Below are 56,559 nucleotides of genomic sequence, written 5' to 3' on the forward strand. Positions count from 1 at the left end.
CAACGTCCAGACCGTGGTTGTTCTCTGCGTTTGCAATGGCAGATTGCAGGCACTTTTTCACGTCTTCAGCGATACGCTTTTTCGAGAAGGTCAAGTCCACCAGGGCCTTGTCCACCTTCTTGCCGCGGATCAGCTGTGCAACGAGGTTCAGTTTCTGCGGGCTGGTGCGCAGCATGCGCAACTTGGCCATCGCTTCATTATCCGCCACGCGGCGGGGATTCTTATCCTTGCCCATGGCTTACTTCCTCTTGGCTTTTTTGTCGGCCGCGTGACCGTAATAGGTCCGGGTCGGGGAATATTCGCCGAACTTCTGGCCGATCATGTCCTCGGTTACGGAAACCGGGATATGCTTTTGGCCGTTATAAACGGCAAAAGTCAGACCAACGAATTGCGGCAGGATGGTGGAACGGCGCGACCAGATCTTGATCACTTCGTTCTTGCCCGACTCGCGTACCTTTTCGGCCTTTTTCAGGACGTAGGCATCGACAAAGGGGCCTTTCCAAACAGAGCGAGACATTAATTAGCGTCCCTTCTTCTTGGCGTGGCGCGAGCGGATGATCAGCTTTTGCGACGCTTTGTTTGTGTTGCGGGTACGCTTACCCTTGGTTGGCTTACCCCAAGGTGTCACAGGGTGACGACCACCAGAGGTCCGGCCTTCACCACCACCATGTGGGTGGTCGATCGGGTTCATAACAACACCACGAACCGATGGGCGGATGCCCTTATGGCGCATACGACCGGCTTTACCAAAGTTCTGGTTGGAGTTGTCAGGGTTGGACACGGCACCAACGGTGGCCATGCATTCCTGACGAACCAGGCGCAGTTCACCTGAGCTCAGGCGGATCTGGGCGTAGCCACCGTCACGGCCAACAAACTGGGCATAGGTGCCCGCGGCGCGTGCGATCTGACCACCTTTGCCAGGCTTCAGCTCGATGTTGTGAACGATAGTACCGATGGGCATGCCCGAGAAAGGCATTGCGTTACCGGGCTTGATGTCAGCCTTGGCGCTGGACACAACGCGGTCACCGATGGCGAGACGCTGAGGGGCCAGGATATAGGCTTGTTCACCGTCATCATACTGGATGAGAGCGATGAAAGCAGTCCGGTTCGGGTCATATTCGATGCGGGCCACGGTGGCCGAAACGTCGAATTTGTTCCGCTTGAAATCTACGATACGGTAAAGGCGTTTTGCCCCACCACCGCGGCGACGAGAAGTGATACGTCCGGTGTTGTTACGACCGCCCGACTTTGTCAGACCCTCGGTGAGGGCTTTGACAGGGCGACCTTTCCACAGCTCCGAACGGTCAATCAGCACCAGCCCGCGCTGGCCCGGCGTCGTCGGCTTGTACGACTTGAGTGCCATGCTTAGTGACTTTCCGTTAAGACGACAGGGTTGCCCCTGCCTATGTTTTTGAGACTTGCGCCTCAGGAGTTTAGGCCCCCGTAGGTGCCCGGTGAAAACATCAAACAACCCCGGAAACGAATCCCGGGGCCGCGCGATTGGGCTGCTTTAACAGCGGTGGGCCGGGGCGTCTAGGCTTTTTCGCGATTTCCAAAGAAACAAGGCCAATCAGTGTCACCTTCCAATGAAATCCTTAACAAGCCCAAGCAACGTGAATAGCACTTACCTTTTCTTCCGCTCGACAGAAACCACCGCATCGCCAAGAGCGTCTACCACGAATTTCTCCAGTTCCTTATGAGACCGTCCAACATAAGAGGGCCCTATCGACAAAAAATACTTCGGTAGAGAACGAATGACTAAAATCGGTACACCTTGTCGTGTTATGAACTCAACATAGATAGGGAGGCTGCGCCCATTGGGAACCTTCCAACGCACGCAGTTTTCAGCGTCATCCCGGTTGGCGCAGCTCGCCTCACTGTTACTCACCAACACCTCATCAAGTACCTGTAGTGAAGATGGGCCAAACTCTTTCAGTTCGATAGCTGTTGTTACACGATCACCACCTGCTGCAATCGCCCTGATCCACACCACGGCTGGCAAAAGGGCAATCACCAGAAGAGACAGAGTCACAAGCCAAAACAGTTTCATGCAACGCTCCGATACCCGTTTTACAACCCACGAACTCGATCAGAGAACATAGGTTCTGTATTTGATTTTGAAACCCATTGTTTGACGACTATCATCTGCCAACATTTTTTGCATTTTTAGGAACGGTTTATGATCACACTCGACATGGCCCGCGCGATTGCCAGGCACCACGTACAGTCTATGGGCGCGAACCTCACCCTGCTGGCCAAACCAATCTCGTGGGGCGATTATGGCTGGGTCTTTTCCTACCAAAGCAAAGCGTTTCTTAAGACAGGTCACCCAAGCGATGCCTTGGCAGGGAATGCGCCGCTCCTGATTGATCGCGAACAAGGTCACGTTATCACCTTGGGCACGGCTGAGGCGCTTGACGTCTACCTTGAAAACTATGTGCGCTTTGGCGACCCGCATGCAGTGCCCGGCCCGTCCTTAGAATTATCTGGCTGGCAAGCCGGTGCAGACAAGGTCGCTGCAACCAAGGCACTGAAAGCCCACACTCAACTCGGCCTGAAAGACGCAAAAGCCACAATTGATATGTGTCTGGCTGGGCAAAAACCTGTTGTAAGCTGTGCCGCTCCAGAAACCGCCGAAATACTTGTGGGCAAACTGGTGGATCTCGGGTTTTCGGCAAGGCAACTGGCGCAATAGCTCACCCAGATACCCCCTTGTCAGACAAGACCACCCAACGCGCGCAACGCGTTCAAAAATCCTTTGGCGACGCAACAGCGATCCTAATGATTGTACCTATGCTCAACAAAGCACTTTAGGCGCGCCTCACTCATTCCCCATCTCCGCACCTGTCCAACCCCCGCCCTCTGCAAACCTCCAAAGCCTCGCGCGCCAGCCTTGTCACATGCGGCCATTCGGGCAGTTGCGTGAATTGCTGGTCGTTACAGGTCGTCCCATGCCGATCAATCAGCACATCAAGCACCTGCACAAGCTTGCTCAGATGCTCCGCTTCGCTTTGATCAAACAGAAAAACACCGATACAGGCAGAGGGGTCTTCGCCGAGATCCGTATCGTCGAAAAAGAAGTGTACAGCATAGTCGAACATGCTCTTGGCACCATGCGACCCGCCAAGCCAATGCCGCCTTTGATACTCAAGATCCGCCAACTCCTCCAGATAAGTGATAAGCTCGGACCGCATGCTCGGATAATGTATCGGCAGTTCCAAAGGCGCATCCGGGATTAAAAAACTTTACCAGTCGGCGAAAACGGCATCGGCATAAAGTCATCCTTTACGATATCGGCGACGGCCAAGGCTTTGAGCCGTTCAAACTGCGCCTCAAGGTTTTCGTCTGCCGTAGCGTCATGTTGGATTAGGGTCAGGACCCCTTAATTCACAACGCTCAGTTCACCAGATTTTGTTCCAGACCAGGCATATGCCCGCAGGAATAGTGGTTCTATTTCAAGGGTATATAACGCAGGCTGGGGCAAAATCAGGTGAACCCGCAGGGCATGGAGAAATACACGCTCTCAGCGGTTCGACTTTCTTGCCAAGGCAACCAGCCTTGTCTGCGAAATTCAAACCTCTGATAACACGTATTTTTCCATGCTGAGCATTGTGAATTAATGGGTCCTGACCCTAAATTGACGCAATACGCGCAGTATTCCACCAGATATTCCGAAACATCCCGCCGCTTGCGACCGCCCCAATCCAATTCGCTTTCTCTGGCAAGTCGGAACAGGGTCACGGCGTCTTGCGTCTGCCCCAGCCGCCAATGCGCAGCGGCGCGTTGGGTCAGGATGACCTGCTTCGGCCCGTTCTCTGCGTTTAGGCGTGCAAGCCTTTTCAATCTCACCTCGTCCGACATGCCACCAAACCCACCATGATAGGCCCATGACCAGCGCAGCAGAAAAGGCAGTAATCTGATCTTTCTCAGCAAGCTGTGGCTCCGTGTTCTCATTCGTTATTCATAGGAACCGCAGCGAAAGGCGTCATTTCCCTTGCTCCTTCAAGCTGGCCAAGAGCTCGGCCTTAAGCTGTGGAGACAGCATACTGGGCCTGGCGATCTGGTCTATCACCCCCTCCAGGCCAGTGATTGCGACAGTACCGGACTCCAACGCTCGAGCGCCTTGGTCCAAAATTAGCTCACGCATGTAAGGATGTAGGCTGTCCTTCCTCAGAAGCTCCTGGGCCTTTTTCTCACCGGCAGCGTCGATATATGCCGAAATGACGGCGGTGATGATGCCGTCAAAAAGCGGATGACCAACGAAAAACCGCTGCTCATCCGGGGCGAATTTGCAGATGTGAAAATAGGTAAGGAGGCTTTCCAGCTCGTCCACAGTCGCATCAGAAATCTCTACTCTCAAATCAAGCTCCTCAAACAACCCGCGTCATGGCGCGATTTCATAATAGAGTTTGTCCGGCCCAACCTGCTTTAGCGCCAGGCCACGTGCCGTGGCAGTCTCCCGGGTCGCCAAAAGCTTGGCCAGGTCATCGGCAACCGGCTGCACGTCAAAGGCATGGGTGTGGTTGCGACAGCGCGCCCCGGTCAACTTCCAAAAGATGCAAACGTCGCGATCCAAGGCGCTGACATCCACCGTTTCCACCCCCGCAACCATCAGCCTGTGCCGACCGCCAAGCCCAATGGCGGGGTTTCTGTTAACCCCATACGAGGCCAGCAAGGCCACATCGTTGGAATTGGCATAGACCGACCAGAGCGGACTGACCCCCGCCCCCTGCTGCAAGGTTTTCTTGAAAACGGCATGGCGCACATCGGGCGCGACCAGGGCCACATTGCCAATCGTCATTTGCGGCGGCTTGGCCAGAAACCGCAGCGCATCTATGGCAACAAGCCCCCCCATGGAATGAGCCAGGATCGAAATATCCTGCGCCTTGCCGGCCTCAGCGCGCAGTTTCAAACTCGCCAGAAACGGTTCTAGGTAAAAACTGTTGAATTCGACGCCGTCCCGGTCATGAACATAGGCTGACAATTGCCCCATGCTGGGCCAGCTCCACAGCAGGACATCACCGTCAATCGCCAGATCTTCGGTCACTGCCACGGCCCAGTTCACCGCATCTTCGAAACTGTTGTTGAAACCATGGATCAGGATTGTAAGCCGTTGACCGGGGTCTTGCTGGTCAAAAATCTGCTTGGCACAATCAGCTGGGCCCGCGCTAACTCCGCTTGGGCCAATCTCAACAGCGCCGGTATAAGGGTCACCAAAACGGCGGTTCGCGTCCCGGGCATAGATCAGTTTGAAACAATGCAGCGGCGAGTCTGCATCCATCTTGTAGCCGAACCGCAAGCGCAGATCGCTGTCGAACTCGTCATTGCGCGATGTCGCCACAAAGATTTCCGGCGCGCGCCCATCCCCTTGGCGCGAATCCGGGGCCGGGCCCGGCGCCGGTTGCGGCACAGGAGTGTCAATATCTCCGATTAGGTCGCGTATCTCGTCAGGGCTCAGCCCATAGGCTTGCGCGATCTCCTGGGCGAGCGAATAATCCTCAGGCACAGCCGCCGAAAGGCTGGCCACACGCACCCCGTTTTCCTCCGCCTCGCGCAGGGTTGCGTTATAGGTCCCGATCAACGTTTCACGCGCCACCAATGACGCATTTTGCGCGGCGCTTTCCAGGGTTTTCAACTGCCGCGCCGTCAGGGCCTCTACCCCCGGTTTCCCGATCACAAAGAACCCGGTGCGCGCCTTTGCATCCAGAAACAGGGCCCCATTGGGTGAGGCCTCGTAAAACCTGCTGAGCGCCCCATTGGGAACGCTCAGATCTTCGGCAGCATCAATCGCACCGGCTTGCAGGCTTTGATACACTTCAGATAACGGCAGCGACTGTGGCACCGCCCCCAATTGTTCGAAAATCTCCGCCGAAGAGGTCCCGACAGTGCGCAGCTTCAGGCCCTGCAAATCTGCGACATTCGTTTCGGCATTGGATGCAAAAACACTGCTTGGGGATGACGGCCAGTTTGCCAGCCCATAAAGCCCCAATTCCCCCAACAGCGCGGTGGCCCCAACCTCCAACGGTCGGCGCTGATCGGTCGCGTCAGAGTTGGGCGGCACACCAAAATAGGACCGTTCATAGGCGGACAGCATATCTACCACCGCCCCCTGCTCCTCATTGCGGGCCACAAAGGTCAGCAGATCCGTGCTCAGCAAGGCGACCGCCTCGGATTTGAACATCTCTGACACAACGTCACGCGCGCCCCCCAACTCGGCATAAGACCTGACATCCAACTTGATACCCGCTTCGGCCAAGCGGTCGTCAATCAATAGGGCATCAACGAATTGGGCCGTCGGTGGGTCCATGCGATCCGGTATCGCAAAGAGCAGGTCAGCAGCAAAAGATGGCGTGCCAGCACAAAAAACCGCTGCGACAACAGCCGCGCGCAAACCGGGTTTTGGGGTGAGGTGATCCTGAGTTTTGAAAAAGCACGTGAAAGACAATGGGGATGCTCCTAATCTGAATGAGCGATAGGCAAATCAATGCCCGATGGTAACATCAATTTCCCGTTTTACAAAAACGCATCACCAAGAAAATAACTCAAGGTTGTCGCTCCCGTCCTGACATGCTCCGTTCGACGCTGGTGACAAACACACGTCTTCCCCTGACGCAATCGCCCTCACCTCTGTTCCTTGTTTCGCGTGCAATGGCCCGTTAGGCTCGTCCTATTGGGGTGCTGGGGATGATCGGGACATGGACGAAAAACAGATCGCGTCTTTGGTGGATGAGGAAATCGCAAAACGCCATCTGGCGGGTCAGCTCGAGCCAGCAGAAAACCCCCGTTGGCGTTTCCTGAGACACCCTTTGATGCTGACGATCGTTGGCTTTCTGCTCACCGTGGGCATCGGCGGGTTCTATGACAGCGTGCTGGAAAACCGAAAACAAGCAGCGGCAGAGCGGCTGGTTGCTATGGATGCGGTGCACGGGCTTGTTCAGGCCGCCGCCGAGCGCCGGGTGCGCGGCTCTCTGGTTGTCTCCGGCATTCGGCGCGGTTTACCCTCTGATCGGTTGCACGAAAGAAAATCGGCCTATGACGTGGCCTATATTGATTGGAATACCAATCTGATCCCGCGGTTAAGCGCGCTCAGGCATTACTTGGATTCCGATCAACAAAACGATTTCGAGATCCAGATGAACCTGAACTTTTTCCCTTGGATGGGCGCAGCCGATAATTGCCTGACCCGCGCCTATGACGTGGTGCAGTCCCAGGCCGATGACCGATCCGCCCTCGCACAAGAGATCTTGGCCAATTGCAGCGGCCCGGGCGATATCCCAGACATCAAGGCCAGCTATTCCTTTTCCGAAATTTCCCGAGCGCTGCATGGTTGCGAAATTGCGGTTGTCGAGACCCTCGCAGTGACCGTCAGGCGCGGCATTCAAGCCTCGGACGCCACTTGGCCGCAGGTTCAAGAAAAAGCCGTCGCCATGTTCCAGCATTACTGCCGCCCCGATTGGGAAGGGTAAGCGATCTGGCCCTAAGGTCCCGGCCCTAACGCGCCCGCGCCGCCTCGTTCACCTCAACGGTAATATGCGACAGGTGGCCGATCTTTTTCAGGCTCTCTTTGTAATGCGCTGGCGGTTGCGGGTTGGGCGAGGCAAGGGACAGGATCACCGAATAATGTCCCGGCCCAACTTGCCAGATATGCAGGTCGGTGACGGTGTCTCGGCCCTGCTCCACCGCGGCCTTGATCTGCGCGGCCAGATCATCGCCGCCGGGGGTGCGATCCAGCAACACCCCGCCCGTGTCACGGATCAACCCCCAGGACCAGCGCGAGATCACAATCGCCCCGACGATGCCCATCATCGGATCGGCCCAGAACCAGCCATAGGCCCGCCCCAGCAACAGCGCGGCAATCGCCAGCAAGGATGTCAGCGCATCCGCCAGCACATGCAGATAGGCGGCGCGCAGGTTGTTATCCTGACCATGATGGTGGTGATCGTGCCCATGGCTGTGCCCGTGGCCATGATGCCCGTGCCCATGGTGATGATGATGATCGTCCCGCAGCAACCAGGCGCAGACCAGATTGACGACCAACCCAATCACCGCAACCATAATCGCCTGCTCAAAGCTGATAGGCACCGGATCCACCAGCCGCATCAGGCTTTCCCAACCGATCAGCAAGGCGATCAGCACCAGCACCACAGCGCTGGCAAACCCGGCCAGGTCGCCGACCTTACCGGTGCCAAAGCTAAAGCTGGGGTTATTGGCGTTCTTGCGGGCAAAACGATAGGCCAGCACTGCGATCAACATCGCACCCGCATGGGTCGACATATGCCAGCCATCCGCGACCAAGGCCATCGAGCCAAACCAATGCCCCGCCGTGATCTCGATAACCATCATAGCGGCCGTCAAGGCGATCACCAGCCAAACGCGGCGCTCATTGCGATCCTGATCCTGCCCGAGAAAGGCGTGGTCATGCGTGAAGGCGGCTGTGTCAGTTTCTGGCATGGCGGTCCCTTTCCTGCGGCTTCTAAGACGCGCGGATCATTTCAGGTAGGTTTTCAAAATCTGGATCATGTCCTCGGCCCCTTGCTCGCGGGCCGTCTCATCCGAGGCCTCAACAACATGCGAGCGCAGATGTTCCTCTAAAACCTCATTGGTCAGCCCGGTCATCGCGCCCCGGATAGAGGCGATCTGGCGCAGCACTTCGGTGCAATCTGCGCCCTTCTCCAGCGCCCGCTCCACCCCTTCGACCTGTCCTTTGATGCGGCGCAGACGGGCAATCAGTTTGGAATTGTCGCGGGTGAGGTGGGACATGATGCGGCTCCGAATATAGCATAGGGGGGTATATTATTTTAAGCAAAAAAGCAAGGTTGCGCTTTGAGGTGGCCCCACACCCCTGGACTGCTTTTTTGAGCCAGCTCACAGAAATGTGAGCGGTGAAATTCCTGATTTTTGGGCCACGTTGAAAGCGCAGACCCAATCCCCCCAAAAGACCGGTAGAATCAGACAGATTGCCCTCTGCCCTCGCCAAAGCCCCGGTTCAGCGCCCCGAAATCGGCCAGGGCAATCTCCCCCAAACGCGGGGCGTTTTGCACAGAATCGTGCCTAACAAGGGGTTAATCACCCGGCTTTAACGCAGCGAACGCTGGGTTTTATCGGATTTCGCCTTGATCTGCCCAATTAGAAAACCCCCGACACATGGCCGAGGGTTGCTCTGTTTCAGATTGTTGCGCAGCTGGTCAGGCGTCGCTGTCCAGCACCCCAGAGCGGAACAAAAGCCCCGCCGCCACAGCCCCCAGGATCGGTGCCAGAATGAACAGCCAAAGCTGCCCCAAAGCCTGCACCCCCGCGAACAAAGCCGGCCCAAAAGAGCGCGCCGGATTGACCGAAACCCCGGTGATATTGATGCCGACCAGATGGATGCCCACCAGGGTCAAACCAATGGCCAGACCCGCAAATTGGGCCGGCACCCCGGCCCCGGTAGCCCCCAAAATAACCACCATAAACAGGAAGGTAGCCACCAGTTCGAACAGGAAGGCCGCGATCATGCCATACTCCCCCAGATAACCCGCGCCCCAGCCATTTTGACCCAGCCCGTTCTCAGCGACGCTGTAATCGGCCTTGCCCATGGCGATCATCATCAGGATGAACGCAGCAGCGACAGCTCCGGCCACCTGCGCGATGATATAGGTCACCGCCTCGGGCATGCTAATGCGCCCCGCCGCCACCGCGCCCAGCGACACAGCCGGGTTGATATGACAGCCCGAAACCGGCCCGATCCCATAGGCCATCCCGATCAAAGCCAGCCCAAAAGCCAGACTGATCCCGGTCAGCCCAATGTCCGGCCCGGCAATCACAGCCGACCCGCACCCAATCAGAACTAGCGTAAATGTTCCAATAAACTCAGCGACTTGTTTCTTCATCGCACCCTCACCTCGTAAGCTACATGCGCCAAACATCTGACAGTTTGTCGCAGCGGGTAAGGGGAATTCGGGCGCGGCAAACTCAGGTCACAACACCCGCACCCGCGCACAAAGAAAAACCCCCTGGCAAAAACCAGGGGGTTCTTCAAATTCATGCCGTAGGGTGGGGTTAAACCCCACCTTACCCATCCTTTACAGACCAGTGGTCACGTCGATGGTGTTGCCCTCTTCGAGGGTCACATAGGCTTTCTTGACGTCCTTGCGACGGCCGGTCACGCCTTTGAAACGCTTGACCTTACCTTTGGTGATGGTGGTGTTAACCGCCTTCACCTTCACACCAAACAGAGCCTCAACGGCCTCTTTGATCTGTGGCTTGTTGCTGTCGATGGCAACTTCGAAAACCACTGCGCCGTTTTCGGACGCCATGGTGGATTTCTCGGTTACGACCGGCTTGCGGACGATGTCGTAATGTTCTGCTTTCGCGCTCATTTCAGGCGAGCCTCCAGTGCTTCGACACCTGCTTTGGTGATCACCAGAGTGTCACGCTTGAGGATGTCATAAACGTTGGCACCGATGGTTGGCAGGATGTCCAGACCTTCGATGTTACGAGCTGCTTTGGCGAAGTCTTCGTTGACCGAAGCCCCGTCGATGATCAGCGCGCGCTTCCAACCCAGAGCCTTGACCTGATTGGCCAGGGTCTTGGTCTTGCCGTCGGTGGCCGCATCCTCAAGAACAACCAGCGAGCCAGTTGCAGCCTTGGCGGACAGAGCCATTTTCAGACCCAGAGCGCGGACTTTTTTCTGCAAGGAGTGACCGTGCGAACGCGGGGTCGGACCCTTGTAGATACCACCCTTGCGGAAGATAGGCGCCTTGCGGGACCCGTGACGTGCGCCACCGGTGCCTTTTTGGCGATAGATCTTCTTGGTCGAGTAGCTGACCTCGGAACGGGTCTTGACCTTGTGGGTACCGGCTTGGGCGTTGTTACGCTGCCAGCGGACCACACGGTGCAGGATGTCGGCACGTGGCTCGAGGCCAAACAGTGCTTCGTCCAGCTCGACAGAACCGGCGGCTGCGCCGTCAAGTTTGATTACGTCGAGTTTCATGCGTCACCTCCTTCGGCAGCAGCTTCTTCTGCCGGAGCGTCTGTGGAGCGGATAGCCGCAGGTGTCGGCACGTCAGAAGGCACAGGCTTTTTGACCGCGTCCTTCAGAGTGACCCAGCCACCCTTGGAACCCGGAACAGCGCCTTTGATCATGATGATGCCGCGATCCGCGTCAGTCTTCACAACCTGCAGGTTCTGAGTGGTAACACGGGCAGCACCCATGTGACCGGCCATTTTCTTGCCTTTGAAAACCTTGCCCGGGTTCTGACACTGACCGGTCGAACCGTGGGAGCGGTGGCTGATGGACACACCGTGTGTCGCACGCAGACCGCCAAAGTTCCAACGCTTCATACCACCGGCGAAACCTTTACCGATCGAGATGCCGGATACGTCAACGTACTGGCCCTCGTTGTAATGTTCGGCGGTGATTTCCGCGCCCACTTCGATCAGCATCTCAGGAGCAACACGGAATTCCGCAACCTTACGCTTGGGTTCCACATTTGCTTTGGCAAAGTGGCCACGCATGGCTTTGGAAACGTTTTTGGCTTTGGCTGTGCCAGCACCCAGCTGAACAGCGGTGTAACCGTGCTCTTCTTCGGTGCGTTGTGCCACGACCTGCAGGTTTTCCAGCTGCAGAACGGTCACCGGGATCTGCTTGCCGTCCTCTTGGAACAGACGAGTCATCCCGACTTTCTTTGCGATAATACCAGAGCGCATGATACCCCCTTAGACTTTGATCTCGACGTCAACGCCAGCGGCGAGGTCGAGCTTCATCAGGGCATCAACAGTCTGAGGAGTCGGGTCGACGATGTCGAGCATACGCTTATGCGTACGGATCTCGAACTGGTCGCGCGACTTCTTGTTCACGTGTGGGCCACGCAGAACTGTGAATTTTTCGATTTTGTTAGGCAGCGGGATGGGACCGCGGACCTGAGCACCGGTGCGCTTGGCAGTGTTAACGATTTCCTGTGTGGAAGCATCGAGAACGCGATAGTCAAACGCCTTCAGCCGGATACGGATGTTCTGGTTCATTGAACATACCTTTATTGGCATTGGAGTTGAGAGGAGGATGGGCGACCACCGCACACCCTCATCGAACCCAAACGGCGGGAATCACCCCGCCGCAAGTCTCATCGAGACATTACGCGCGTATACAAGCGGGATGAAGATCAGGCAAGCCCCTCTCTGCAGAGTGCACCAAGTTTACCAAGACTCGTTGGCAAGTCTGATGGCTTATCATCCGCAAGCCCGACACTGATGAAACACGAGCCCATTTCAGACTAAGTTCACGTGCACCGTTAACTTTTACTTGCTTATAAAGAGAAATGACTACTTCATATTGGAAATTGTATCCAAACTCAAAAGTTTCCATGTCCGACAGCACCAAAGATTTCCGCATTTTCATTAGTCACAAACATCAGGATACGCACCTGGCAAAGAAGCTTCATGAAATCCTTCATGACAAGTGGTTGGGCGGAAACGGAAAGGTCTTTCTATCTAGTCTACCAGGGAGCGGCAAACAGGGAAAGAACCTGAACACGGAACTTACAGAAGAGCTACGGCGCACAGATTTATTCATCCTTTTGTTCACAGATGCAGATGAGGACTGGTCAAACTGCATGTGGGAGCTTGGTGTGGCAACTGGGTCTCAAACCAAAGCAACCAGGGTCGTGACTCTTTACTGTGGAAACAAGCAACCGCTTGTCAGGATTTCTGATCTTACCGTGAGTGTTCGAGACGACAAAGAAGTTGCTGACTTTGCCGCGAATTTCCATGGCAAGGATGGATGGCTTATCAAGGACGAAGGTACTCGAGAAAGTGAAAGCGCTTTGCTGTCGTATTTGGGCTTGCAGTCGGAAGATGAAGTCAACAATCGCGCCATGTTTTTGCACGAAGAGCTTTCCAAATTCATAAATGATTCTTCACCAGAATGGATCGAAAGACTTGAATACTTGAAGTTTTCTCTGGAACGCTCACATGTCGAAAGCGTTATCGAACTTCGTGAAAAGGCGCAAAAACTCTCATTTGTTAACCAAGATCACATCGATTTCAAGAAACTGGAAGATGAAGACAAACAAAAACATCAGGCCCTGCGCCAAGAGTATGATAGCCTACGCACCAAAGCGACCATGCTCTTGCAGTCGGAATTGGTTTTGTCTCCAGATGGCCCGCTCACACAAGGTGCTCTAAACCGATTTGGTTACACCGTCGCGCCTAAAAAAGCGACCCTTAAGGATCTATTTCGAAACTGGGAAGACGATTACAGATCAAACCATAACGGCCACCTAGATGAGGATGTCATTCAGTGGCAAGCTGAATTGCTGAGTGATCTTTCCCGCGCGACCGAAGGGAGAAGTTCACGACCGTCTCGTTTTGCTATGCCAGCCACCTCTTCGAACAACAGCGAAGAGGTCTTACCGGTCGTCGTGCGCACGAGGAGCAAAGTGGATGGCTCAGTAGTCTATTTCGTATACTTCTTCCGTGCCCCTGAAGATTACTCGGCCAACGCTGTTTATAATGATTTTCTAGAAGAGACTCTAGCAGATCTAACTGATGACCTGACAAAATGTCGAGAAGAGCTCAACAATGCAAATCTCGAAATTGCTCGTTTGACAAACGAAACTCAATAAAACCGTGCTTCTCCAAATGCTCCGACAGCCATCGACAAGAGCTCTGTCTGAGCTTGGTCAGACACTTGAACACATTCTTCGAAGACCCTCTGCATCTGAAACCCCGAAATTTGATTAAGAGGCAAACGTGTTACCATGAATACCGCCCTGTCCAAAAGGTAGAGATCGTCGCTATTTCGACCCCGTCGGAGCAATTCTGCAGCAACTGCGTCACTTGATGCTGTTTGGTCACCCCATTCACTACAATTAGTGCCCATCTGCCCTATCACCCCATCTTTTAGTAGAAGCTACGAAACCTAGCAGGTTTCATCAAGTTTTTTTTCCCCAACAATTTCTAAGGCCTCCCGCAAATAGGGAGCGCGCCTTCAGCCCCATAGCGGTGGTTTGTTCACTGGGGTGTGAGGATTTCTGCCGGATTGCGGGAAATTCTGTAACAAACCTCTTGTTCACGGATGCACACTGATTGTTCAGCGGGAATTTGGGTCACGGTGTTTCACTGGGATAGTGAGGAATTGGGCGGGGGTGTGAGGGTGGGGGGCTTGTTTTATTGGTCCGCACCGAGGCTGTGCAGGGGCGCGCAGTGACCTGTCTTGGCGCGCGCAATTCAAGGGCAAATTCGCGTGAGCGGGCGCGATTTTTTCGTGTGTTCAAATCCGAAATCGGGGCCCCTATCTCGTTTGGTGTCGGACGCAACAGTCCAAACAAACAAACGCCCAACCGGGCCTAACACACTGATACATATAGAAAGACAGACACATGAAAACCCTGATCGCTTCCGCCCTCGTCGCCACTGCCGCCCTGACCGGCGCTGCCAATGCGTCGCTGTCGTCTGACGTGAAGACTTACGCCCCTGGCGCAGACATCTCCAACCTGACCGCCGCTGAAACCGCCTCGCTGCACCTGATCGTCAATGGTGGCGGTTCTGAAAGCGAAAAGCGCAACGCTGTGCGTAAAATCGTAAACTAAGGGACTTTTGCGGCCGCATTGGCCGCAACCTTTCCCCTCCCCCTCCCAAGACTCCCAAGAACTCCCTCCCCGAAAGGATATTTGTCATGAAAACCCTGATCGCTTCCGCTCTTGTTGCAACTGCCGCTCTGACCGGTGCCGCCAATGCGTCGCTGTCATCTGACGTGAACACCTATGCGCCCGGCGCAGACATCTCCAACCTGACCGCCGCTGAAACCGCCTCGCTGCACCTGATCGTCAATGGTGGCGGTTCTGAAAGCGAAAAGCGCAATGCGGTTCGCAAGATCGTAAACTAAGACGTGTTTGGGGACGCTTAAGCAAAGCATCGGTTCTCCGCGTTCCTGCCCTCGGGCGGGAGGCAGCGGAAACCGATCCAAGATCCCCAAATCACGGCTAAGGAGCGCTCCGGCGCATCCCCTCTCCCTCCCAAGACTCCTAAAACTCCCTCCCCGAAAGGACCTTTGTCATGAAAACCCTGATCGCTTCCGCCCTTGTTGCAACCGCCGCTCTGACCGGTGCTGCCAATGCCTCCCTGTCTTCGGACGTGCAGACCTACGCTCCTGGTGCCGACATCTCCAGCCTGAGCGCCGCTGAAACCGCCTCGCTGCACCTGATCGTCAATGGTGGCGGCACTGAAAGCGAAAAGCGCAACGCAGTGCGCAAGATCGTAAACTAAGACCTGTTCGGAGCCGCTCTGCCGGCCCCAAAACAAGATGAAAGCGCTGTCCGGATCGGGCAGCGCTTTTGCGTTGCTGGAATGCCGTAGGGTGGGGTTTTACCCCACCTTTGCCCTGCAACTGACCGCGAACAAAGAAAAAGGGCGCTCCAAACGGAGCGCCCTTCTTAAATCATCACCTCTCGGCGGCAAAGCCGCCGGAATTATTCTACAATTTTGGAAACAACACCGGAACCAACGGTGCGGCCACCTTCGCGGATCGCGAAGCGCAGACCGTCTTCCATGGCGATCGGGGCGATCAGCTCAACGCCGAACTTCAGGTTGTCGCCTGGCATAACCATCTCGGTGCCCTCTGGCAGGGTCACGGTGCCGGTTACGTCGGTGGTGCGGAAGTAGAACTGCGGACGGTAGTTCGCGAAGAACGGCGTGTGACGGCCACCTTCGTCCTTGGTCAGGATGTAGACCTCGGCTTCGAACTTGGTGTGCGGGGTTACGGAACCCGGGGCACACAGAACCTGACCACGCTCAACCGCGTCACGGTCGATACCACGCAGCAGCGCACCAATGTTGTCGCCCGCTTCGCCGCGATCCAGCAGCTTGCGGAACATCTCAACACCGGTACAGGTGGTTTTGGTGGTGTCTTTGATGCCAACGATCTCGATCTCGTCGCCAACATTGATCACGCCACGCTCAACACGGCCGGTCACAACGGTACCACGACCAGAGATCGAGAACACGTCTTCGATCGGCATCAGGAACGGCTGGTCAACAGCGCGCTCAGGCTGCGGGATGTACTCATCCACGGCTGCCATCAGCTCTTTGATCTTCTCTTCGCCGATCTCAGGGTTGTTGCCTTCCATCGCCGCCAGAGCCGAACCCGCGATCACAGGGATGTCGTCGCCTGGGAAGTCATACTCGGACAGCAGTTCGCGGATTTCCATTTCCACCAGCTCGAGCAGCTCTTCGTCGTCAACCTGGTCAACTTTGTTCATGAAAACAACCATGGCCGGGATGCCAACCTGGCGGCCCAGCAGGATGTGCTCACGAGTCTGAGGCATAGGGCCGTCAGCCGCGTTCACAACCAGGATCGCGCCGTCCATCTGCGCCGCACCGGTGATCATGTTCTTGACGTAGTCGGCGTGGCCGGGGCAGTCAACGTGGGCGTAGTGACGGGCATCGGTCTCATACTCAACGTGGGCGGTCGAGATGGTGATACCACGAGCCTTTTCTTCAGGCGCGCCGTCAATCTGGTCATACGCTTTGAAGTCACCAAAATATTTGGTGATCGCCGCTGTCAGCGTGGTCTTACCGTGGTCAACGTGACCGATGGTGCCAATGTTGCAATGCGGCTTGCCGCGCTCAAACTTTTCCTTTGCCATGATATGGCTCCTTCTTGGTGTCGGATGGTGGGGTGAAACCCCACCCTACGGTGGTGGGCAGGGCGGGGAGGTCCCCCGCCACCCGATTTCTTATGCGTATTGCGCCTGGATCTCGTCAGAGATGTTCTGCGGAACCGGATCGTAATGGTCGAACTGCATGGTAAACTGCGCGCGGCCCGAAGACATGGAACGCAGGGTGTTGATGTAGCCGAACATGTTGGCCAGCGGAACAAATGCGTTGATCGCAACCGCGTTGCCGCGTGGTTCCTGACCGTTCACCTGACCGCGACGCGATGTCAGATCGCCGATGATACCGCCGGTATATTCTTCCGGAGTAACAACTTCGACTTTCATCATTGGTTCCAGCAGTTTCGCACCCGCTTTGCGCATACCTTCACGCATACACATACGTGCTGCGATTTCGAATGCCAGAACGGAGGAGTCAACGTCGTGGAACTTACCGTCGATCAGAGCAACCTTGAAGTCGATCACGGGGAAGCCAGCCAGCGGGCCGGAGTCCATAACCGATTTCACACCCTTTTCAACACCTGGGATGTATTCCTTTGGAACCGCACCACCAACGATGCGAGATTCAAACGAATAGCCTTCGCCGGGCTCGGTCGGAGTGATGATCATTTTCACTTCGCCGAACTGACCCGAACCACCCGACTGTTTCTTGTGGGTGTAGGTGTGTTCGACTTCGTGACCAATGGTCTCACGGTAAGCAACCTGAGGCGCACCGATGTTCGCTTCAACCTTGAACTCGCGCTTGAGGCGGTCAACCAGGATGTCCAGGTGAAGTTCGCCCATGCCTTTCATGATGGTCTGACCGGATTCCAGGTCAGTCTCAACACGGAAGGAGGGGTCTTCGGCGGCCAGACGGGCCAGACCCTGGGACATCTTCTCTTGGTCGCCCTTGGTCTTAGGCTCAACCGCGATCTCGATCACCGGATCAGGGAAGGTCATTGTTTCGAGAACAACAGGGTCGTTCTTGGCACAAAGGGTATCCCCGGTTGTAGTGTTCTTCAGGCCACCAAGCGCGATGATGTCGCCGGCAAATGCCTCTTCGATCTCTTCGCGGTTGTTGGAGTGCATCATCATCATACGACCGACGCGCTCGTTATTGCCCTTGGTCGAGTTCAGCATCGAGTCACCCTTGTTCAGAGAGCCAGAGTAGATGCGAACGAAGGTCAAGGAACCAACAAACGGGTCGTTCATGATTTTGAACGCGAGCCCGGAGAACGCCATGTCATCATCCGCACGGCGGGCAATGTTACGCTCTTCGGTTTCGTCACCCGGTGCAAAGCCCATGTAATCAACAACGTCCAGCGGGCTGGGCAGATAGTCGATCACAGCGTTAAGCAGCGGCTGAACACCTTTGTTTTTGAACGCAGAACCACCCAGAACCGGAACGAAGTCCAGCGCCAGTGTGCCTTTGCGCAGCAGTTCACGCAGCTTTTCAACCGATGGCTCTTCGCCTTCCAGATAGGCTTCCATGGCGTCATCGTCCTGCTCAACGGCAGTTTCGATCATCTTGGCGCGCCATTCGTCGGCCATGTCCTTCAGCTCGGCACGGATCTCACGCTTTTCCCAGGACGCGCCCAGGTCTTCGCCAGCGTAAACCCATTCCTGCATGGTCACCAGATCAACCAAGCCTTCCAGCTCGTTCTCGGCACCGATCGGAATACCAACCGGAACAGCAGTCGCGCCGGTGCGATCTTCGATCATTTCAACACAGTTGAAGAAGTCAGCGCCGATCTTGTCCATCTTGTTGACGAAAACAATGCGCGGAACCTTGTAGCGGTCAGCCTGACGCCACACGGTTTCGGTCTGAGGCTCAACACCGGCGTTGGCGTCAAGAACACAGACAGCACCGTCGAGAACCGCCAGCGAACGCTCAACTTCAATGGTGAAGTCAACGTGGCCAGGGGTGTCGATGATGTTCAGACGGTGCTTTTCAGTGTCCGCAGTTTTGCCATCTTCGGTGCGTTCCCAGAATGTGGTGGTCGCCGCCGAGGTGATGGTGATGCCGCGTTCCTGTTCCTGCTCCATCCAGTCCATGGTGGCCGCACCATCGTGCACCTCACCAATGTTGTGGGATTTACCAGTGTAATACAGGATGCGTTCGGAACAGGTGGTTTTACCTGCATCGATATGCGCCATGATACCGAAGTTACGGTACCGATCTAATGGATATTCGCGTGCCATGTGTTTGGTCCTAAGCCAATATTACCAACGATAATGGCTGAACGCTTTGTTCGCGTCGGCCATCTTATGGGTGTCTTCGCGCTTCTTAACAGCAGCACCGCGGGACTGTACAGCGTCCAGCAGTTCACCGGCGAGGCGTTCTTCCATTGTGTTTTCGTTGCGGGCGCGGGAAGCGGAGATCAGCCAACGGATGGCCAGGGCTTCACGACGCTCAGGGCGCACCTCAACAGGAACCTGGTAGGTGGCACCACCAACACGGCGCGAACGAACTTCGACGGCCGGTTTGATGTTGTCCAGCGCTTCGTGGAACAGTTCCACTGGGGCGCGCTTGACTTTGGTTTCAACGCGATCCAGCGCGTTGTAGACGATCTTTTCGGCAACAGATTTCTTGCCATCGATCATCAGGTTGTTCATGAACTTGGTCAGAACGCGATCGCCATATTTGGCGTCTGGCAATACTTCGCGCTTCTCGGCAGCGTGACGACGGGACATATCAGTATCCTCTTCTTACTTAGGACGCTTGGCGCCATATTTCGAACGACGCTGCTTACGGTCTTTAACGCCCTGAGTATCCAGAACACCGCGCAGGATGTGGTAGCGAACACCAGGAAGGTCTTTTACACGACCGCCACGGATCAGAACCACAGAGTGCTCCTGAAGGTTGTGGCTTTCACCCGGGATGTAGCTGATGACTTCGTAACCGTTGGTCAGACGCACCTTGGCAACCTTACGCATCGCCGAGTTCGGCTTTTTCGGTGTGGTTGTGTAGACGCGTGTGCAAACGCCGCGTTTCTGCGGGCACTGCTCGAGGTGCTGCGACTTCGAGCGTTTGATTTTAGGCTGACGCGGTTTGCGGATCAGCTGTTGGATCGTGGGCATTCGGTTATATTCCCCGTGCTTTCACTATGTGATGCCAAGGACCGGAGCCCGAGGCGGTTAAGGTTGGCGCATCTTGCGAAGCGCCGGGTTCGGGGCTTGCCATCACATCGCTGCGCGACAGGACAACAAGCAAAAAACCCGCAACGTTCCCATTCCGAGGTGAACGAAGCGGTCGGTTCTCAGAGGATCGGGCAGTTAGGTCGCCTGGATCTTGATCAACGCAAATTGTAAAAACGCGTGTGTACAGCACGCGGATTAGGCGGGCGTATAGGGGGAGTCGCCAGACATGTCAACTGCCCGCCCGCCTTGCCTGTCGGCCTCGGCAATGTCATGCATGACTTTGTGTTCTGCAGACAAAGGATAGGTCATGCAAGTCATCGGTTTCTGTCGCTTTTCCTACCCGGCCGAGGGCGGATTTCAGGTCGAACATGACAGTGTCGAAGCGCGCAAGGCTTTCCTCTACGCACCCGAGCGGATCAATGAGAGGTTTCGCTATTTCGAAACCATCTGCCTGCCGGGATTGCGCGCCCAAACCGACCCGGATTTCACCTTTGTCATCCTGATTGGCGATGACCTGCCGGAAGAACACGTTGCCCGTCTGTTTGATCTGGTCGAAGACCTGCCACAAGCAGTCATTGTCGCCCGTCCCCCCATGCCCCATCGCGCGGTGTGCAAAGAGGTGATCAATCTCGCCCGTCACGATATGGATGCCGATTGCCTGCAGTTCCGACTTGATGATGACGACACGGTTGCGCGTGATTTTGTTGAACGCATCCGTGCCGATGCCAGGCTGATCGCGCCTCTTCGCGCCAAACATCGCCTTGTCGCGATGGATTATAATCGCGGGTTTTTGATGCGTCCCGGCGCAGATGGCATCGCAGCAGAAGCCTGTCTGATCCCTTATCACTCGATGGGTCTGGCCCTCGTGGTGCGTGGCGGTTGCCATCAAAGCATCATGAATTTCGCCCATAACAAGCTGAACCAGCATATGCCAACGGTGACCTTTACCGACAAGCCGATGTATGTGCGCGGCCATAGTGACAACAATGACTCGCGCCAAAAGAAACATGTGAAACCGGTGATCCTGCCCATGTTGGACAGCGCCGGTGAGGCCGAGCTAAAGGCGGAATTCGGTATAGATGGCGATCACATTCGACGGGTTTTCAACGGCTGATCTGGACGCATCCAAGATTTTTCCAAAAATCTTGTCACAGATTGGCAGCACGGGATGTCTAACTATCATACGCCCTGAAACGGAGCTCGATATGACATTGCCCAATCTGGAACCCCTGGCACAGCGCGCCAATCAAGGCGATGCGCAGGCGCTGGAAACTCTTGTTGCGAACATCCAGGACCAGATCCACCGCCTTGCGCTGCGCATGCTGGCCGATCCGGTCCAGGCCGAGGACGTCACCCAGGACATTCTGATCCGGGTGATCACCAAATTGTCGACCTATCGCGGCGACTCTGCCTTTCGCACTTGGGTGTATCGCGTCGCCACCAACCACCTGCTGACAACCGTCAAGCGCAGCCAGGCCGAAACCATGCTGAGCTTTGACGTATTCGCTGCGGATCTTGAGGCCGGGTTGGTGGATGAAAACCAAAAAGCACCCGAGGATCACATCCTGCTAAACGAGCTGCGGATCGGCTGTACCATGGCGATGCTGCTCTGCCTCGATCGCCCCCATCGCATTGCCTATATCTTGGGTGACGTGTTCGAATTGGATCAGGGCGAAGCGGTTGGGATTCTGGATATCTCCAAGGATCTCTACCGCCAACGTCTGTCCCGTGCTCGAAAGAAGGTCACAGAGTTCACCGCCCGAAGCTGCGGTCTCGCCGGTGCCCAAAACGCCTGCACCTGCCCCAAACGCCTGCCCGCCGCCATTGAGCTGGGGCGCGTTCCGTCTGTTCCATCGAACTTGATGTCAGATGCCCCTGATTACGCCTCGGTCCGCAAAATGGCTTTGACCACCGAAGCCGCCCTGGTCGCTGCCAAGTTGCAACGGGCCACCGGACCGCTGAAGGCGCAAAAGAACTTTGCAGCAGAGCTGGAAAGGATCGTGTCCCTAGGAAACTAGAACACGTTCACATCAACCCAAAAGGAAACACTCATGAAACATGCAGCCGCATGGCTGGTCGCGCTCGCCCTGAGCCTGGCCACAACTGAAACTTCTGCAGGAGAAAAACCCATGACCCAAGACCAAACCGCCATTCACAGCGCCGTTGAACAGATGACCTATGCCTTTATGGCCGGGGATATTACCCGCGTTATGCGAAGCTATGAACCCGGAGCGGCAGTGATGTTTGAACCGCAAAGCCCGGTCTCGGATGAGGACCAATTGCACGCCATGTTCACCGCCATGTCAGCCATGAAGCCGGCCTTTACCTATTCCGGACACGAAGTCTATGTCTCGGGGGATACCGGATTGCATATCGCGCCCTGGGACATGGTCGCAACTGGGCCAGAGGGCGAAGAGATCACGCAATCGGGCCTTTCGGTTGCCGTGTTCCGTCGTCAAGAAGATGGCAGCTGGAAGATGGTTTTGGACAATCCCCACGGGGCGTTCTTGATGTCTGAGGCAAAATAAGGGGGTCAGCCCCCTTGCGCGCCTTCGGGCGCGCCACCCCCGGGATATTTGGAGCCCAAAGAAGACCTAAAGCGTCCGGCCTTTAACCTGAAACATCAAGCGACACGGATTCCCGAGAGCGCCGAAGGCGTGGCAGGGTATTCGTGTCTCCAGTTTAAGGTCGGGCGATCTAAAGCGTTGCCAGTTTTTGTTTAAGCAGAGCATCAGCTTTCTGGGTTTGAGCCTTTGGCGAAAGGCGGCGAAAGCTGTTCCGAAAGAAACTGGAAACGCTCTGGCGGATTACCCTTGGTCGCAGGGACCCTCCAAAAGAAAAGGGGCCCGCAAATGGGGCCCCTTTTGAATTGTGTGCTTAGCAGTGGTTATTCGCGACTTTCCGGAGTGTCGACAACCAGCGTGTCGAACTCGTCGCCACCCACAACATCGCTCATGGCCTCGGGCGCGGCCAGGGCGGCGGCGGCTTCGGCTTCTTCACGACGGGCTTCGATGACCACATTGTCACGCGATTGCGCGATGTGGCGCATCTTTTGCGTCGCCCCACCTGTACCGGCCGGGATCAGACGGCCCACGATGACGTTTTCCTTGAGGCCGACCAGCTTGTCCTTCTTGCCCTGAACCGAGGCTTCGGTCAGCACGCGGGTTGTTTCCTGGAAGGAGGCCGCGGAGATGAAGGAACGGGTCTGCAAGGACGCCTTGGTGATACCGAGCAGGATCGGCTCACCCTGAGCAGGACGGTCGCCTTTGGCGATTGCCTTTTCATTGGCGGCATCAAACTCGGCTTTGTCCACATGCTCACCCTTAAGCAGGGTGGTGTCACCGCTGTCCTGGATTTCCCATTTCTGCAGCATCTGGCGCACGATCACTTCGATATGCTTATCGTTGATCTTAACACCCTGCAGACGGTAAACGTCCTGAACCTCGTCGATCATGTAGTTTGCCAGCGCCTCGATCCCCATAATGGCGAGGATGTCATGCGGAGCCGGGTTACCATCCATGATGTAATCACCCTTCTGGACAAAGTCACCTTCCAGGACAGGAATGTGCTTGCCTTTCGGGATCATGTACTCACGGGTTTCCATGGTCTCGTCTTGCGGTTCAATCGCAATGCGGCGCTTGTTCTTGTAGTCCTTGCCAAAGCGCACGTAACCATCGATTTCAGCGATGATCGCGTGATCCTTTGGACGGCGGGCTTCGAACAGTTCCGCAACACGTGGCAGACCACCGGTGATGTCCTTGGTCTTGGCACCTTCGCGCGGGATACGCGCGACAACGTCACCAGCTTTGACCTCGGAGCCGTCTTCGACCGACAGAATGGCGTCAACCGACATCGGATAGGTGATCGGGTTGCCCGCATCGTTGCGCACAGGCTCGCCATCGGACCCCATCAGGATGATTTCCGGCTTGAGCTCGTTGCCTTTTGGCGCGGCGCGCCAGTCGATCACGATCTTCTGGGTCATACCGGTCGCATCGTCGGTTTCCTCGCGTACGGCAACGCCGTTCACCAGGTCGACATGTTTCGCGATACCATCCTTTTCGGCGATGATCGGCAGGGTATACGGGTCCCATTCGAACAGTTTGTCACCGCGGGCAATGTCCTGGCCGTCCTTGACGAACAGTTTCGAACCATAGCCCATTTTATGCGATGCAATCTCTTCGCCCTGATCGTTCAGGATCAGGACCTGCATGTTGCGGTTCATCACGATGCTTTCGCCATTGGCGTTCACAATGACACCTGGGTTGGCGAAGGCGATCTTACCGTTTTGGCTGGCCTCGAGGAAGGACCGGCTGGAGCCCTGAGCAACGCCACCCATGTGGAAGGTCCGCATGGTCAGCTGTGTGCCCGGTTCACCGATCGACTGTGCCGCGATGATGCCGACAGCTTCGCCGATATTGACGCGGGTACCACGTGCCAGGTCACGACCGTAACACTTGGCGCAAACGCCCTCTTCGGCTTCACAGGTCAACGGCGAGCGGATACGCGCGGTCAGAACACCTGCCTCTTCGATTGCGTCGGCGGTGCGTTCGTCGATCAAGCTTTCGTCTGCGGCCAGAATTTCGCCGGTCACAGGGTGCTTGATATCCTCAGCCGCAACACGACCCAGAATACGTTCACCCAGAGTGGCAACGACTTCGCCGTCATTCACAGCCGCTTCGGCGGTGATGGCGCGGTCGGTGCCGCAATCTTCCATGCGCACGATGCAGTCTTGGGCAACGTCCACCAGACGACGGGTCAGGTAACCGGAGTTCGCAGTCTTCAAAGCGGTGTCTGACAGACCCTTACGGGCACCGTGGGTGGAGTTGAAGTACTCCAGAACAGTCAGACCTTCTTTAAAGTTCGAAATGATCGGTGTCTCAATGATGTCGCCGTTCGGCTTGGCCATCAGGCCACGCATACCGCCCAGCTGTTTCATCTGAGTAACCGAGCCACGAGCACCCGAGTGGGCCATCATGTAAACCGAGTTCGGTTCCTTGACCGAGCCATCCTCGTCACGCTGTTCGGCGGAGATGGTGGACATCATCGCCTCGGTGACGCGGTCGTTACACTTGGACCAGGCATCGACAACTTTGTTGTACTTTTCGCCCTGAGTGATCAGGCCGTCCATGTACTGCTGTTCGAAATCCTTCACCTGATCGCGGGTGTCGCCAACGATGTCCCACTTGTTGTCAGGAATAACCATGTCGGACTTACCGAACGAGATCCCGGCCTTGAACGCTTCTTTGAAGCCCATGGACATGATCTGGTCACAGAAGATGACGGATTCTTTCTGACCACAATAGCGGTAGACGGTGTCGATGACACGCTGCACGTCTTTCTTACGCAGCAGGCTGTTGACCAGGTCAAACGGTGCCTTGGCGTTCAGCGGCAGCAAGCTGCCGAGACGGACACGACCAGGGGTGGTTTCAAAGCGCTTGTAAACTTCGTTACCTTCCTCATCGATCTGCTTGATGCGCGCTTCGATCTTGGCGTGCAGATGCACTTCGCCGGCGTCAAGCGCGTGCTCGACTTCCTCCAGCGAGGAGAACTTCATGCCTTCGCCCTTCATGCCTTCGCGCTCGATGGTCACATAGTAGAGACCCAAGATCATATCCTGCGACGGAACGATGATCGGCGCGCCGTTGGCTGGCGACAGAACGTTGTTGGTCGACATCATGAGAACACGCGCTTCGAGCTGTGCCTCAAGCGAGAGCGGTACGTGAACCGCCATCTGGTCGCCGTCAAAGTCAGCGTTAAAGGCCGAGCAGACCAGCGGGTGCAGCTGGATCGCCTTACCTTCGATCAACGTGGGTTCGAACGCCTGAATGCCAAGACGGTGCAGAGTCGGCGCACGGTTCAGCATGACAGGGTGTTCGCGGATCACCTCATCGAGGATATCCCACACCTCGGGACGTTCTTTTTCGACCAGCTTCTTGGCTTGCTTCACGGTGGAAGACAGGCCTTTGGCCTCAAGACGGCTGTAGATGAACGGCTTGAACAGCTCCAAGGCCATCTTTTTCGGCAAGCCACATTGATGCAGCTTCAGTTCCGGACCGGTCACAATCACCGAACGACCAGAGAAGTCGACCCGCTTGCCCAAAAGGTTCTGACGGAAACGACCCTGCTTACCTTTCAGCATGTCGGACAGCGATTTCAGCGGGCGCTTGTTGGCACCGGTGATCACGCGGCCACGGCGGCCATTGTCGAACAGAGCGTCCACGGATTCCTGCAGCATCCGCTTTTCGTTGCGTACAATGATGTCAGGTGCGCGCAGTTCGATCAGACGCTTCAGACGGTTGTTCCGGTTGATCACACGACGATAAAGATCGTTGAGGTCAGAGGTCGCGAAACGGCCACCATCCAGCGGCACAAGTGGGCGCAGCTCTGGCGGGATCACAGGCACAACAGTCAGGATCATCCATTCTGGGCGGTTGCCGGATTCCAGGAAGGATTCCACAACTTTCAGACGCTTGATGATCTTTTTGGGCTTCAGTTCACCTGTCGCCTCTTTCAGATCGGCGCGCAGCTGCTCCGCTTCGGATTCCAGATCGATGTTTGCCAGCATTTCACGGATCGCTTCGGCGCCGATATTGGCGGTGAAAGCGTCCATGCCATAGGCATCCTGAGCGTCGAGATACTCTTCTTCGGTCATCATCTGACCGTATTGCAGATCTGTCAGGCCTGGTTCGATCACAACGTAGTTTTCGAAATACAGAACACGTTCCAGATCACGCAGAGTCATGTCCAGCATCAGGCCGATGCGCGATGGCAGCGACTTGAGGAACCAGATATGCGCGCAAGGAGCGGCCAGTTCGATATGGCCCATGCGTTCGCGGCGGACCTTTTGCAGGGTGACTTCGACCCCGCATTTTTCGCAGACAACGCCGCGATATTTCATGCGCTTGTATTTGCCGCAGAGGCATTCGTAATCTTTGATCGGGCCAAAGATACGCGCACAGAACAACCCGTCACGCTCAGGTTTGAACGTGCGGTAGTTGATGGTTTCAGGCTTCTTGATCTCACCAAAAGACCAAGAGAGGATCCGCTCGGGCGAGGCGAGCGAAACTTTGATCTCGTCAAACACCTTTGGCGGCGTGAGCGGGTTGAACGGGTTGTTAGTCAGTTCCTGGTTCATTTTGTGTCCTCGGCGTCTTCTGCCTGACCCTCTAGGTCACTGGCACGTTTCGCATTTGGCAAATTTCTGTGGCGCTGCCCCGGCAAAGGCCAGCTGGCGGTGTTACGCGGCCCCTTCAAGGTATTGATCGACCATATGATTCACGACTCTCTGCACGGTAGCTGGGCGGACATGTACATTGTCTTCTCCAAAGCTTCGGAAACCGGATGTTGTGACAGCCTCATAGCTGGGGAAGTAATCCACCATGTCGAAATTGTTCGACACGGTTTCCGCAACGACGCGCAACACGGCTTTTGAAAAGCCGTTTGCTGTCGTGGCATCCCCTCCTGCAAATGTGACCTGCAAAGGCACCGGAGACACAGTCAGCACGATATTGCGCCTCTTGTCCCTGTTCAGAAGCTCGACCATCGCGGAGACCAGTCGTTCACATTCAGAAACACCCAGACGGCGAAATTCGAACTGGCTTGCATTGCTGCGAACCAGCTTCGCCGGAGGCATTTCGTTCAGGTAAATACCGGCTTCTAAGTCCAGCCAACTTTCGATCAACCCGAGAGTGATCACCACGGTTTCCGACGCCGCGAGACCGTCGGTATAAAGCTGATCGATCTCGGCGCGACGTTCATTTACGCGGTTCAAAGAGGTCGGCGCACCACCTGTTGATAGCAAGCTGTCAACATATTGCTTTTTCAGCTTGTCACGACCCGCATCATAGATCCCGCCTTCGATCTTTTTGCCAAAGACGTTCTCGACACATTGCAGCATCGTACCAGGATTATACTGGTTCAACACACGGTTAGGACGGCCCGGGATCTTGTCCTGGGCCGCACTGAACGAAGCGGTCGGAACAGACACGCCGCGTTCAATCAACGCCTCTTCAACATTACGCGCAAAGCAGGACCCGATGGTAAAGACCGACGACGAAGCGTCGATCTTGAAACCTGGTGCCACTGACGGAAGGATGAGATGATCTTCAAAACGCGCATCCGAACGATCTGGATACTTGCGCATAGGATTTCTCAGCGTTTCCGCCAGTGCCTCGGCACCATTTTGGGATCCTGCGATCGGAGAAATGATCACTCATCCTCCTCCGCATCCAGGAGTTCCATGTTGAGGCCGAGGCCGCGGACTTCTTTGACGAGAACGTTAAAGCTCTCTGGCACGCCGGCCTCAAAGTTGTCTTCGCCTTTGACGATGCTTTCATAGACCTTGGTCCGGCCAGCAACGTCATCCGACTTCACGGTCAGCATTTCCTGCAGGGTATAGGCCGCGCCATAAGCTTCGAGAGCCCAGACTTCCATTTCCCCAAAGCGCTGGCCACCGAACTGCGCCTTACCACCCAGCGGCTGCTGAGTAACAAGCGAGTAAGGACCGGTAGACCGCGCGTGGATCTTGTCATCCACCAGGTGGTGCAGTTTCAGCAGGTATTTCACACCCACTGTGACCTCACGGGCGAACTGTTCACCGGTGCGACCGTCGAACAGTTTCGACTGACCACTTTCCGAGAAACCAGCGCGCAGCAGGGCGTCGTTCACGTCTGCCTCTTTCGCACCGTCAAAGACTGGCGTTGCGATCGGGACACCGTGGCTGACATTGCCAGCAGCTTCCAGCAGCTCGCCTTCGTCCATGGTGCCAAAGCCTTCTTCGTAGACTTCGTCGCCATAGGCGATGCGCAGCGCTTCGCGGACCGGGGTCATGTCGCCGCTGCGGCGGTATTCCTGCAACGCTTCGTCGACCTTGATGCCGAGCATACGCGCGGCCCAACCCATGTGGGTTTCAAGGATCTGACCAACGTTCATCCGCGATGGAACGCCCAGCGGGTTCAGACAGAAGTCAACCGGTGTACCATCGGCCAGGAACGGCATGTCTTCCATTGGAACAACGCGCGAAACCACACCTTTGTTCCCGTGACGACCGGCCATTTTGTCACCCGGCTGCAGCTTGCGCTTCACCGCGATGAACACCTTGACCATTTTCATCACACCCGGAGGCAGATCGTCGCCACGGCGGACCTTTTCGACCTTGTCGTCAAAACGGGCATCCAAGGCGCGTTTCTGCACTTCGTACTGTTCGTGCAGAGCCTCGACATGCTTGGCGTCTTCTTCCTCGCCCAGGGCCAGCTGCCACCACTGACCACGGGTCAGGGTTTCCAGCAGTTCCTCGTTGATCTCGGCATTGGCGCGGACGCCTTTCGGACCTTTGACGGCGGTCTTGCCCATCAACATGCCCTTGAGGCGAGCATAGATGTTGCGGTCAAGGATCGCGAGTTCGTCGTCGCGGTCACGGGCCAAACGCTCGATCTCTTCGCGTTCGATCTGCAGGGCACGTTCGTCTTTTTCCACACCGTGGCGGTTAAAGACGCGGACCTCAACAACGGTACCGTAATCACCCGGCTTCACACGCAGCGAGGTGTCGCGCACGTCCGACGCTTTTTCACCAAAGATGGCGCGCAGCAGCTTTTCTTCCGGCGTCATCGGGCTTTCGCCCTTTGGTGTGATCTTGCCGACCAGAATGTCGCCCGGCTCAACATCCGCACCGATGTAAACGATGCCCGCCTCGTCGAGGTTGCGCAGCGCTTCTTCACCGACGTTTGGAATGTCGCGGGTGATTTCCTCTGGGCCAAGCTTGGTGTCACGGGCCGCCACTTCGAATTCTTCGATGTGGACGGAGGTGAACACGTCATCCTTGGCGATGCGTTCAGAGATCAGGATCGAGTCTTCGTAGTTGTAGCCGTTCCAAGGCATAAACGCGACGATCACGTTTTTACCCAAGGCCAGTTCGCCCATATCGGTCGACGGGCCGTCAGCGATAACTTCGCCTTTGCGCACGGTGTCGCCCACCTTAACCAGCGGACGCTGGTTGATACAGGTGTTCTGGTTGGAACGCTGGAACTTGCGCATACGATAGATGTCGACGCCCGCATCGCCGAGCTCGAGGTCTTCGGTGGCGCGGATAACGATACGCTGCGCGTCAACCTGGTCGATGATCCCGGCGCGATGCGCCATGACCGCCGCGCCAGAGTCGCGGGCCACAACCTCTTCGATCCCGGTACCGACAAGCGGCGCCTCGGAACGCAGGGTTGGAACCGCCTGACGTTGCATGTTGGAACCCATCAAAGCGCGGTTCGCGTCGTCGTTTTCCAGGAACGGGATCAACGAGGCCGCAACGGACACCAACTGTTTGGGCGACACGTCGATCAGGTCAACCGCTTCGGAAGGCGACAGGGTGTAGTCGCCCGACTTACGGGTGCTGACCAGATCGTTGTTGAAACGTCCGTTTTCATCCAGGTTCGCGTTCGCCTGCGCCACGGTGTGGCGCATTTCCTCGGTCGCGGACATGTAATGCACTTCATCGGTAACCTGACCGTCTTTGACGACGCGGTAAGGTGTTTCGATAAAGCCATACTTGTTCACGCGGGCAAAGGTGGCCAGCGAGTTGATCAGACCAATGTTCGGCCCTTCCGGTGTCTCAATCGGACACATACGACCGTAATGGGTTGGGTGCACGTCGCGCACCTCAAAGCCCGCACGCTCACGTGTCAGACCGCCCGGGCCAAGCGCCGAAAGACGGCGTTTGTGGGTCACTTCGGACAGCGGGTTGGTTTGGTCCATGAACTGCGACAGCTGCGAAGAGCCAAAGAATTCACGCACAGCAGCGGCAGCGGGTTTCGCGTTGATCAGATCCTGCGGCATCACAGTGTCGATTTCGACGCTGGACATACGCTCTTTGATCGCGCGCTCCATGCGCAGCAGGCCGACACGGTACTGGTTTTCCATCAGCTCGCCAACGGAACGGACACGACGGTTGCCGAGGTGGTCGATATCATCGATATCGCCGCGGCCATCGCGCAGATCAACCAGTGCTTTGATACACTGAACGATGTCTTCGCGATCCAGGGTGCGCTGAGTGTCTTCCTTGTCCAGAGCCAGACGCATGTTCATTTTCACGCGGCCAACGGCGGACAGGTCGTAACGCTCGCTGTCAAAGAACAGGGTGTCGAACAGAGCCGACGCCGCTTCGACGGTGGGCGGCTCGCCCGGACGCATCACGCGGTAGATATCCATGAGCGCAGTGTCGCGGCCCATGTTTTTGTCCTGCGCCATGGTGTTGCGCATGTAGGGGCCAACGGTGACGTTGTCGATATCCAGCACGGGGATCTCGGTCACGCCTGCGTCGACAAGCTCTTTCAAGCTACCGCCGGTGACTTCACCGTCTTTGTCGACTTCCCAAGTCAGCTCATCACCCGCCTCGACATAAATCGCGCCGGTTTCTTCGTTGATGATGTCCTGAGCGACAAATTTGCCAACGATCTGGTCGAACGGAACCAGCAGGTTGGTGATCTTGCCTTCGTCGATGATCTTTTTGACCGCGCGCGGAGTGACCTTTTTGCCAGCTTCGGCAATCACTTCACCGCTATCGGCGTCAACCAGATCAAAGCCAGGACGGGTGCCGCGCACACGTTCCGGGAAGAACTTGGTCGACCAACCTTCGCCACGACGATACTCGTAGTTCACGGTATCGTAATAGGCGTCCATGATCGCCTCTTGGTCCAGACCCAGCGCATAAAGCAGGGTGGTCACAGGCAGTTTGCGGCGACGGTCGATGCGCGCATAGACGATGTCTTTGGCGTCGAATTCGAAATCCAGCCAGGAACCGCGATAGGGAATGATGCGGCAGGCAAACAGCAGCTTACCCGAGCTGTGGGTTTTGCCTTTGTCGTGATCAAAGAACACACCGGGCGAGCGGTGCATCTGGGAAACGATCACACGTTCGGTGCCGTTTACGATAAAGGTGCCGTTTGGCGTCATCAGGGGCATATCGCCCATGAACACGTCTTGCTCTTTGATATCCTTAACGGATTTCGCGCCGGTATCTTCGTCCACATCAAAGACGATCAGGCGCAGAGTGACCTTCAGCGGGGCGCTGTAGGTCATGTCGCGCTGCATGCACTCTTCGACGTCGTATTTCGGCTTTTCCAGATCGTAGTTCACGAATTCCAGAACGGCGGTTTCGTTGAAATCCTTGATCGGGAAGACCGACTGGAACACACCTTTGATGCCTTCGCCATCGGATGGCTGGGGCTGGTCGCCGGATTTCAGGAACAATTCGTAGCTCGACTTCTGAACCTCAATAAGGTTCGGCATATCAAGCACTTCACGGATTTTGCCGTAATAACGGCGAAGACGTTTCTGGCCAAGGAAGCTTTGCGCCATGACAGATGTCACCTTTCGATAATCTCGCCCGTACACGCACCGTCGGGCCCCGGCGCGCATCGTCTAGTGACGGCAAAAGTCCGATCCATTCTCGTCCTTCGTCCCACCGAAGGTCTCTCGATCTTGAACCCTGCCTTGGAAAACCCCTGATTTCGGGGGCTTGCCAAGCCGGGGCATTCATCGCCCAAATCTGTGCTAAACCCCACCTGTCAAAGCGCTTTTTCTCGGACAGTCAGGCGTTTGATATGTTCTGTGGAGCACCCCGTATCAGCCAAAGAGAAAAAGCGGCTTCGAATCGCTCGAACCCGCAGGAGATTTCCGAATATTCGGTGAACGGACAGAATGCAACCCCCAAGGGAGCTGCAACAGTTTTATCCTAGGAAGGTAAGGTCGCATTTTTGCGGCCTTTCGTCAAGGCAAGAGGCTTGCCCATTGATCACCAGCAACTCAAACTGGCAAGCGACACAGGTTAGCAACTTTGTTTCCGGGAAATCGTATGCGCCGAGCCTGACAGCCTACCGAAGACATTTATGGGTATCTAGCAGCAGTCAAGGCCCGGCCCGAAATGTATATCGGGGATCCAGGTTCCGCCGACGCGCTGAAATCACTTGAAACACTCATCTGTGGGTACGAAGCTGCACTGATCGCCCATGACATTCAGGACACTCATGATGGACGAACGTTCACGAGAGAAGCCTTTGGACGTTGGCTTTGGGAAACCCGGGGCTGGAGCACCGCTCTTGGAATTACCCATGAAATAAGCCAACAAGGCACACCAAAGGATGCTTTTCAACTGCTCTTCGAACTGATTGACGAATTCAGAAATTCCTAACCCGCAATTGAAGGCTGGCTCAGCGCGAAATCGGAACGACCGCCCAGAGAGCCACCAGCCCGACCAACCCTGCACAAACAAAATAGCCTAAGACTCCATAGGCCCATTGCAATTGAATCGCTTTGAAATCCAAAAAATCAGGGTTGGAACGAGACGTTGATTTATAGCGCCTCAGAAGGCTTGGATAGAAAGCTGACAGCCCATGCAGTAACGCCAAGGGAACAAGCAGCAGCCCCACGGTTAAACCGAAAACCAACGCCGCTACTCCACGCGCAGTCCAAGGCACATTCCACTGCTGAAAGATGACGCCCGAAATGACCACGACACTCAGCAAACAGGCCAATGACATCGCCAGCGCACCCAAACGTTGCATCCACGTTTCCGGCGCGGAATTGGCGAAAAACCTTAGCAAACTTACCCCCTAGAAGAAACAAGCGCCCCCAAAATTGGGAGCGCTTGCCGTAAACCAGTTCGAAAACCGAATTACTTGAGCTCGACTTCCGCGCCTGCGTCTTCGAGCTTTTTCTTGATTTCTTCAGCTTCGGCTTTGTCGACGCCTTCTTTGACGGCTTTGCCGCCGGCTTCAACCAGCTCTTTCGCTTCTTTGAGGCCCAGGCCGGTGATGCCGCGGACTTCTTTGATGACGTTGATTTTCTTGTCGCCAGCGGCTTTCAGAATTACGTCAAATTCAGTTTTTTCCTCAGCAGCTGCGCCGCCGGCGTCGCCAGCAGGGCCCGCCATCATAACTGCGCCACCGGCTGCAGGCTCGATGCCGTACTCGTCTTTGAGGATGGTTTTCAGTTCTTGTGCTTCCAGCAGGGTCAGACCCACGATGCTTTCAGCAAGTGCTTTCAGATCAGCCATTTTGAGACTCTTTCCGTTTTCAGTTTCTGTTCCAACGTCAGGGGGTAAACCCTACGGGGATCAATCCAGTTGCTCTTACGCCGCTTCCGCTTTCTCTTCGATGGTCGAGAGAATGGATGCGATGTTCGAAGCAGGTGCGCCAATTGCGCCGGCGATGTTGCTTGCAGGTGCGCCGATGCAGCCCACGATGGAAGCGATAAGCTCCTCGCGCGAAGGCATTTTCGACACGGCCTCAACACCAGCCCGGTCCAGAGCCGTTCCGCCCATTGCGCCACCCAGAATTTCGAATTTCTGGTTTTCTTTGGCGAAATCCTCAACCACTTTGGCGGCTGCCACAGGGTCTTCGGAATAGGTCAGAACGGTCATGCCTTCCAGATATTCCGCAATGCTTTCGCACTGGGTATCTTTCACGGCAATCTTGGCGAGCCTGTTCTTGGCCACGCGAACCGACGCCTCGGCGTTGCGGGCAATGCCGCGCAAGTTCTGCATGTCAGCAACTGTCAGACCCTCGTAGCGGGACACCACTACGACGCCAGAGCTTTCAAAGATCTGGCCCAGTTCTTTGACCAGTGCCTCTTTTTGTGCTCTATCCACAGTTTCACTCCAATTTATGGAGGGGGCGACCCCTCCGGCTCACTTTTGCCTGCGTTGCCACAGGCGAGAAGTCCGTTGTCGGGTCGTCGCATCAAAATGCCGGGGCAGATATGCACCGGTAAAGATGTCTCTTCCCGTCTCAGGCAGGAGTTATGGATGCGGATGCATCCGCCCACCGTCTCGGACGAAAACAGGGTCCCGCGAATCGAGCAAGGACCCTGAATGCGTCAGTTAGACTGTTTGTTGGGATTTGCCAACCCGCTTTAGCTTTCACTCTGAGTTATTTGGCTCAACTCTTCCATCAATCGTTTTTTCGGGAGGGGTTTGGGCAATACCCGATCAATGCCCGCCTCGATATATTCCGCCACCTGATGGGACATGACGTTGGCTGTTACAGCAAAAATTGGAACGCGGGCCCGCCCTGTTTCGCTTTCTTCAGCGCGGATGCGCCGCGTTGCTTCGATTCCGTCTACGCCGGGCATCTGGATATCCATCAGGATCAGGTCAAACTCCGTATCCGAGGCCAAGGTCACCGCCTCTTCGCCACCGGATGCGGAGTAAACGATGCAGTCAGACGGCGACAGGAACCGTTCGAGGATCAAGCGGTTTGTCGCATTGTCGTCAGTGATCAACACGCGCTTGCCATGCAGCGGGACGACATCGGTCGGCTTCTTTTCTTCGCGAGTGGGGACGGCATTGGAATGCACGCGCAGCGGCAAAAGAATCCGGAATTCTGACCCGCGCCCCAGCGTGCTTTCAACGGTCAGGCTACCCCCCATCGCCTCGATAATCTGGCGCGAGATTGCCAATCCTAACCCGGTGCCACCAAATTTCCGCGTGACCGAGGAATCCGCCTGTACAAAGGGTTCAAAGATCTTATTCAACGCCTCCGACGGGATGCCGACCCCAGTATCCAGCACTTTGACCGTGATTGAATCCGCCTCAGTGTTCCAGGTCGCGACGATGTTAACCCGCCCCCCTTCGGTGAACTTCACGGCATTGGCGATCAGGTTGTGCAACACCTGCTGCAGTTTCCGTTCATCCGCGCGGACACTATTGGGCACCTGCCCCGAAATATCCAATGTGAATGTCAGCCCTTTTTCGCGCGCCTTAGGGGCGTAGAGATCATAGGCCGATTGCAACGTCTTCGTCAGGTTGAAATTGCTGTCCTTCAAATCCATCCGGCCTGCTTCGACCTTGGACAGGTCCAGCACATCGTTGATGGTGTCCAGCAACACGGCCCCGGAGTTGTTGATGACCGTCACGCATTTTCGTTGATTGGCGTCGAGTTTCGTCTCTTCAAGCTCACTCGCCATGCCCAAAATGCCATTGAGAGGCGTTCTGATTTCATGACTGACATTGGCAAGAAAACGTGATTTGGCCGCACTGGCGCGCGAGGCCTCCAGCCTGAGCGCGCGTTCTATCTGCTGATCGCGCCCGGCCTGATAGACTTCGAAAACGACGTAAAGAAACACCAGGCCCAGCAACAAGGCCACGACGGTTTCGGTACTTCGCTTACTGGCATCAGCTGAAATATCAGCCAAAATCTTTTGCGCCGGCTTTCGCGTACCAAAGTTTTCCAACCACAATTGGCGCAGCCTGACATTAAAGCCCGTTATTTCGTCGGCAACGGCCATGAGTTGCGCGCCATCCTGTGGGCCGTCGAAATAGACGATTTCATCGGCAACCGGCATGTAGTCGCGAAATTCGCCGATCAGCTCGTGAAACCCCGCCCCCTCAGAGAACCGTTCCAGCCTGACGACCCCCAAACGGCTCCACAAGACATCAAACCGGACCTGGGTTTCATAGGCTTGAGCAGGATCATGGACCTGATCATGCAGTGAAATCACCACCCTTTGGCTGACATAGTTCAGCTCGCTGATGCTCCACAGCATGACATTGATTTTGCGAACGATGTCTGCTTGCTGCTTGGAATGACTATGTTCGACAGAAACCAACAGGCCTGCCAGCGCCGCCGAGACCGTCAGCGCAAAGAGCGCGCGCAGCGCTCTTGCATTTTCTCGCAGCCAGGCCATTCAGCGACCGCTCAGGGTTTGACTTCGATGCTTTTGAGCTGCCAGATCATCCGGGCGGAATGCAAGTCATTCACCTGTGATGGGTCACTGGCAGGATAGACAACCCAGATCGGCCCCCTATCCCGGATGCGCAGCGGCTTGCCATCCCGCTCAAGCGCGAGAATGACGTTATGCGCCTGTGCATCCTGAACCGGAATGTCGATGGCGTAATCATCCAAGGCCGTGGCGCGCAACGTCCCGCCCTCGACCCCAAGATAAGTCAGCAACGAGGCAAGTGTTGGCCCAGAAAACCGGTGTCGCCCGTCGTCAAAGGATACGTAAGTGTCGACATCCCGCCAATCCAACGCCGCCAACATCTCGCGGTCAAACTGCGCTTCGGCATCCGCGTTGAAAACGCCAATCTCACCGCTGACGCGCAAAAGAATCGGCCCGCTCGGGGCCTCCATCGCGGTCGCAAAGGTAGAAAGACCAAATAAAATCAGTATGGCGGACGTCAAAAAACGATTTAGCGAACCAAACATGGCGTCACCCTTTTTGTGGATCTATTCATCCAACGGTAGGCACCATGTCCTAAGACTTCCTTTTTATCCGTCGCCGCTAACAAAAAAGGCGGGCCAACCGGCCCGCCTTTTCGCTAGATATTGAACGATATCAGCCTTCGACAGCTGCGCTCACGTCCAGTGTCACGCCTGGGCCCATTGTGGAGCTCAGCGCGATTTTCTTCATGTAGGTGCCTTTTGCGCCTGCAGGCTTGGCCTTGGAGACGGCGGAGATGAAGGCACGTACGTTTTCAACCAGCTTGGCTTCGTCAAAGGACGCTTTGCCAACACCGGCGTGAACCACGCCACCTTTTTCAGCCTTGAACTGAACTTCGCCACCTTTGGCGGCTTCAACAGCGGCTTTGACATCCATGGTCACGGTGCCAACTTTTGGGTTTGGCATCAGGTTGCGTGGGCCCAGAACCTTACCCAGACGGCCAACGATTGGCATCATGTCAGGGGTCGCGATGCAGCGATCAAAGTCGATGGTGCCGCCCTGGATGGTTTCCATCAGGTCTTCTGCGCCAACGATGTCTGCGCCAGCGGCCTGAGCTTCTTCAGCCTTGGGGCCACGTGCGAACACAGCAACGCGCATGGCTTTGCCGGTGCCGTTGGGCAGGCCAACAACGCCGCGCACCATTTGGTCCGCGTGACGGGTGTCAACGCCCAGGTTCAGCGCGATTTCGATGGTTTCGTCGAATTTGGCTTTGGCATTGCCCTTGACCAGAGCAACAGCTTCTTCAACCGACAGGTTTTCTTTGCCAGCAAAAGCTTCACGAGCGGCGGTGGTGCGTTTTCCGAGTTTAGCCATCTTACTTCACCTCGATGCCCATGGACTTGGCGGAGCCAAGGATGATCTGCATTGCAGCTTCGACGTCGTTCGCGGAGAGGTCTTTCATCTTTGCCTCAGCAATTTCACGAACCTGAGCAACGGTCACGGTTGCAACAGTTTCACGGCCGGGGTTCTCGGCACCACGCGGACGGTTCCGCTTGCCAACCGGCTTCAGGCCAGCGGCTTTTTTCAGGTAATAAGACGCAGGCGGCGTCTTGATGTCCATGGTAAAGGACTTGTCCTGATAGTAGGTGATCACGGTCGGGCACGGTGCGCCGGGCTCCATTTCCTGCGTCTTGGCGTTGAACGCCTTGCAGAATTCCATGATGTTGATGCCGCGCTGACCCAGCGCAGGACCCACGGGTGGGGATGGGTTGGCTTTGCCTGCAGGGATCTGCAGCTTCATGGTGCCGGCAAGCTTCTTGGCCATCGGCTTTCTCCTTTACAACACCCTCGCGCACGCGTGGCTCGGGCAGGTTATGTTGCGTGGTCTGGTCCGCGACGCGCGCGCCGCTTGCCTCCCACGATTCGTACGCCTGAACGGCGCAGATGCGGTGCGTTACACCGAGCTTTTCGGAAAAGCAAGCATTGCGGGCCCAAGTTCATTCACCTGCCGAGGTTTTCCTCTTGGATACACCGCTTGGCAACTTTGAAACCCCAGCCTTCCGCCAAGCAATGAAGCCCTTTGCGCCAATCCAAACGAGCAAACCAACCATCAGAAGGAAAAGAAAGGCGAACAAGTACCTTTCGACAACTAAGAGCCAAAAGCGATAGGCCTCAACTTCTACCCACTCAGAGCTGCCGCCCAACTTCTTTTCCAGGAGAAAGAAACGCCCCTCATCGCTTCGCCCGTCATAAGCCCCGTTGTACGACCCCAGAGACAACAAAACCAAAAAGAAGAAGACGAACGGAAGGCGCGTAAAGCGTGCAATTCGCTTTGGAAAGCCGTCTTCCTTTTCGATAAAACCTCTCATGAAATCCAAGTAGCTCACAACGCTACCGAGCGCTTTAAAGGCTAGGTGAAATAGCCGAGAGAGTGAGCGGAGGAACTGCCGCCTAGTAATTTTCCGCATCAACAAAAATAGCGCTTCTTGACATTCAGTTACTGGGACGACTGCAGTCGCCCTGCCCTTTACAATAACCCAATTAGGCGGTTGGGCCTACCGCAAACAAAAACGCCCCGCAAAAGCGAGGCGCTTCAAAACCAATTTGACGAGGCCTCAGACCTCTTTGCTCACCTGAGTGAAATCCAACTCCACCGGAGTTTCGCGGCCAAAGATGGAGACGGAAACCTTGAGCTTTTGCGCGTCGTCGTCCACGCCTTCGACCATACCGTCGAAACCTTCGAACGGGCCGTCGTTGACCTTGACCTTTTCGCCGATCTCGAAACGGATCTCGAGGCGCGGCGCTTCTTCGTTTTCCTGAACTCGGCCCAGGATCGCCTCAACTTCGGCGTCACGCATGGGCAGCGGGCGCCCCTGCGGGCCCAAGAAGCCGGTGACGCGGTTGATCGAGTTCACCAGGTGATAGCCCTGATCCGACATCTCCATGCGCACCAGCACATAGCCGGGCATGAAGCGGCGTTCGGTCGTGACCTTCTTGCCGCGGCGCACTTCGATCACTTCCTCGGTCGGCACCAGAACCTCGTCGAACTGGTCCTCGAGCCCCTGCTCTTCAACCGCCGTCCGGATCTGCTCGGCAATCTTCTTCTCAAAGTTCGAAAGAACACTGACCGAATACCAACGCTTTGCCATCTGGGCCTACCTCTGTCTGACCGGGGCGCGATTTTGGCTCCCCAAATGAAAACCGGCGTGCGACTCAGCGCACGCCCGTTAGAAAGTGGATTTGCTCTTACCCTTGCAAAGGCAGAGTTTCAAGTCTGCAAAACGCCTTTGAGGTTTGTTCCCCAACAGCGCCCGCCCTTAAACGAAGGACAGGCCGAATTGCAGACCGCCCTTGATCGCCAGGTCGACCAGGGCAAAGAAGATCGCGGTCAGCGTCGCCATGATGAACACCATGATCGTGGTCAGCATCACTTCGCGACGCGTCGGCCAGACGATCTTGGAGACTTCGGCGCGCACCTGCTGGATAAACTGAAGAGGATTCGTGGTGGCCATTGGCTCTCATTCCATAAAACGGGGTTTTGTCGCAGATAGACGAGGCTGAGCGCGATTTCAAGCACTGCCGTGTCACAGCTGCGTGGATTGGTACAGAAACGCCGCTAGCGAAAGGCCCGCCGCGCCCAGATCGGCATCAGGAAAGACAGAAGGATCAGGCGCGACAAATGATGCGCCGCGACAAAGGCCGGGTCCATGCCCATCAGAATCGCGATGGCCGCCATAGCCTCGACCCCGCCGGGAACAAAGGCGATGATCAACAAGGGCACAGAGGCATTAAACAGCAAAGCCGCAATCGCGACACTTATTAAGGTCACCGCAAAGCCAATCGAGGTCACAGCCACACCTCCGGCCAAGGCGTGACGCAGATCTTTTGCCGTGACACCGGAAAAGCGACTGCCGATCAACGCCCCCATGGCAATCATGGCGACGGTCAGCAACCCCCAGGGCATCCGGCCCGGGGTCAACCCGCTTATATGACCTGCCGCGCTCACCGCCATTCCGGACAATAGATAGGCTGCGGGCAGATTGAACTTTTGAAACGCCAAACCAACGGCACCCGCAGCCAGGGTCAGCGCAATCAGGTTTACCCAGGACATGGTTGGCAGTTCCGGCAAATCCGGCATGCCCTCGGCCAGGCCCCAAGTGATCAATGGCGGCACAAGCAAGGTGATGGCAAGAACCCGAATGCTTTGAATCAGCGCCACAGGGGCCGCGTCAATGTTGCGCTCTGCCGCGATACCCAAGACAAAGCTTAGATGCCCCGGCGCGGCAGCCAACATCGCCATGATCGGGTCAAGCTTGAGCACTTTGTTCAGAAAGGCTCGCGACAAATAGAGGGTGGCAAGCACGCATAGCGACAGCAGCACGATCGTTTCGGGCCAGTTCTTGGCGGCTTGCACCGTTTCGGCCGTGGCGCCCGAGCCGATATTCAGACCAATGAGCACAAAGAGAAAGTCGCGCCAGCGCACCGGCAAATCCATACGCGCACCGCTAAACAGGCATGTAAGCGACACCGCAAAGGCCGATCCGGTCACAGCAGCAGCGGGAAACCCGACCAACTCAAACACAACAGTGCCCACGGCCCCCGCAATCAAACAGATCGCGATTCCCCAAAGTCTCGTTTTCAATTCTGCTGTCATAATTGACCTGACAATAAATCTGGTTCCCGACGGATCGCGCCCAATGGAACGGGCCCCGCTCGCCTACGTCATATATCGGTCAATGAGATAATGGCAGGGGCAGCAGGGTTCGAACCCGCGACCTACGGTTTTGGAGACCGTCGCTCTACCAGCTGAGCTATACCCCTAAGGCCGGTCTGTGGGGTACGCCAAGGATTAGGTGAAATCAAGAGCGGAAAACCAAGTCTTTCACAGAATTTCGATTTTTTGGGTCGAAATTTTTGTGAACCCGCTCACGCGTTTGCGATTGAGCGGGGTGTTTTGGGGCATTTCCTGAAACATCCCGGCTGTTCACGGCTGCACACGGGTTGTTCATGGGATTGTTTTGTCACGTTGGGTGACGATTGGTGTGAGGGGATTTGGGGTGGGTGTGAGGGTGGGGGGCTTGTTTTATTGGTCCGCACCGAGGCTGTGCAGGGGGGCGCAGTGACCTGTCTTGGCGCGCGCAATTCAAGGGCAAATTCGCGTGAGCGGGCGCGATTTTTTCGTGTGTTCAAATCCGAAATCGGGGCCCCTATCTCGTTTGGTGTCGGACGCAACAGTCCAAACAAACAAACGCCCAACCGGGCCTAACACACTGATACATATAGAAAGACAGACACATGAAAACCCTGATCGCTTCCGCCCTCGTCGCCACTGCCGCCCTGACCGGCGCTGCCAATGCGTCGCTGTCGTCTGACGTGAAGACTTACGCCCCTGGCGCAGACATCTCCAACCTGACCGCCGCTGAAACCGCCTCGCTGCACCTGATCGTCAATGGTGGCGGTTCTGAAAGCGAAAAGCGCAACGCTGTGCGTAAAATCGTAAACTAAGGGACTTTTGCGGCCGCATTGGCCGCAACCTTTCCCCTCCCCCTCCCAAGACTCCCAAGAACTCCCTCCCCGAAAGGATATTTGTCATGAAAACCCTGATCGCTTCCGCTCTTGTTGCAACTGCCGCTCTGACCGGTGCCGCCAATGCGTCGCTGTCATCTGACGTGAACACCTATGCGCCCGGCGCAGACATCTCCAACCTGACCGCCGCTGAAACCGCCTCGCTGCACCTGATCGTCAATGGTGGCGGTTCTGAAAGCGAAAAGCGCAATGCGGTTCGCAAGATCGTAAACTAAGACGTGTTTGGGGACGCTTAAGCAAAGCATCGGTTCTCCGCGTTCCTGCCCTCGGGCGGGAGGCAGCGGAAACCGATCCAAGATCCCCAAATCACGGCTAAGGAGCGCTCCGGCGCATCCCCTCTCCCTCCCAAGACTCCTAAAACTCCCTCCCCGAAAGGACCTTTGTCATGAAAACCCTGATCGCTTCCGCCCTTGTTGCAACCGCCGCTCTGACCGGTGCTGCCAATGCCTCCCTGTCTTCGGACGTGCAGACCTACGCTCCTGGTGCCGACATCTCCAGCCTGAGCGCCGCTGAAACCGCCTCGCTGCACCTGATCGTCAATGGTGGCGGCACTGAAAGCGAAAAGCGCAACGCAGTGCGCAAGATCGTAAACTAAGACCTGTTCGGAGCCGCTCTGCCGGCCCCAAAACAAGATGAAAGCGCTGTCCGGATCGGGCAGCGCTTTTGCGTTGCTGGAATGCCGTAGGGTGGGGTTTTACCCCACCTTTGCCCTGCAACTGACCGCGAACAAAGAAAAAGGGCGCTCCAAACGGAGCGCCCTTCTTAAATCATCACCTCTCGGCGGCAAAGCCGCCGGAATTATTCTACAATTTTGGAAACAACACCGGAACCAACGGTGCGGCCACCTTCGCGGATCGCGAAGCGCAGACCGTCTTCCATGGCGATCGGGGCGATCAGCTCAACGCCGAACTTCAGGTTGTCGCCTGGCATAACCATCTCGGTGCCCTCTGGCAGGGTCACGGTGCCGGTTACGTCGGTGGTGCGGAAGTAGAACTGCGGACGGTAGTTCGCGAAGAACGGCGTGTGACGGCCACCTTCGTCCTTGGTCAGGATGTAGACCTCGGCTTCGAACTTGGTGTGCGGGGTTACGGAACCCGGGGCACACAGAACCTGACCACGCTCAACCGCGTCACGGTCGATACCACGCAGCAGCGCACCAATGTTGTCGCCCGCTTCGCCGCGATCCAGCAGCTTGCGGAACATCTCAACACCGGTACAGGTGGTTTTGGTGGTGTCTTTGATGCCAACGATCTCGATCTCGTCGCCAACATTGATCACGCCACGCTCAACACGGCCGGTCACAACGGTACCACGACCAGAGATCGAGAACACGTCTTCGATCGGCATCAGGAACGGCTGGTCAACAGCGCGCTCAGGCTGCGGGATGTACTCATCCACGGCTGCCATCAGCTCTTTGATCTTCTCTTCGCCGATCTCAGGGTTGTTGCCTTCCATCGCCGCCAGAGCCGAACCCGCGATCACAGGGATGTCGTCGCCTGGGAAGTCATACTCGGACAGCAGTTCGCGGATTTCCATTTCCACCAGCTCGAGCAGCTCTTCGTCGTCAACCTGGTCAACTTTGTTCATGAAAACAACCATGGCCGGGATGCCAACCTGGCGGCCCAGCAGGATGTGCTCACGAGTCTGAGGCATAGGGCCGTCAGCCGCGTTCACAACCAGGATCGCGCCGTCCATCTGCGCCGCACCGGTGATCATGTTCTTGACGTAGTCGGCGTGGCCGGGGCAGTCAACGTGGGCGTAGTGACGGGCATCGGTCTCATACTCAACGTGGGCGGTCGAGATGGTGATACCACGAGCCTTTTCTTCAGGCGCGCCGTCAATCTGGTCATACGCTTTGAAGTCACCAAAATATTTGGTGATCGCCGCTGTCAGCGTGGTCTTACCGTGGTCAACGTGACCGATGGTGCCAATGTTGCAATGCGGCTTGCCGCGCTCAAACTTTTCCTTTGCCATCTTCCAGACGCCTCTAAATTTGCGGGGCCTCGCTGGCCCAAGTTACATCGCGCGCCGTTTATTGGTTTGAGAGAGGAAAATCAAGTCAATCATGCAATCACCACCCCGCAAACGGCAGGTGACAGGCCAGCGCACTGGCCTGCGGCAATAAAATCAATGAAAACGACCCGGTTGGGTTAGGTTTGCGCCTTATTCAGCAGGGCTTTCGCCGGGCTCATCTGCGACAACACCCTCAGCACCATTGCGCGGGGCGAACCACGCTTTTTCCTCGTGCATTTGCCGCATCCATTTCTCGATTTCCAAGGCGATGGATTCGGACAGACGGGCAATCTGGTCTTCGCGGGTCATTTGCAACCGCGATTCGAAGACATGGATGGCGTGGATTTCCTTGGTTTTCTCATTCAGCTTGGCCTGGGTCGCGTCGTCAAATACGGTCACACGCACAGCCAAGGCGGATTTGCCCGGAACCACCGGAGGCGGCAGGGAATAGGCTTCGACGCTGACGCCAATGTGATAGTATTGGTCGCCATCAAACCGGCGAAAGCGCTCCTCCAGCGCCTTGTCGACAGCTGCGCTCCACTCTTCGGCGCTGGCATCGCGCGACACCAACAGCTTTTGCAGATTTGGCGCGACAACCTCGGCATGGCCCAGTTTAAAGGCCCCCATGGGTTCCGCAGGTTTGGCCAAATCCGCCGGAGGCGCGTTACATGCCAAAAGGAACAAACTTGCGCCCAGCGCGGCCAGATTTCGCAGCATGAGACCCCTCTGCCATTGATATGCCTCGCAACCGGATATCTCACAGGGCCTTTTGACGCAACTGACTCTGATGGACGCGGGGCGATCCTGCGCTACCTTGGACAGGTGGTTTGCCCCGACCACCGACGTGGATCAGGAGTGTAAAATGACAGGAACGCCCAAGCCCCTGCCGCCCCGTGTGCCGCTGGTCACACAGCCGATGGGACTGTGGCAAAGCCTGCAGACCGCCCGCAAAAACATCCTTGCCATCATCCCCGACATCGCCACGCGTCAGCCCATGGTGTCCGGCAAGACCGGGAAACGCTGGCATATGGTGATGGATCCAGAGGCCATTCGACAGGTGCTATTGGAAAAACTGGACGATTACCCCAAATCGCTGGTGACCAAAAACCTGCTGCGCCCCGCGATTGGCGATTCCCTGTTTATCGCCGAGGGCGCGCATTGGCGCTGGCAACGGCGCGCGGCGGCCCCTGCCTTTTCACATCGCAATGTGATGAACCTTGCCCCTGTGATGACGCGCGCGGCGGAACAATCAGCAGAACGTATCGCGGCCGCAGGCCCACGAGCGATCAATTTCCTCGATGAAATGGTGTCGCTGACCTTTGACGTGATCTCGGATGTGACCTTTTCCGGAGATGAAGGGTTTGATCGCGGCGCGGTGCATAAGGCCATTGATTCCTATATTGCCGAGGCTGGCAAACTGTCCTTGTTCGATATTCTGGGCCTGCCCGACTGGGTGCCTCGCCCGGCGCGGGTGTTTTCCACCGGTGGTGTCAAACAGATGAAACGCGTGGCCGATAGCGCTATTGAGGCGCGGGCGGCACGGGGGGCTGATGAGGTCCCTGATTTGTTGGATCTGCTCTTGGCCGGGGAAGACCCGGAGACCAAGCGGCAAATGAACATTTCGGAACTCAGGGATAATCTGCTGACCTTCATCGTGGCCGGTCATGAGACGACGGCGCTGACTCTGGCCTGGTCCCTGTACCTGCTGGCCTTTGATCAAGAGGTTCAGGACAAGGCTCGGGCAGAGGTACAAACGGTGTTGTCGGGCCGGTCCGCGAGTGGAGAGGATGTGGCGCAGCTGCCCTATATCCGGCAGATCGTTGATGAAGCTCTCAGGCTCTATCCACCGGCGGGTATGGTGTCGCGGACGGCCTTGGCGAAAGACACGCTATGTGGGCGCGAAATCTTGCCCGGTGACACGGTGATCCTACCGATCTATGCCCTGCACCGAAATCACCAGCTTTGGGAAGACCCGGATCGCTTTGATCCGGATCGATGGAGCGGAGACAAGCCCGAGCGCTATGCCTATCTGCCGTTTGGCGATGGGCCGCGTATCTGCATCGGGGCCTCGTTCGCGATCCAGGAGGCGGTGATTGTCCTGGCGACACTGCTGTCTCGGTTCCGCTTCACCCCCGTCGCGGGCAAAGTGCCCGATCCCGTGATGATCATCACCTTGCGCCCCGAGGGCGGTGTCTGGCTGGAGGCGGAGCCAATCGCCTGAGGCGCGCGCGCCCAAATTCCATCGATGGAATTTGCAAATTCCGTGCACGGAATTTATCAGCGCCCGCCTCACGGGATGCGCCCGTTATTCGCGGTTCGCCCCTGGCACCCAAAGGACGTCGCTGCGCCCCTTGTCATTGGCCATCCGCGCCGCCGCAAAGAACCAATCGGATAGGCGGTTCAGGTATTTCACTGCAGCAGGGTTGATCGGCTCCTCAGCGGCCAGTGCCACCGTCAACCGTTCCGCACGCCGGGCCACCGTTCGGCATTGATGCAGATAAGCCGACAAGGCTGATCCACCCGGCAGGATGAAACTGCGCAGCGGTTCAAGAACAGCCGTCATCTCATCAATCTCAGTCTCGAGCCTCTCGACCTGGGTCATCACCATGCGCAGCGGCGGGTATTCAGCCTGATCGTCCTTTTCCATATCGGGCTGGCACAGGTCCGCGCCCAGATCGAACAGGTCATTCTGAATGCGGCTGAGCTGTTGATCTATCACCCCCTCAGCATGCAAGCGCGCCAATCCGACAATCGCGTTCAGCTCATCCGAGGTGCCATAAGCCTCAACCCGGGGATCATTTTTCGCCACGCGCGTGCCATTGCCCAGCGCCGTGTCACCCTTGTCACCCGTGCGTGTGTACAGCTTGTTCAGAACAACCATATCAGCCGCCGCTCCGCAGCCAGACAAAGCCGACAATCAGAATCACCGCGATGAACTGCGCAATCAAACGCCAGCGCATGGCGCGATTGGCATGTTTGCGGTTGAAATCACCGCCCTTGGCGAAACTGCCAATCCCAAAGAGCAAAATGCCGACCACTGCCGCCATTGCGATCAGTACGACATAGAATAACGGGTCTTGTGCCATGAGTCCTCCGGTCTTTGGTCACGGGCTTAACCGCTCTAACCGCCCTTGGAAACCAGCCAATCCAGCGCAGGGGTCGGCAAGAGCCGTTTAGCGGCCCCCATGAGGTAGGTCGCCTTGGTGATGTAGTATCTGGGGCGGGGACGGTCGCTTTCCAGTGCGTGGATCAGTTTTGCCGTGACCGCCGAGGGCGGCAATTCAAACGTGTCAGGGCCGCTATCCTCATACAGCCGCTTCATCAGGCGGGCCTCGTAATCCTTGGCGCGGGGCGAGGATTTCCAGTCAATCCAACGTTCAAAATGCGGGATGGCATTCTCGCGGATCTTGGAGGTGACCGGCCCGGTGTTTAGCGTGACCACATGAATGGGCGTGTCGCGCATTTCGATGCGCAATGTGTCGGTCAGCCCTTCGGTGGCGAATTTTGTCGCATTATAGGCCGCGCGCCACGGGGCGGTGACCAGCCCCAGAACCGAAGAATGATTGACAATCCGCCCATGCCCTTGCGCCCGCATCACCGGGATCACCCGGCAGGTCAGGTCATGCCAGCCAAAGACATTGGCCTCAAAAATCGCGCGCAACGCGTCGACCGGCAGATCCTCGACCGCGCCCGGAGTGGCATGAGCGCCGTTGTTGAACAGCGCATCCAAAGTCCCATCGGTGGCCTCCAATGTTTCCGCCAATCCCGCCTCAATCGTCGCAGGATCTGTGTAATCAATGCGCGGAGACTCAAACCCCTCATCGCGCAGGCGTTGGCAGTCTGCCTCTTGCCGACAAGACGCAAAAACCCGCCAGCCGCGATCACGCAACCCGTGCACCGCATCGTAACCAATCCCCGAGGAACTGCCCGTTACCAAAATGCTTTTCCCTGCCATGCGCCCTGCCCTTTTCATATGTTTCGCGCCAACTCCCTTTAACATAGGTCCCATAAACAAAAAACGCGCGAGGATCACTCGCGCGTTCTTGTCCCCGTGCCTAAGGGATACGGTCAGTTGACCGCTTTGAGGAAACTTTCCGACATCCAACCGATGTCATTGCCGTCCAGCGCGCGCAGCTTAACCCAGCCGTCACCTTCGCTTTCAAGAATTTCAACTTCTTCACCGCGCAGCAGCTGTGTCACAACGTCAAAACCAGTGCCGGGACCGCCACGCAGATTAACCCGCGAACCAGTGACTTGGCGATAATCGACTTTGGGCGCGGCCAGTTCGATCACCGCATCTGTTTGAACGATTGGGTTGTCCAAAGCTGCCACTTGCTCTTGTGCAGGGGCAATCACAGGGGCTTGCTCAACAACGACCGAGGCCGCGATCACTTGTTCCAGTTTCGGAGGAGTTAGACCGGTCAGAGGTGCCGATGTCGTATCAGCACGCGCCACGCGTTCCACAACGGGTTTGATCGGGGTTTCGCGTTCTGTTTGCACAACAGGGGCTGCGGCCAGCAAGGTCACACCATTCTGGCCCGGCTGAAAATCAGCACCGCCAGACATTTCAAACCATGCCCAACCAAGTACACCAAACGTCAAAAGAATGACTTTCGTCATGCCTTACCCCCCAAAAGATTACCCCACGCGAATGTTGCAGCAGCATCGGCAACATTACGCTCACTATACATGATTCCCCCCACTCGAGAGAAGGGAAATTCCGAGAATTTTTCCCGCCCTTTACTCAAGCCTGCGCTTTACCCCCCCGAAACTCGGCTGTATCACCCATCTATGGCTATGGATGATGATCTTTCCGATCCCGATATGACTTCACGTCACCTTTCTGAACCCCTGCGGCGGGCCATTGGTGAACGCTATCTGACTTACGCGCTGTCGACGATCATGCACCGGGCATTGCCCGATGCGCGTGACGGGTTGAAGCCGGTGCATCGGCGTATTCTTTACGCGATGCGGCGATTGCGCCTGTCCTCTTCGGGCGGCTTTTTGAAATCCGCCAAGATCAGCGGCGACACGATGGGGGATTTCCACCCGCATGGGGATGCGGCGATCTATGATGCCATGGCCCGTCTAGCGCAGGATTTCACCATCCGTTACCCGCTGGTCGACGGTCAGGGCAACTTTGGCAATATCGACGGCGATAACCCGGCGGCCTCGCGCTATACCGAGGCGCGCATGACCATCATGTCCGAGGCCCTGCTTGAGGGGCTCGACGAAAACTCGGTCGACTTTCGCCCCAACTATGATGGCCGCCTGGAAGAGCCCAGCGTTCTGCCCGCCTCGTACCCCAACCTGCTGGCCAATGGGTCGAGCGGGATTGCGGTGGGCATGGCGACGAACATTCCACCGCACAACATTGGCGAGTTGATCAATGCCTGCCTGCATCTGATCAAATCCCCCAATGCTGTGGACGACACACTGCTGCAATACGTCCCCGGCCCGGATTTCCCAACCGGCGGCGTCATTGTCGAACCGCCAGAGAATATCGCCACCGCCTATCGCACCGGCCGCGGGTCCATCCGGCTGCGTGCCCGGTGGAGCGTCGAGGATCTGGGCCGCGGCCAATGGCAGGCCGTGGTCAGCGAAATCCCCTATCAGGTGCAGAAATCCAAACTGGTTGAGCGCATCGCCGAGCTGATCCAGACCAAAAAGATCCCGATTCTCGCCGATGTGCGCGATGAATCCGCCGATGACATCCGCCTGATCCTTGAACCGAAATCCAAGAATGTTGACCCCGACATTCTGATGAACACCCTGTTCAAGAACTCTGATCTGGAAACGCGGTTCTCGCTCAATATGAACGTGCTGATTGACGGGGTTACGCCCAAGGTCTGCTCGCTCAAAGAAGTGCTGCGCGCGTTCCTGGATTTCCGCCGCGAGGTCCTGATCCGCCGCGCCCGTCATCGCATGGCCAAGATCGATAACCGGCTTGAGGTGCTTGAGGGTTTGATCATCGCCTTCCTCAATCTCGACCGCGTGATCGACATTATCCGCTACGATGACGACCCCAAAGCGGCCTTGATGTACGAGGATTGGTCGCGCGACCATCAAGCTGGCATTCCCCGCGCCATGGATGAAAGCGACTATGTCTCGCCCCTGGCTGGGGTCGACGTCAAATCCCTGACGCTTAAGGAAGATCCCGAAGCCATTGCGCGCGGTGTTCTCGCCGATGATGGCACCGATGCCAAAATCCCGTCGCGCTTTGATGGCCGCTCCGAAGGGCTGTCAGATGTTCAGGCCGAGGCCATCCTCAACATGCGCCTGCGCAGTTTGCGCCGCCTTGAAGAGCTGGAACTGGTCAATGAACGCGACCGCTTGATGGAAGAGCGCGCCGGGCTTGAAGATCTGCTGGAAAGCGACGACCTGCAGTGGAAATCCATCACCGAAGAGCTGCGCGAAGTGCGCAAAAAATTCGCCAAGGATCATCCGCGCGGTGGCCGTCTGACCACCTTTGCCGAGGCCGGCGAAGCCGAGGATGTGCCGATTGAGGCCATGATCGAACGCGAACCGATCACGGTCGTCTGCTCGCAAATGGGTTGGATCAGGGCAATGACCGGCCATATCGACCTGAACCGCGAACTCAAGTTCAAGGATGGCGACGGTCCGCGCTTTATCTTCCATGCGGAAACCACCGACCGCCTGCTGGTCTTTGGCAGCAATGGTCGTTTCTACACCCTGTCCGCCGCCAACCTGCCCGGCGGGCGCGGCATGGGCGAACCTTTGCGTCTGATGGTCGATCTGCCCAATGAGGCCGAGATCGTCGATATCTTCATCCACAAACCCGACCGCAAATTGCTGGTGGCCTCAACCGCCGGTGACGGGTTTATCGTGCCTGAAAACGATGTGATCGCGCAGACCAAGAACGGCAAGCAGGTTCTGAACGTCAAAGATCCGGTACGTGCCAAGCTGTGCAAACCGGTCGATGGTGATTCCGTTGCGGTTGTTGGCGAAAACCGCAAGGTTCTGATCTTTGGTGTGGATGAACTGCCAGAAATGGGCCGTGGCAAGGGCGTGCGTTTGCAGAAATACAAGGATGGCGGGCTGTCTGATGCGCGTACCTTTACCTTGGCAGATGGCCTCAGCTGGCTAGACCCCGCCGGTCGCACCCGGACCGAGCTGGAACTGGCCGAATGGCAGGGCAAGCGCGCAGGCACCGGGCGCATGGCCCCCCGTGGGTTCCCACGCGACAACACATTCACCTAACCCCAAACCCCGGCCAATGCGCCGGGGGTTTTCTTTTGAAAACAATGATTTTCAATCCACCTATGTAATTCCTGACTTTACGAAACCATTCCCGCGACTATGGTGGCCGCACAATTATAACGTGCGACAGTAAGGTTTCCTAATGAACACACATTCTTCTGCGCCCCTCAGCTATCACGGCGAAAAGGGCCCTCTTTTCTCACTCGCTTTCAAAACCGCCCTTTTGACCCTGATCACATTGGGCATTTACCGTTTTTGGCAAAAAACACGTATCCGTAAATATATCTGGTCTTCGATCGATATGGGCGGGGATCGGTTGGAATATACCGGCACCGGCCTGGAAAAGCTGCTTGGCTTTTTCATCGCCGTCCTCTTTCTCGCCGTCTACCTAGGCGCGATTCAAATGGGCCTGTTCTATTTCGGCTTTAGCATGATGGTTGACCCGCAAACCGCCAGCTATGAGGAAATGATCGGCTATTTGATTGCCATCTACGCCTCATTCTTTGCGGTTCTGCCTTTCCTGCTTTTTGCAGTCTACCGCGCGCGTCGCTACAAAATGGCCCGCACCCGTTTTCGCGGTATCCGCTTTGGCATGGATAACGGCGCCTGGGGCTATGTTGGCCGCGCGCTGCTCTATTGGCTGCTGTCGATCCTGACGCTGTTCATCCTTTCACCTCTGGCCATGTTCAAACTGGAAAAATACATGGCCGATCGCAGCTATTATGGCAGCGGTCGCATTGAACAGGGTGGCAAATGGACTGCGCTTTATAAATATGCCCTGCATATGTTCATCGGGATTGTCCTGCTTGCTGGCGGTGCCGGTGCCGGTGCAGCCCTTCAAAACGAAGCTTTGATGATAATCGGTATGGTTGTCGGCTATATCTGGTTCTTTGTTGGCATCACCTATTTCCAGATCCGCAGCTTTGCCTATCTGATGGAAAACAAGACCCTGAACGGCGAGATTGGCTTTACCTGCGAACCGAAAACCGGAACCGTGATCAAGCACTACATTGTTGGTGGCCTGATCGTTGGTCTGATTATCGGTGTCATCGCCGCCATTCTGGGCGCGGGTGTGTCGATCATTGCAGGGGCAATGCTGTCTGGTGGCAATGTTGACCCGATGATGTTCACCATCTTGCCGATCATCATAGGTGTGGTGATCTACCTGCCGCTTCTGGTTCTGGCACAGGCTCTGGCTCTGGTCTTTATCACCCAGCCCATCATCGCGCATATCGTGGAAACGACCGCCGTCACCAATGCCGATGCGCTGAACCGCATCACCCAGCGCGAAACCGAGCGCGGCGTTGATGCCGACGGGTTTGCCGATGCTCTGGATGTCGGAGGCGCGATCTAATGTTGCCCTTTCAGGCACATTTTTACGATGGTCTCACAGCGGGGCGGCATGATGTTCATGTCGCCCTGAACTCTGACCGCGTCCATCTGGACATTTCGGGCGACACCCTGTCGCCCGCGCTACATTGGCCCCTGCAGGATTTGCGCGCGCTCAAAGGCAGCGCAGACCGAGACGGCCTGACCCTGACCCGCGTGGCCGAAACCGATGACGAAGCCCCGCGTGACCCGGCCCGTCTGGTCATCACTGATCCAGCCGCCATCGACTGGTTCCACAAAACCCGCCCTTCGCTTTTCAAAACCGATCTGCGCAGCGGGACATTCCGCAAGATCGCCACCTATGCGGGGGCTGCCGTGGTCGCCGTGCTGATGATGTTGTTTGTCATCCTGCCCGCCCTGGCCAACAGCCTTGCCAAAATCCTGCCTATCGAGCGTGAAATTGCCTTTGGCCGCCATGTCACCGCGCAAATGGAGCGTTTCATGGGCGCGTCCGAACTGGGTGGGCTGCGCTGCTCATCCCCCGAAGGTGACGCTGCCATCGCCAAGATGCTGACGCGCCTCACTGAAAACCACGACATGCATTACGATGTCGAAATTCACGTGTTCGATCACCCAATGCTCAACGCCTTTGCCGCCCCGGGCGGTCAGGTTGTGATGATGCGCGGTTTGATCGAAGAAGCCGAACGCGCCGAAGAGGTGGCCGGTGTGCTGGCCCATGAAATTGCCCATGTCGAGAATCGCGATGCCACGCGCCATGCTCTGCGCGCGACCGGGTCTGCCGGTTTGCTGACCATGTTGATTGGCGATTTCACCGGTGCCGCGGCCATCGCGCTGATCGGTGAACACATGCTATCCGCGTCTTACACGCGCGAGGCCGAAGGGATCGCCGATGAATTCGCGCTGGAAATGCTGGCCAATGCCGATGTCGACAGCAACGGATTTGCCCGCTTTTTCGACGAGCTGGGCGAGCACACGCATGGCGTGGAAATTCCCAGCTATTTGTCCACCCATCCGGCCACCGGGGATCGCGCCGACAAGGCCCGCGCCTTTGCCGCGCAACAATCTGACACCAGACCGATTCTAAATGAAACGGAATGGCAGGCCATGCGTTCGATCTGCGACAAATCTGACTGAAACCCAACTTGACCTTACGAAACCTTACAAAAGGTCAGCAAAACTGGCATTTCCGACAAAACGCGACGTCTGTTGGCGATAACGTGACGATTTTGCTCTGTTTCACCGGCACATCGCACGCTATCACCCATCAAGAAGTCTGACGCGCGGGGATTCCCTCGCGCAATCGTTTCGAAGGAGAGGACGCGATGAAGGTATTGGTGCCTGTCAAACGCGTGATCGACTACAACGTTAAGGTTCGTGTCAAAGCGGACGGAACGGGTGTTGATCTCGCCAATGTGAAGATGTCGATGAACCCATTCGACGAGATTGCCGTCGAAGAGGCCATTCGTCTGAAAGAAGCTGGCAAAGCTGACGAAGTTGTGGCTGTGTCCATCGGCGTCAAGCAGGCTCAGGAAACCCTGCGCACCGCTCTGGCGATGGGTGCTGACCGCGCGATCCTGGTTGTGGCTGCAGATGACGTTCACACCGATATCGAACCTCTGGCCGTTGCCAAGATCCTGGCGAAAGTCGTCGAAGAAGAGCAGCCCGGCTTGGTTCTGGCGGGCAAGCAAGCCATCGACAACGATATGAACGCCACCGGTCAGATGCTGAGCGCGCTGCTGGGTTGGTCCCAGGGCACTTTTGCCTCTGAGATCGACATTGACGGTGACAGCGCCAAAGTGACCCGCGAAGTTGACGGCGGTTTGCAGACCATCGAAGTCAAGATGCCTGCCATCGTGACCGTTGACCTGCGCCTGAACGAGCCGCGCTATGCCTCGCTGCCCAACATCATGAAGGCCAAGAAAAAGCCGCTGGATGAAAAGACCGCTGCCGATTACGGCGTCGATGTCACCCCGCGTCTGGAAATCGTCAAAACCGAAGAGCCCGCCGCACGTGCAGCAGGTATCATGGTTGGCTCGGTCGACGAGCTGGTAGAGAAACTCAAAGAAGCGGGGGCTGTGTAATGGCTGTACTTCTTCTTGCCGAAGTCACCAATGGCGAACTGGCGCTGGACGCCACCGCCAAAGCTGTCACCGCCGCCAAGGCGCTGGGTGATGTGACCGTTCTGGCCGCTGGTGCCTCTGCTGCGGCAGCAGGCGAAGCCGCTACGAAAATCGACGGTGTTGCCAAGGTTCTGGTCGCCGAAGACGCAACCCTGGGCCACCGCCTGGCGGAGCCAACCGCGGCGCTGATCGCTGGTCTGGCTGGCGACTATTCCCACATCGTTGCCCCGGCAACCACCGACGCCAAAAACGTCATGCCCCGCGTTGCGGCGCTGTTGGACGTGATGGTGATCTCGGACGCGACGGCCGTTGTTGACGCCGACACGTTCGAGCGTCCGATCTATGCAGGCAACGCCATGCAAACCGTCAAATCCTCGGATGCGAAAAAGGTCATCACCTTCCGCACCTCGACCTTTGACGCGGCTGGCGAAGGCGGTTCTGCCTCTGTTGAGACCATCGGCGCAGCCGCTGATCCGGCTCTGTCGAGCTGGGTCGAAGACAAGGTTGCCGAATCCGATCGCCCCGAGCTGACCTCGGCTGGCGTGGTTGTGTCCGGTGGTCGTGGCGTGGGTTCCGAAGAGGATTTTGCTCTGATCGAGAAGCTGGCCGACAAGCTGGGCGCAGCCGTTGGCGCATCCCGTGCGGCGGTTGACTCGGGCTATGCCCCAAACGACTGGCAGGTGGGTCAAACCGGTAAGGTTGTTGCTCCGGATCTTTACGTTGCCGTTGGCATCTCCGGCGCGATTCAGCACCTGGCGGGTATGAAAGACTCCAAGGTCATCGTGGCGATCAACAAAGACGAAGAAGCGCCCATCTTCCAGGTTGCCGATTTCGGCCTGGTTGCGGACCTCTTTGACGCTGTGCCAGAGCTGACCGAAAAGCTGTAAGCACAAAGGTGGGGTGAAACCCCACCCTACCGCATTTCGAAAGGGCCCGCTTTTAGCGGGCCTTTTCTTTGGTCAACTCGTACAGCGTTGAATGCAGCAGTTGCGGCTTGGTACCAAAACGCACGACAACCATGTCCGCCTCGGGCAGCAGATAAACCATCTGCCCCCCATGCCCCATCATATAGGCAAATGGCCCGGACAGCGTTTCGCCGGTACGGTCCAGAATGTCATGCCGGATTTGCCAGCCATAAGCCCCGCTTTGACGCAGCTTGGGCGGCAGATCGGGCAAAATCCACTCTCGCCACAGATCCTCTGGCAATAGCGGATTATCCGCCGTTCCATTGTTCAGTAAGAATCGTCCAACCCGCAGCCAATCAAGGGGCCGGGCATAGAGGCAGCAATAGGCCGACACCCGCCCCGAAGTCGGGTTCTCGCGCCAATAAGCCTCCGCAGCACCCGCCGGAGACCAGATGAGGCGCGACAGCAGAGCGTCCAACGGTTCGCCATACGCCGCCTCAACCGCCAGGCCCAGCAAGGCTGTGTTCACGCTTTGATAATGGAACTGCCCACGCAAGGTGGCATCAACCTCAATCTTGCCAAACAAGTCTTGCACACCAAAGGCATGTAACCGGGCGACAGGTGACAAGGGCGAGAACTGCGCATCATCCAGAGATTTGGCCAGATCCTCTTTGGGCGGCTCTCCGTACAAAACCAATCCGCTGGTCATGATCAGGGCTTCGCGCAAGGAAATATCCGGAGCCTCCGCCCCTAGGACCTGCCGCAATGGGGTGTCCAACCCGTCTATCTTACCATCGGCCACCGCACGCAGCGCCAACACACCGATCAGGGATTTCACCAGGGAATAGGAATTGAAGCGTGCCGCCCGGTCATGACCACCCAAATATGTTTCCCGCGCCAACTGCCCGCCTTGATCCACCAAAAGCGCCAGACCAGCTGCCTCTTGTA

The 56,559-nt window shown here is 56.6% G+C and carries 59 protein-coding genes and 1 tRNA gene (2 of these 60 cut by a window edge); 19 read left to right on the top strand and 41 right to left on the bottom strand.

Features of this window, described 5'->3' with window-relative positions:
* From rplV to CLV87_RS20890, 4 genes are all read right to left on the bottom strand, one after another.
* Positions 1-235, bottom strand: the 5' portion of a protein-coding gene (gene rplV, locus CLV87_RS20875) for a 50S ribosomal protein L22 (RefSeq protein ID WP_099248290.1). It extends 146 nt beyond the left edge of the window; the window shows 235 of its 381 coding nt (coding positions 1-235); the start codon lies at positions 233-235; its stop codon lies off the left edge, out of view.
* A 3-nt stretch (positions 236-238) separates the two neighbouring features.
* The gene (gene rpsS, locus CLV87_RS20880) at positions 239-517 is read right to left on the bottom strand and encodes a 30S ribosomal protein S19 (RefSeq protein ID WP_099248288.1); all 279 of its coding nucleotides are present in this window, start codon (positions 515-517) and stop codon (positions 239-241) included.
* Between the two features lie 3 nt (positions 518-520).
* Entirely contained in the window at positions 521-1,363 is an 843-nt protein-coding gene (rplB, locus tag CLV87_RS20885) for a 50S ribosomal protein L2 (RefSeq protein ID WP_099248286.1), read from the bottom strand.
* A gap of 261 nt (positions 1,364-1,624) precedes the next feature.
* Positions 1,625-2,050, bottom strand: a complete 426-nt coding sequence (locus tag CLV87_RS20890) for a hypothetical protein (protein WP_099248284.1) — start codon at positions 2,048-2,050, stop codon at positions 1,625-1,627.
* Positions 2,051-2,179: 129 nt separating this feature from the next.
* Here CLV87_RS20890 and CLV87_RS20895 point away from each other — a divergent pair, with 129 nt between their 5' ends.
* Complete coding sequence (locus tag CLV87_RS20895; RefSeq protein ID WP_099248282.1) at positions 2,180-2,695, top strand: ribosomal protein L7/L12; 516 nt, start codon at positions 2,180-2,182, stop codon at positions 2,693-2,695.
* 130 nt (positions 2,696-2,825) lie between these two features.
* On the opposite strand, the gene CLV87_RS20900 is transcribed toward CLV87_RS20895, so the two are convergent.
* The 4 genes from CLV87_RS20900 to dctP all read right to left on the bottom strand — a co-directional run bounded on the left by CLV87_RS20900 (position 2,826) and on the right by dctP (position 6,445).
* A complete protein-coding gene (locus tag CLV87_RS20900; protein ID WP_133840864.1) occupies positions 2,826-3,221 on the bottom strand; it encodes an SCO4402 family protein in 396 nt (131 codons plus the stop codon).
* A gap of 265 nt (positions 3,222-3,486) precedes the next feature.
* A complete protein-coding gene (locus CLV87_RS20905; protein ID WP_133840865.1) occupies positions 3,487-3,933 on the bottom strand; it encodes a hypothetical protein in 447 nt (148 codons plus the stop codon).
* Positions 3,934-3,985: 52 nt separating this feature from the next.
* A complete protein-coding gene (locus CLV87_RS20910; protein WP_133840866.1) occupies positions 3,986-4,360 on the bottom strand; it encodes a hypothetical protein in 375 nt (124 codons plus the stop codon).
* 24 nt (positions 4,361-4,384) lie between these two features.
* The gene (gene dctP, locus CLV87_RS20915; protein ID WP_099248276.1) at positions 4,385-6,445 is read right to left on the bottom strand and encodes a TRAP transporter substrate-binding protein DctP; all 2,061 of its coding nucleotides are present in this window, start codon (positions 6,443-6,445) and stop codon (positions 4,385-4,387) included.
* Positions 6,446-6,695: 250 nt separating this feature from the next.
* Between dctP and CLV87_RS20920 the strand changes: the two genes are divergently transcribed.
* Complete coding sequence (locus tag CLV87_RS20920) at positions 6,696-7,466, top strand: hypothetical protein (RefSeq protein ID WP_099248274.1); 771 nt, start codon at positions 6,696-6,698, stop codon at positions 7,464-7,466.
* Between the two features lie 25 nt (positions 7,467-7,491).
* On the opposite strand, the gene dmeF is transcribed toward CLV87_RS20920, so the two are convergent.
* The 7 genes from dmeF to rpsJ form a co-directional block, all read right to left on the bottom strand.
* On the bottom strand, positions 7,492-8,451 hold the full coding sequence (gene dmeF, locus CLV87_RS20925) for a CDF family Co(II)/Ni(II) efflux transporter DmeF (RefSeq protein ID WP_099248272.1): 960 nt from the start codon (positions 8,449-8,451) through the stop codon (positions 7,492-7,494).
* A 36-nt stretch (positions 8,452-8,487) separates the two neighbouring features.
* Entirely contained in the window at positions 8,488-8,760 is a 273-nt protein-coding gene (locus tag CLV87_RS20930; RefSeq protein WP_099248270.1) for a metal/formaldehyde-sensitive transcriptional repressor, read from the bottom strand.
* 425 nt (positions 8,761-9,185) lie between these two features.
* Complete coding sequence (locus CLV87_RS20935; RefSeq protein ID WP_099248268.1) at positions 9,186-9,869, bottom strand: aquaporin; 684 nt, start codon at positions 9,867-9,869, stop codon at positions 9,186-9,188.
* Between the two features lie 192 nt (positions 9,870-10,061).
* Positions 10,062-10,358: a 50S ribosomal protein L23 gene (locus tag CLV87_RS20940; protein WP_099248266.1), complete on the bottom strand. Its 297-nt coding sequence runs from the start codon at positions 10,356-10,358 to the stop codon at positions 10,062-10,064.
* Positions 10,355-10,972, bottom strand: a complete 618-nt coding sequence (rplD, locus tag CLV87_RS20945; RefSeq protein ID WP_099248264.1) for a 50S ribosomal protein L4 — start codon at positions 10,970-10,972, stop codon at positions 10,355-10,357. Before rplD ends, CLV87_RS20940 begins: the two co-directional genes overlap by 4 nt.
* Entirely contained in the window at positions 10,969-11,688 is a 720-nt protein-coding gene (rplC, locus tag CLV87_RS20950) for a 50S ribosomal protein L3 (protein ID WP_235872009.1), read from the bottom strand. Before rplC ends, rplD begins: the two co-directional genes overlap by 4 nt.
* 9 nt (positions 11,689-11,697) lie before the next feature.
* Entirely contained in the window at positions 11,698-12,003 is a 306-nt protein-coding gene (rpsJ, locus tag CLV87_RS20955; RefSeq protein WP_058247699.1) for a 30S ribosomal protein S10, read from the bottom strand.
* Between the two features lie 338 nt (positions 12,004-12,341).
* Here rpsJ and CLV87_RS20960 point away from each other — a divergent pair, with 338 nt between their 5' ends.
* The 4 genes from CLV87_RS20960 to CLV87_RS20975 all read left to right on the top strand — a co-directional run bounded on the left by CLV87_RS20960 (position 12,342) and on the right by CLV87_RS20975 (position 15,243).
* Positions 12,342-13,601, top strand: coding sequence for a toll/interleukin-1 receptor domain-containing protein (locus CLV87_RS20960; protein ID WP_166652817.1), 1,260 nt, complete (start codon positions 12,342-12,344; stop codon positions 13,599-13,601).
* Between the two features lie 756 nt (positions 13,602-14,357).
* On the top strand, positions 14,358-14,567 hold the full coding sequence (locus CLV87_RS20965) for a hypothetical protein (RefSeq protein ID WP_133840867.1): 210 nt from the start codon (positions 14,358-14,360) through the stop codon (positions 14,565-14,567).
* An 86-nt stretch (positions 14,568-14,653) separates the two neighbouring features.
* Positions 14,654-14,863, top strand: a complete 210-nt coding sequence (locus CLV87_RS20970; RefSeq protein WP_099248219.1) for a hypothetical protein — start codon at positions 14,654-14,656, stop codon at positions 14,861-14,863.
* 170 nt (positions 14,864-15,033) lie between these two features.
* Positions 15,034-15,243: a hypothetical protein gene (locus tag CLV87_RS20975; protein ID WP_099248217.1), complete on the top strand. Its 210-nt coding sequence runs from the start codon at positions 15,034-15,036 to the stop codon at positions 15,241-15,243.
* A 203-nt stretch (positions 15,244-15,446) separates the two neighbouring features.
* On the opposite strand, the gene tuf (CLV87_RS20980) is transcribed toward CLV87_RS20975, so the two are convergent.
* The 4 genes from tuf (CLV87_RS20980) to rpsL form a co-directional block, all read right to left on the bottom strand.
* Complete coding sequence (gene tuf / locus CLV87_RS20980) at positions 15,447-16,622, bottom strand: elongation factor Tu (protein ID WP_099248215.1); 1,176 nt, start codon at positions 16,620-16,622, stop codon at positions 15,447-15,449.
* Positions 16,623-16,712: 90 nt separating this feature from the next.
* Positions 16,713-18,830, bottom strand: a complete 2,118-nt coding sequence (gene fusA, locus CLV87_RS20985; protein WP_099248252.1) for an elongation factor G — start codon at positions 18,828-18,830, stop codon at positions 16,713-16,715.
* Positions 18,831-18,851: 21 nt separating this feature from the next.
* Complete coding sequence (gene rpsG, locus CLV87_RS20990) at positions 18,852-19,322, bottom strand: 30S ribosomal protein S7 (RefSeq protein WP_099248251.1); 471 nt, start codon at positions 19,320-19,322, stop codon at positions 18,852-18,854.
* Between the two features lie 15 nt (positions 19,323-19,337).
* Entirely contained in the window at positions 19,338-19,709 is a 372-nt protein-coding gene (gene rpsL / locus CLV87_RS20995; protein ID WP_054000841.1) for a 30S ribosomal protein S12, read from the bottom strand.
* A 367-nt stretch (positions 19,710-20,076) separates the two neighbouring features.
* On the opposite strand from rpsL, the gene CLV87_RS21000 reads away from it, so the two are divergent.
* From CLV87_RS21000 to CLV87_RS21010, 3 genes are all read left to right on the top strand, one after another.
* Positions 20,077-20,883: a putative rhamnosyl transferase gene (locus CLV87_RS21000; protein WP_099248250.1), complete on the top strand. Its 807-nt coding sequence runs from the start codon at positions 20,077-20,079 to the stop codon at positions 20,881-20,883.
* Positions 20,884-20,974: 91 nt separating this feature from the next.
* Positions 20,975-21,787 (top strand): RNA polymerase sigma factor, encoded by an 813-nt coding sequence (locus CLV87_RS21005; protein WP_166652818.1) that lies wholly within the window; start codon positions 20,975-20,977, stop codon positions 21,785-21,787.
* Positions 21,788-21,820: 33 nt separating this feature from the next.
* Positions 21,821-22,297: a YybH family protein gene (locus CLV87_RS21010; RefSeq protein ID WP_099248248.1), complete on the top strand. Its 477-nt coding sequence runs from the start codon at positions 21,821-21,823 to the stop codon at positions 22,295-22,297.
* Positions 22,298-22,656: 359 nt separating this feature from the next.
* Here CLV87_RS21010 and rpoC read toward each other — a convergent pair whose 3' ends face one another.
* From rpoC to rpoB, 3 genes are all read right to left on the bottom strand, one after another.
* Positions 22,657-26,904 (bottom strand): DNA-directed RNA polymerase subunit beta', encoded by a 4,248-nt coding sequence (gene rpoC / locus CLV87_RS21015; protein WP_099248247.1) that lies wholly within the window; start codon positions 26,902-26,904, stop codon positions 22,657-22,659.
* A 102-nt stretch (positions 26,905-27,006) separates the two neighbouring features.
* Positions 27,007-27,981 (bottom strand): GSCFA domain-containing protein, encoded by a 975-nt coding sequence (locus tag CLV87_RS21020; RefSeq protein WP_133840868.1) that lies wholly within the window; start codon positions 27,979-27,981, stop codon positions 27,007-27,009.
* On the bottom strand, positions 27,978-32,114 hold the full coding sequence (gene rpoB, locus CLV87_RS21025) for a DNA-directed RNA polymerase subunit beta (protein WP_099248245.1): 4,137 nt from the start codon (positions 32,112-32,114) through the stop codon (positions 27,978-27,980). Before rpoB ends, CLV87_RS21020 begins: the two co-directional genes overlap by 4 nt.
* A gap of 565 nt (positions 32,115-32,679) precedes the next feature.
* Here rpoB and CLV87_RS21030 point away from each other — a divergent pair.
* Positions 32,680-32,946, top strand: a complete 267-nt coding sequence (locus tag CLV87_RS21030; protein WP_099248244.1) for a hypothetical protein — start codon at positions 32,680-32,682, stop codon at positions 32,944-32,946.
* A gap of 19 nt (positions 32,947-32,965) precedes the next feature.
* Here the strand turns inward: CLV87_RS21030 and CLV87_RS21035 are convergent, their stop codons facing one another.
* The 12 genes from CLV87_RS21035 to CLV87_RS21090 form a co-directional block, all read right to left on the bottom strand.
* Entirely contained in the window at positions 32,966-33,319 is a 354-nt protein-coding gene (locus tag CLV87_RS21035) for a hypothetical protein (RefSeq protein WP_099248243.1), read from the bottom strand.
* Positions 33,320-33,429: 110 nt separating this feature from the next.
* Positions 33,430-33,810 carry a 50S ribosomal protein L7/L12 gene (gene rplL / locus CLV87_RS21040; protein ID WP_099248242.1) on the bottom strand — a complete coding sequence of 127 codons (381 nt, stop codon included), beginning with the start codon at positions 33,808-33,810 and terminating at the stop codon, positions 33,430-33,432.
* Between the two features lie 75 nt (positions 33,811-33,885).
* Positions 33,886-34,404, bottom strand: a complete 519-nt coding sequence (gene rplJ, locus CLV87_RS21045) for a 50S ribosomal protein L10 (protein ID WP_099248241.1) — start codon at positions 34,402-34,404, stop codon at positions 33,886-33,888.
* A gap of 263 nt (positions 34,405-34,667) precedes the next feature.
* A complete protein-coding gene (locus CLV87_RS21050; protein ID WP_099248239.1) occupies positions 34,668-36,440 on the bottom strand; it encodes an ATP-binding protein in 1,773 nt (590 codons plus the stop codon).
* Positions 36,441-36,451: 11 nt separating this feature from the next.
* Entirely contained in the window at positions 36,452-36,886 is a 435-nt protein-coding gene (locus CLV87_RS21055) for a molybdopterin-dependent oxidoreductase (protein WP_166652819.1), read from the bottom strand.
* A gap of 205 nt (positions 36,887-37,091) precedes the next feature.
* Positions 37,092-37,790: a 50S ribosomal protein L1 gene (gene rplA / locus CLV87_RS21060; protein ID WP_099248235.1), complete on the bottom strand. Its 699-nt coding sequence runs from the start codon at positions 37,788-37,790 to the stop codon at positions 37,092-37,094.
* 1 nt (position 37,791) lies between these two features.
* Positions 37,792-38,241: a 50S ribosomal protein L11 gene (gene rplK / locus CLV87_RS21065; protein ID WP_099248233.1), complete on the bottom strand. Its 450-nt coding sequence runs from the start codon at positions 38,239-38,241 to the stop codon at positions 37,792-37,794.
* 172 nt (positions 38,242-38,413) lie between these two features.
* Complete coding sequence (locus CLV87_RS21070) at positions 38,414-38,803, bottom strand: hypothetical protein (protein ID WP_133840869.1); 390 nt, start codon at positions 38,801-38,803, stop codon at positions 38,414-38,416.
* 228 nt (positions 38,804-39,031) lie between these two features.
* Positions 39,032-39,565 carry a transcription termination/antitermination protein NusG gene (gene nusG, locus CLV87_RS21075; RefSeq protein WP_099248229.1) on the bottom strand — a complete coding sequence of 178 codons (534 nt, stop codon included), beginning with the start codon at positions 39,563-39,565 and terminating at the stop codon, positions 39,032-39,034.
* 168 nt (positions 39,566-39,733) lie between these two features.
* Positions 39,734-39,928: a preprotein translocase subunit SecE gene (gene secE, locus CLV87_RS21080; protein WP_099248227.1), complete on the bottom strand. Its 195-nt coding sequence runs from the start codon at positions 39,926-39,928 to the stop codon at positions 39,734-39,736.
* A 104-nt stretch (positions 39,929-40,032) separates the two neighbouring features.
* Positions 40,033-41,058: an AbrB family transcriptional regulator gene (locus tag CLV87_RS21085; RefSeq protein WP_166652821.1), complete on the bottom strand. Its 1,026-nt coding sequence runs from the start codon at positions 41,056-41,058 to the stop codon at positions 40,033-40,035.
* A 103-nt stretch (positions 41,059-41,161) separates the two neighbouring features.
* Positions 41,162-41,237 (bottom strand) — tRNA-Trp (locus tag CLV87_RS21090).
* A gap of 474 nt (positions 41,238-41,711) precedes the next feature.
* Here CLV87_RS21090 and CLV87_RS21095 point away from each other — a divergent pair.
* The 3 genes from CLV87_RS21095 (at position 41,712) to CLV87_RS21105 (ending at position 42,597) form a co-directional block, all read left to right on the top strand.
* Positions 41,712-41,921 (top strand): hypothetical protein, encoded by a 210-nt coding sequence (locus CLV87_RS21095; RefSeq protein ID WP_133840867.1) that lies wholly within the window; start codon positions 41,712-41,714, stop codon positions 41,919-41,921.
* Between the two features lie 86 nt (positions 41,922-42,007).
* Positions 42,008-42,217 carry a hypothetical protein gene (locus tag CLV87_RS21100; RefSeq protein WP_099248219.1) on the top strand — a complete coding sequence of 70 codons (210 nt, stop codon included), beginning with the start codon at positions 42,008-42,010 and terminating at the stop codon, positions 42,215-42,217.
* A 170-nt stretch (positions 42,218-42,387) separates the two neighbouring features.
* Entirely contained in the window at positions 42,388-42,597 is a 210-nt protein-coding gene (locus tag CLV87_RS21105) for a hypothetical protein (protein WP_099248217.1), read from the top strand.
* Positions 42,598-42,800: 203 nt separating this feature from the next.
* On the opposite strand, the gene tuf (CLV87_RS21110) is transcribed toward CLV87_RS21105, so the two are convergent.
* Together tuf (CLV87_RS21110) and CLV87_RS21115 are read right to left on the bottom strand one after the other, a co-directional pair.
* Positions 42,801-43,976, bottom strand: coding sequence for an elongation factor Tu (gene tuf / locus CLV87_RS21110; protein WP_099248215.1), 1,176 nt, complete (start codon positions 43,974-43,976; stop codon positions 42,801-42,803).
* A gap of 189 nt (positions 43,977-44,165) precedes the next feature.
* Positions 44,166-44,732 carry a hypothetical protein gene (locus CLV87_RS21115; protein ID WP_099248214.1) on the bottom strand — a complete coding sequence of 189 codons (567 nt, stop codon included), beginning with the start codon at positions 44,730-44,732 and terminating at the stop codon, positions 44,166-44,168.
* Positions 44,733-44,877: 145 nt separating this feature from the next.
* Between CLV87_RS21115 and CLV87_RS21120 the strand changes: the two genes are divergently transcribed.
* Positions 44,878-46,236: a cytochrome P450 gene (locus CLV87_RS21120; RefSeq protein ID WP_235872010.1), complete on the top strand. Its 1,359-nt coding sequence runs from the start codon at positions 44,878-44,880 to the stop codon at positions 46,234-46,236.
* Positions 46,237-46,320: 84 nt separating this feature from the next.
* On the opposite strand, the gene CLV87_RS21125 is transcribed toward CLV87_RS21120, so the two are convergent.
* From CLV87_RS21125 to CLV87_RS21140, 4 genes are all read right to left on the bottom strand, one after another.
* The gene (locus CLV87_RS21125) at positions 46,321-46,896 is read right to left on the bottom strand and encodes a cob(I)yrinic acid a,c-diamide adenosyltransferase (protein WP_099248212.1); all 576 of its coding nucleotides are present in this window, start codon (positions 46,894-46,896) and stop codon (positions 46,321-46,323) included.
* 1 nt (position 46,897) lies between these two features.
* Entirely contained in the window at positions 46,898-47,101 is a 204-nt protein-coding gene (locus CLV87_RS21130) for a twin transmembrane helix small protein (RefSeq protein WP_099248210.1), read from the bottom strand.
* Positions 47,102-47,136: 35 nt separating this feature from the next.
* Positions 47,137-47,970, bottom strand: a complete 834-nt coding sequence (locus CLV87_RS21135) for an SDR family NAD(P)-dependent oxidoreductase (RefSeq protein ID WP_099249283.1) — start codon at positions 47,968-47,970, stop codon at positions 47,137-47,139.
* A gap of 113 nt (positions 47,971-48,083) precedes the next feature.
* On the bottom strand, positions 48,084-48,635 hold the full coding sequence (locus tag CLV87_RS21140) for an SH3 domain-containing protein (RefSeq protein ID WP_099248208.1): 552 nt from the start codon (positions 48,633-48,635) through the stop codon (positions 48,084-48,086).
* Positions 48,636-48,812: 177 nt separating this feature from the next.
* Between CLV87_RS21140 and CLV87_RS21145 the strand changes: the two genes are divergently transcribed.
* The 5 genes from CLV87_RS21145 to CLV87_RS21165 all read left to right on the top strand — a co-directional run bounded on the left by CLV87_RS21145 (position 48,813) and on the right by CLV87_RS21165 (position 55,593).
* Complete coding sequence (locus tag CLV87_RS21145; RefSeq protein WP_099249281.1) at positions 48,813-51,236, top strand: DNA topoisomerase IV subunit A; 2,424 nt, start codon at positions 48,813-48,815, stop codon at positions 51,234-51,236.
* Positions 51,237-51,378: 142 nt separating this feature from the next.
* Positions 51,379-52,590 (top strand): YjgN family protein, encoded by a 1,212-nt coding sequence (locus CLV87_RS21150; protein WP_099248207.1) that lies wholly within the window; start codon positions 51,379-51,381, stop codon positions 52,588-52,590.
* Positions 52,590-53,720 (top strand): M48 family metallopeptidase, encoded by a 1,131-nt coding sequence (locus CLV87_RS21155; RefSeq protein WP_099248205.1) that lies wholly within the window; start codon positions 52,590-52,592, stop codon positions 53,718-53,720. Before CLV87_RS21150 ends, CLV87_RS21155 begins: the two co-directional genes overlap by 1 nt.
* Before the next feature lie 188 nt (positions 53,721-53,908).
* On the top strand, positions 53,909-54,667 hold the full coding sequence (locus tag CLV87_RS21160) for an electron transfer flavoprotein subunit beta/FixA family protein (protein WP_099248203.1): 759 nt from the start codon (positions 53,909-53,911) through the stop codon (positions 54,665-54,667).
* The gene (locus CLV87_RS21165) at positions 54,667-55,593 is read left to right on the top strand and encodes an electron transfer flavoprotein subunit alpha/FixB family protein (protein ID WP_099248201.1); all 927 of its coding nucleotides are present in this window, start codon (positions 54,667-54,669) and stop codon (positions 55,591-55,593) included. The genes CLV87_RS21160 and CLV87_RS21165 overlap by 1 nt, the downstream gene beginning before the upstream one ends.
* 52 nt (positions 55,594-55,645) lie before the next feature.
* Here the strand turns inward: CLV87_RS21165 and CLV87_RS21170 are convergent, their stop codons facing one another.
* On the bottom strand, positions 55,646-56,559 hold the 3' portion of the coding sequence (locus CLV87_RS21170; protein WP_099248199.1) for a serine hydrolase domain-containing protein. It continues 214 nt past the right edge of the window; only the last 914 of its 1,128 coding nucleotides appear in the window; its start codon lies beyond the right edge, outside the window; the stop codon is at positions 55,646-55,648.

This window comes from Pelagimonas phthalicica, assembly GCF_004364805.1.
Lineage (GTDB): Bacteria > Pseudomonadota > Alphaproteobacteria > Rhodobacterales > Rhodobacteraceae > Pelagimonas > Pelagimonas phthalicica.

Excerpts from the sequence above, each read along its gene's own strand:
- rpsS (WP_099248288.1), bottom strand. The coding sequence starts at position 517 with ATGTCTCGCTCTGTTTGGAAAGGCCCCTTTGTCGATGCCTACGTCCTG.
- rplB (WP_099248286.1), bottom strand. The coding sequence starts at position 1,363 with ATGGCACTCAAGTCGTACAAGCCGACGACGCCGGGCCAGCGCGGGCTG.
- CLV87_RS20890 (WP_099248284.1), bottom strand. The coding sequence starts at position 2,050 with ATGAAACTGTTTTGGCTTGTGACTCTGTCTCTTCTGGTGATTGCCCTT.
- CLV87_RS20895 (WP_099248282.1), top strand. The coding sequence starts at position 2,180 with ATGATCACACTCGACATGGCCCGCGCGATTGCCAGGCACCACGTACAG.
- CLV87_RS20920 (WP_099248274.1), top strand. The coding sequence starts at position 6,696 with ATGGACGAAAAACAGATCGCGTCTTTGGTGGATGAGGAAATCGCAAAA.
- dmeF (WP_099248272.1), bottom strand. The coding sequence starts at position 8,451 with ATGCCAGAAACTGACACAGCCGCCTTCACGCATGACCACGCCTTTCTC.
- CLV87_RS20930 (WP_099248270.1), bottom strand. The coding sequence starts at position 8,760 with ATGTCCCACCTCACCCGCGACAATTCCAAACTGATTGCCCGTCTGCGC.
- CLV87_RS20935 (WP_099248268.1), bottom strand. The coding sequence starts at position 9,869 with ATGAAGAAACAAGTCGCTGAGTTTATTGGAACATTTACGCTAGTTCTG.
- CLV87_RS20940 (WP_099248266.1), bottom strand. The coding sequence starts at position 10,358 with ATGAGCGCGAAAGCAGAACATTACGACATCGTCCGCAAGCCGGTCGTA.
- rplD (WP_099248264.1), bottom strand. The coding sequence starts at position 10,972 with ATGAAACTCGACGTAATCAAACTTGACGGCGCAGCCGCCGGTTCTGTC.
- rplC (WP_235872009.1), bottom strand. The coding sequence starts at position 11,688 with ATGCGCTCTGGTATTATCGCAAAGAAAGTCGGGATGACTCGTCTGTTC.
- rpsJ (WP_058247699.1), bottom strand. The coding sequence starts at position 12,003 with ATGAACCAGAACATCCGTATCCGGCTGAAGGCGTTTGACTATCGCGTT.
- CLV87_RS20960 (WP_166652817.1), top strand. The coding sequence starts at position 12,342 with ATGTCCGACAGCACCAAAGATTTCCGCATTTTCATTAGTCACAAACAT.
- CLV87_RS20965 (WP_133840867.1), top strand. The coding sequence starts at position 14,358 with ATGAAAACCCTGATCGCTTCCGCCCTCGTCGCCACTGCCGCCCTGACC.
- CLV87_RS20970 (WP_099248219.1), top strand. The coding sequence starts at position 14,654 with ATGAAAACCCTGATCGCTTCCGCTCTTGTTGCAACTGCCGCTCTGACC.
- CLV87_RS20975 (WP_099248217.1), top strand. The coding sequence starts at position 15,034 with ATGAAAACCCTGATCGCTTCCGCCCTTGTTGCAACCGCCGCTCTGACC.
- tuf (WP_099248215.1), bottom strand. The coding sequence starts at position 16,622 with ATGGCAAAGGAAAAGTTTGAGCGCGGCAAGCCGCATTGCAACATTGGC.
- fusA (WP_099248252.1), bottom strand. The coding sequence starts at position 18,830 with ATGGCACGCGAATATCCATTAGATCGGTACCGTAACTTCGGTATCATG.
- rpsG (WP_099248251.1), bottom strand. The coding sequence starts at position 19,322 with ATGTCCCGTCGTCACGCTGCCGAGAAGCGCGAAGTATTGCCAGACGCC.
- rpsL (WP_054000841.1), bottom strand. The coding sequence starts at position 19,709 with ATGCCCACGATCCAACAGCTGATCCGCAAACCGCGTCAGCCTAAAATC.
- CLV87_RS21000 (WP_099248250.1), top strand. The coding sequence starts at position 20,077 with ATGCAAGTCATCGGTTTCTGTCGCTTTTCCTACCCGGCCGAGGGCGGA.
- CLV87_RS21005 (WP_166652818.1), top strand. The coding sequence starts at position 20,975 with ATGACATTGCCCAATCTGGAACCCCTGGCACAGCGCGCCAATCAAGGC.
- CLV87_RS21010 (WP_099248248.1), top strand. The coding sequence starts at position 21,821 with ATGAAACATGCAGCCGCATGGCTGGTCGCGCTCGCCCTGAGCCTGGCC.
- rpoC (WP_099248247.1), bottom strand. The coding sequence starts at position 26,904 with ATGAACCAGGAACTGACTAACAACCCGTTCAACCCGCTCACGCCGCCA.
- rpoB (WP_099248245.1), bottom strand. The coding sequence starts at position 32,114 with ATGGCGCAAAGCTTCCTTGGCCAGAAACGTCTTCGCCGTTATTACGGC.
- CLV87_RS21030 (WP_099248244.1), top strand. The coding sequence starts at position 32,680 with ATGTATATCGGGGATCCAGGTTCCGCCGACGCGCTGAAATCACTTGAA.
- CLV87_RS21035 (WP_099248243.1), bottom strand. The coding sequence starts at position 33,319 with ATGCAACGTTTGGGTGCGCTGGCGATGTCATTGGCCTGTTTGCTGAGT.
- rplL (WP_099248242.1), bottom strand. The coding sequence starts at position 33,810 with ATGGCTGATCTGAAAGCACTTGCTGAAAGCATCGTGGGTCTGACCCTG.
- CLV87_RS21050 (WP_099248239.1), bottom strand. The coding sequence starts at position 36,440 with ATGGCCTGGCTGCGAGAAAATGCAAGAGCGCTGCGCGCGCTCTTTGCG.
- CLV87_RS21055 (WP_166652819.1), bottom strand. The coding sequence starts at position 36,886 with ATGGAGGCCCCGAGCGGGCCGATTCTTTTGCGCGTCAGCGGTGAGATT.
- rplA (WP_099248235.1), bottom strand. The coding sequence starts at position 37,790 with ATGGCTAAACTCGGAAAACGCACCACCGCCGCTCGTGAAGCTTTTGCT.
- rplK (WP_099248233.1), bottom strand. The coding sequence starts at position 38,241 with ATGGCCAAGAAGCTTGCCGGCACCATGAAGCTGCAGATCCCTGCAGGC.
- nusG (WP_099248229.1), bottom strand. The coding sequence starts at position 39,565 with ATGGCAAAGCGTTGGTATTCGGTCAGTGTTCTTTCGAACTTTGAGAAG.
- secE (WP_099248227.1), bottom strand. The coding sequence starts at position 39,928 with ATGGCCACCACGAATCCTCTTCAGTTTATCCAGCAGGTGCGCGCCGAA.
- CLV87_RS21095 (WP_133840867.1), top strand. The coding sequence starts at position 41,712 with ATGAAAACCCTGATCGCTTCCGCCCTCGTCGCCACTGCCGCCCTGACC.
- CLV87_RS21100 (WP_099248219.1), top strand. The coding sequence starts at position 42,008 with ATGAAAACCCTGATCGCTTCCGCTCTTGTTGCAACTGCCGCTCTGACC.
- CLV87_RS21105 (WP_099248217.1), top strand. The coding sequence starts at position 42,388 with ATGAAAACCCTGATCGCTTCCGCCCTTGTTGCAACCGCCGCTCTGACC.
- tuf (WP_099248215.1), bottom strand. The coding sequence starts at position 43,976 with ATGGCAAAGGAAAAGTTTGAGCGCGGCAAGCCGCATTGCAACATTGGC.
- CLV87_RS21115 (WP_099248214.1), bottom strand. The coding sequence starts at position 44,732 with ATGCTGCGAAATCTGGCCGCGCTGGGCGCAAGTTTGTTCCTTTTGGCA.
- CLV87_RS21120 (WP_235872010.1), top strand. The coding sequence starts at position 44,878 with ATGACAGGAACGCCCAAGCCCCTGCCGCCCCGTGTGCCGCTGGTCACA.
- CLV87_RS21125 (WP_099248212.1), bottom strand. The coding sequence starts at position 46,896 with ATGGTTGTTCTGAACAAGCTGTACACACGCACGGGTGACAAGGGTGAC.
- CLV87_RS21130 (WP_099248210.1), bottom strand. The coding sequence starts at position 47,101 with ATGGCACAAGACCCGTTATTCTATGTCGTACTGATCGCAATGGCGGCA.
- CLV87_RS21135 (WP_099249283.1), bottom strand. The coding sequence starts at position 47,970 with ATGGCAGGGAAAAGCATTTTGGTAACGGGCAGTTCCTCGGGGATTGGT.
- CLV87_RS21140 (WP_099248208.1), bottom strand. The coding sequence starts at position 48,635 with ATGACGAAAGTCATTCTTTTGACGTTTGGTGTACTTGGTTGGGCATGG.
- CLV87_RS21145 (WP_099249281.1), top strand. The coding sequence starts at position 48,813 with ATGGATGATGATCTTTCCGATCCCGATATGACTTCACGTCACCTTTCT.
- CLV87_RS21150 (WP_099248207.1), top strand. The coding sequence starts at position 51,379 with ATGAACACACATTCTTCTGCGCCCCTCAGCTATCACGGCGAAAAGGGC.
- CLV87_RS21155 (WP_099248205.1), top strand. The coding sequence starts at position 52,590 with ATGTTGCCCTTTCAGGCACATTTTTACGATGGTCTCACAGCGGGGCGG.
- CLV87_RS21160 (WP_099248203.1), top strand. The coding sequence starts at position 53,909 with ATGAAGGTATTGGTGCCTGTCAAACGCGTGATCGACTACAACGTTAAG.
- CLV87_RS21165 (WP_099248201.1), top strand. The coding sequence starts at position 54,667 with ATGGCTGTACTTCTTCTTGCCGAAGTCACCAATGGCGAACTGGCGCTG.